The sequence below is a fragment of the Lysinibacillus sp. K60 genome, from assembly GCF_019731275.1.
Lineage (GTDB): Bacteria > Bacillota > Bacilli > Bacillales_A > Planococcaceae > Lysinibacillus > Lysinibacillus capsici.
Genome location: NZ_JAASJR010000021.1, coordinates 1 through 42,966, shown reverse-complemented (window position 1 = coordinate 42,966; position 42,966 = coordinate 1). Strand labels below are relative to the sequence as shown.

The 42,966-nt window shown below is 38.1% G+C and carries 39 protein-coding genes; all 39 read right to left on the bottom strand.

Annotated features, from left to right (window positions below; translation table 11 throughout):
- Positions 1-126 precede the first annotated feature (126 nt).
- A complete protein-coding gene (gene codY / locus HCH28_RS24510; RefSeq protein WP_004229266.1) occupies positions 127-906 on the bottom strand; it encodes a GTP-sensing pleiotropic transcriptional regulator CodY in 780 nt (259 codons plus the stop codon).
- An 87-nt stretch (positions 907-993) separates the two neighbouring features.
- Positions 994-2,394 (bottom strand): ATP-dependent protease ATPase subunit HslU, encoded by a 1,401-nt coding sequence (hslU, locus tag HCH28_RS24505; protein ID WP_221683447.1) that lies wholly within the window; start codon positions 2,392-2,394, stop codon positions 994-996.
- Positions 2,394-2,939: an ATP-dependent protease subunit HslV gene (hslV, locus tag HCH28_RS24500; RefSeq protein ID WP_004229270.1), complete on the bottom strand. Its 546-nt coding sequence runs from the start codon at positions 2,937-2,939 to the stop codon at positions 2,394-2,396. Before hslV ends, hslU begins: the two co-directional genes overlap by 1 nt.
- A 21-nt stretch (positions 2,940-2,960) precedes the next feature.
- Positions 2,961-3,860 (bottom strand): tyrosine recombinase XerC, encoded by a 900-nt coding sequence (gene xerC / locus HCH28_RS24495; RefSeq protein WP_004229272.1) that lies wholly within the window; start codon positions 3,858-3,860, stop codon positions 2,961-2,963.
- A 287-nt stretch (positions 3,861-4,147) separates the two neighbouring features.
- Complete coding sequence (gene trmFO / locus HCH28_RS24490; RefSeq protein ID WP_221683444.1) at positions 4,148-5,461, bottom strand: FADH(2)-oxidizing methylenetetrahydrofolate--tRNA-(uracil(54)-C(5))-methyltransferase TrmFO; 1,314 nt, start codon at positions 5,459-5,461, stop codon at positions 4,148-4,150.
- A 19-nt stretch (positions 5,462-5,480) separates the two neighbouring features.
- Positions 5,481-7,559, bottom strand: coding sequence for a type I DNA topoisomerase (gene topA / locus HCH28_RS24485; protein ID WP_221683442.1), 2,079 nt, complete (start codon positions 7,557-7,559; stop codon positions 5,481-5,483).
- 91 nt (positions 7,560-7,650) lie between these two features.
- On the bottom strand, positions 7,651-8,547 hold the full coding sequence (gene dprA / locus HCH28_RS24480; protein ID WP_221683441.1) for a DNA-processing protein DprA: 897 nt from the start codon (positions 8,545-8,547) through the stop codon (positions 7,651-7,653).
- Positions 8,548-8,745: 198 nt separating this feature from the next.
- Positions 8,746-9,648: a succinate--CoA ligase subunit alpha gene (gene sucD / locus HCH28_RS24475; RefSeq protein WP_004229280.1), complete on the bottom strand. Its 903-nt coding sequence runs from the start codon at positions 9,646-9,648 to the stop codon at positions 8,746-8,748.
- Positions 9,649-9,665: 17 nt separating this feature from the next.
- Entirely contained in the window at positions 9,666-10,826 is a 1,161-nt protein-coding gene (sucC, locus tag HCH28_RS24470; protein ID WP_221683440.1) for an ADP-forming succinate--CoA ligase subunit beta, read from the bottom strand.
- 162 nt (positions 10,827-10,988) lie between these two features.
- Positions 10,989-11,291: an EscU/YscU/HrcU family type III secretion system export apparatus switch protein gene (locus HCH28_RS24465; RefSeq protein ID WP_048391628.1), complete on the bottom strand. Its 303-nt coding sequence runs from the start codon at positions 11,289-11,291 to the stop codon at positions 10,989-10,991.
- Complete coding sequence (locus HCH28_RS24460; protein WP_221683439.1) at positions 11,288-13,174, bottom strand: hypothetical protein; 1,887 nt, start codon at positions 13,172-13,174, stop codon at positions 11,288-11,290. Before HCH28_RS24460 ends, HCH28_RS24465 begins: the two co-directional genes overlap by 4 nt.
- A 56-nt stretch (positions 13,175-13,230) precedes the next feature.
- Positions 13,231-13,992, bottom strand: coding sequence for a ribonuclease HII (locus HCH28_RS24455; protein ID WP_221683438.1), 762 nt, complete (start codon positions 13,990-13,992; stop codon positions 13,231-13,233).
- Between the two features lie 164 nt (positions 13,993-14,156).
- Positions 14,157-15,032, bottom strand: coding sequence for a ribosome biogenesis GTPase YlqF (gene ylqF / locus HCH28_RS24450; RefSeq protein WP_004269405.1), 876 nt, complete (start codon positions 15,030-15,032; stop codon positions 14,157-14,159).
- A 55-nt stretch (positions 15,033-15,087) separates the two neighbouring features.
- Positions 15,088-15,657 (bottom strand): signal peptidase I, encoded by a 570-nt coding sequence (lepB, locus tag HCH28_RS24445; RefSeq protein ID WP_221683437.1) that lies wholly within the window; start codon positions 15,655-15,657, stop codon positions 15,088-15,090.
- Between the two features lie 105 nt (positions 15,658-15,762).
- Positions 15,763-16,107 (bottom strand): 50S ribosomal protein L19, encoded by a 345-nt coding sequence (gene rplS / locus HCH28_RS24440; protein WP_004269407.1) that lies wholly within the window; start codon positions 16,105-16,107, stop codon positions 15,763-15,765.
- A gap of 116 nt (positions 16,108-16,223) precedes the next feature.
- On the bottom strand, positions 16,224-16,961 hold the full coding sequence (gene trmD, locus HCH28_RS24435) for a tRNA (guanosine(37)-N1)-methyltransferase TrmD (RefSeq protein WP_221683449.1): 738 nt from the start codon (positions 16,959-16,961) through the stop codon (positions 16,224-16,226).
- Positions 16,961-17,476: a ribosome maturation factor RimM gene (gene rimM, locus HCH28_RS24430; RefSeq protein WP_221683436.1), complete on the bottom strand. Its 516-nt coding sequence runs from the start codon at positions 17,474-17,476 to the stop codon at positions 16,961-16,963. The genes trmD and rimM overlap by 1 nt, the downstream gene beginning before the upstream one ends.
- A 371-nt stretch (positions 17,477-17,847) precedes the next feature.
- Positions 17,848-18,081, bottom strand: a complete 234-nt coding sequence (locus tag HCH28_RS24425) for a KH domain-containing protein (protein WP_134018983.1) — start codon at positions 18,079-18,081, stop codon at positions 17,848-17,850.
- Between the two features lie 15 nt (positions 18,082-18,096).
- Entirely contained in the window at positions 18,097-18,369 is a 273-nt protein-coding gene (rpsP, locus tag HCH28_RS24420) for a 30S ribosomal protein S16 (protein ID WP_004269411.1), read from the bottom strand.
- Positions 18,370-18,463: 94 nt separating this feature from the next.
- A complete protein-coding gene (gene ffh / locus HCH28_RS24415) occupies positions 18,464-19,822 on the bottom strand; it encodes a signal recognition particle protein (protein WP_221683435.1) in 1,359 nt (452 codons plus the stop codon).
- Positions 19,823-19,834: 12 nt separating this feature from the next.
- Positions 19,835-20,170: a putative DNA-binding protein gene (locus tag HCH28_RS24410; protein WP_054550507.1), complete on the bottom strand. Its 336-nt coding sequence runs from the start codon at positions 20,168-20,170 to the stop codon at positions 19,835-19,837.
- A gap of 295 nt (positions 20,171-20,465) precedes the next feature.
- On the bottom strand, positions 20,466-21,734 hold the full coding sequence (gene ftsY / locus HCH28_RS24405; protein WP_221683434.1) for a signal recognition particle-docking protein FtsY: 1,269 nt from the start codon (positions 21,732-21,734) through the stop codon (positions 20,466-20,468).
- Positions 21,731-25,312 carry a chromosome segregation protein SMC gene (smc, locus tag HCH28_RS24400; protein WP_221683433.1) on the bottom strand — a complete coding sequence of 1,194 codons (3,582 nt, stop codon included), beginning with the start codon at positions 25,310-25,312 and terminating at the stop codon, positions 21,731-21,733. Before smc ends, ftsY begins: the two co-directional genes overlap by 4 nt.
- A 3-nt stretch (positions 25,313-25,315) precedes the next feature.
- Positions 25,316-26,080 carry a ribonuclease III gene (gene rnc, locus HCH28_RS24395; protein ID WP_012293239.1) on the bottom strand — a complete coding sequence of 255 codons (765 nt, stop codon included), beginning with the start codon at positions 26,078-26,080 and terminating at the stop codon, positions 25,316-25,318.
- Between the two features lie 387 nt (positions 26,081-26,467).
- On the bottom strand, positions 26,468-26,704 hold the full coding sequence (acpP, locus tag HCH28_RS24390) for an acyl carrier protein (RefSeq protein WP_009371143.1): 237 nt from the start codon (positions 26,702-26,704) through the stop codon (positions 26,468-26,470).
- 58 nt (positions 26,705-26,762) lie between these two features.
- A complete protein-coding gene (gene fabG / locus HCH28_RS24385; RefSeq protein WP_221683432.1) occupies positions 26,763-27,509 on the bottom strand; it encodes a 3-oxoacyl-[acyl-carrier-protein] reductase in 747 nt (248 codons plus the stop codon).
- Positions 27,502-28,455, bottom strand: a complete 954-nt coding sequence (fabD, locus tag HCH28_RS24380) for an ACP S-malonyltransferase (RefSeq protein ID WP_221683431.1) — start codon at positions 28,453-28,455, stop codon at positions 27,502-27,504. The genes fabG and fabD overlap by 8 nt, the downstream gene beginning before the upstream one ends.
- Positions 28,456-28,473: 18 nt before the next feature.
- Positions 28,474-29,466 (bottom strand): phosphate acyltransferase PlsX, encoded by a 993-nt coding sequence (gene plsX, locus HCH28_RS24375; RefSeq protein WP_221683430.1) that lies wholly within the window; start codon positions 29,464-29,466, stop codon positions 28,474-28,476.
- Positions 29,467-29,468: 2 nt separating this feature from the next.
- A complete protein-coding gene (gene fapR / locus HCH28_RS24370; RefSeq protein WP_202341667.1) occupies positions 29,469-30,041 on the bottom strand; it encodes a transcription factor FapR in 573 nt (190 codons plus the stop codon).
- A gap of 132 nt (positions 30,042-30,173) precedes the next feature.
- Positions 30,174-32,219, bottom strand: a complete 2,046-nt coding sequence (gene recG, locus HCH28_RS24365; protein ID WP_221683429.1) for an ATP-dependent DNA helicase RecG — start codon at positions 32,217-32,219, stop codon at positions 30,174-30,176.
- 133 nt (positions 32,220-32,352) lie between these two features.
- Positions 32,353-33,456 carry a mandelate racemase/muconate lactonizing enzyme family protein gene (locus HCH28_RS25535; protein ID WP_221683428.1) on the bottom strand — a complete coding sequence of 368 codons (1,104 nt, stop codon included), beginning with the start codon at positions 33,454-33,456 and terminating at the stop codon, positions 32,353-32,355.
- A gap of 33 nt (positions 33,457-33,489) precedes the next feature.
- On the bottom strand, positions 33,490-34,641 hold the full coding sequence (locus tag HCH28_RS24355) for a M20 metallopeptidase family protein (protein WP_221683427.1): 1,152 nt from the start codon (positions 34,639-34,641) through the stop codon (positions 33,490-33,492).
- 12 nt (positions 34,642-34,653) lie between these two features.
- Positions 34,654-36,057: a YfcC family protein gene (locus tag HCH28_RS24350; protein ID WP_221683426.1), complete on the bottom strand. Its 1,404-nt coding sequence runs from the start codon at positions 36,055-36,057 to the stop codon at positions 34,654-34,656.
- Positions 36,058-36,344: 287 nt separating this feature from the next.
- Positions 36,345-37,205 (bottom strand): LysR family transcriptional regulator, encoded by an 861-nt coding sequence (locus HCH28_RS24345; protein ID WP_221683425.1) that lies wholly within the window; start codon positions 37,203-37,205, stop codon positions 36,345-36,347.
- 162 nt (positions 37,206-37,367) lie between these two features.
- A complete protein-coding gene (gene sdaAA, locus HCH28_RS24340; protein WP_202341671.1) occupies positions 37,368-38,276 on the bottom strand; it encodes an L-serine ammonia-lyase, iron-sulfur-dependent, subunit alpha in 909 nt (302 codons plus the stop codon).
- 14 nt (positions 38,277-38,290) lie between these two features.
- A complete protein-coding gene (gene sdaAB / locus HCH28_RS24335) occupies positions 38,291-38,953 on the bottom strand; it encodes an L-serine ammonia-lyase, iron-sulfur-dependent subunit beta (RefSeq protein WP_004269429.1) in 663 nt (220 codons plus the stop codon).
- Between the two features lie 351 nt (positions 38,954-39,304).
- Complete coding sequence (locus tag HCH28_RS24330) at positions 39,305-40,954, bottom strand: DAK2 domain-containing protein (protein ID WP_221683424.1); 1,650 nt, start codon at positions 40,952-40,954, stop codon at positions 39,305-39,307.
- An 18-nt stretch (positions 40,955-40,972) separates the two neighbouring features.
- Complete coding sequence (locus tag HCH28_RS24325; RefSeq protein WP_004269431.1) at positions 40,973-41,332, bottom strand: Asp23/Gls24 family envelope stress response protein; 360 nt, start codon at positions 41,330-41,332, stop codon at positions 40,973-40,975.
- 108 nt (positions 41,333-41,440) lie between these two features.
- Positions 41,441-42,646, bottom strand: coding sequence for a GGDEF domain-containing protein (locus HCH28_RS24320; protein ID WP_221683423.1), 1,206 nt, complete (start codon positions 42,644-42,646; stop codon positions 41,441-41,443).
- Between the last annotated feature and the right edge of the window lie 320 nt (positions 42,647-42,966).

The window sequence follows — 42,966 nt, the reverse complement described above, 5'->3', positions numbered from 1 at the left end:
ATCAAGACGACATAGGAAGAAAAATGATAAAAGCCCTCGAGAGTGAACTTCTCGAGGGCTTTTGTCTACAGTCTGAAGCGTCTATGTTTACCATAGACGCTTTCATTAGCTTCTTAAAAAAAGTATTTATTTCATTTTAATTTCTGCTAAAGCATTTAAGAATTTATCGTTTAGCACTTTAATATAAGTACCTTTCATGCCTAAAGAGCGAGATTCAATGACACCAGCTGATTCAAGTTTACGTAATGCGTTTACGATCACTGAGCGTGTAATACCCACTCGATCAGCAATTTTAGAAGCAACTAGTAAACCTTCATTACCATCAAGTTCTTCGAAAATGTGTTCAATTGCCTCTAACTCACTGTACGAAAGTGAATTAATAGCCATTTGCACGACAGCTTTGCTACGAGCTTCTTCTTCAATTTCTTCAGACTTTTCACGTAAAATTTCCATCCCAACTACTGTTGCACCATACTCAGCTAAAATTAGATCATCATCTTCAAATTGTGAAGATAAACGAGCAAGAATTAGAGTGCCTAAACGCTCACCACCGCCAACGATTGGTACAATTGTTGTTAAAGCATTTTGGAATAAATCTTTATTTTCTACTGGGAAAGCAGTATGTTCATTATTAATATCTAAATTTGAAGATGTTTCAGAGATCGTAAATAAGCTATGTGTGTATTCCTCTGGGAATTGTCTCTCTTCAAACATTTTTTTCATACGTTCATTTTCAATTTGTTGGTGAATTGAAATACCTAATAATTTACCTTTACGGCTTAAAATATAGACATTACTATCAATAATATCTCCTAGTGTATCTGCCATTTCCTTAAAGTTTACAGGCTTACCAGCAGAAGCTTGAAGCATCGAGTTAATTTTACGTGTTTTTTCTAATAAATTCATTATATGTTCCTCCTATAAATAATCCGAAGAGTATTTACTAAATATTCTAAAGGTTTTTACTATTGAATGATACTAATCAGCTTTATCTTACAGTATAAACTGTGACAAATCTTTGTTTTTTACAATTCCCGCAAGTTTTTGATCCACATACGCCGCATTGATTGGAATACTCGCTGGCGCAATCTCAGATGCCTCAAACGATAGTTCTTCCAGTAAACGTTCTAATATTGTGTGTAAACGACGAGCTCCAATATTGTCTGTTTCCTGATTCACTTCAGTTGCTATCTCAGCAATTCGTTCAATAGCATCTGTCGTGAAATGAATTTCTACGCCTTCTGTCTCTAAAAGCGCTTTATATTGCAGAATTAATGATTGATCTGGTTCTTGTAAAATACGGACAAAATCCTGTTTTGTTAATTTTTCAAGCTCTACCCGAATTGGAAAACGGCCTTGTAACTCGGGAATTAGGTCTGATGGTTTTGACATATGAAATGCCCCAGCAGCAACAAACAGCATATAATCTGTTTTCACTGCACCATACTTCGTAGTGACAGTAGAACCTTCTACAATTGGTAAAATGTCACGTTGAACTCCTTCGCGGGAGACATTCGCCGAAGTATTTCCTTCTTTACTAGCAATTTTATCGATTTCGTCAATAAAAATGATGCCCGTTTGCTCAGCTCTATTAATGGCTTCCTGTGCTACTTCATCAGCATCTATCAGCTTATTTGCTTCTTCTATTGTTAAAATACGACGCGCGTCTTTTACTTGCACACGGCGTTTTTTCTGTTTTTTAGGCATTAAACTAGATAGCATATCCTGCATACCACTATTCGCAGACATATCCATTCCTGTTCCTTGTAACGCATCAAAAATGGATGGATTTTGTTCTGTTACCTCTACAGTAACCCACTCATTTTCTAACTTACCATTGCGTAGATCAATTGCAATTTGAGCACGCTTCGAGCGAACTTCTCCATCATCTGCTGATGAATCATCATTTGTTGGTTGTTCTTTCCCACCAAATAGCATTTCAAACGGATTTTGCATCGCCTGTTTTTTACGTAAAGAAGGCACCAAAAGTTTCACGATTGCTTCATTTGCTAATTGTTCTGCTTGTTCCTTGACAGACTCCATCATTTCTTCTTTAACTAGACGGTGAGAAGCTTCTACCAAGTCACGGACCATTGATTCAACATCTCTACCCACATAGCCTACTTCGGTAAACTTTGTCGCTTCAACTTTTACAAAAGGGGCATTGGTAAGCTTTGCAATCCTTCTGGCTATTTCTGTTTTACCGACACCAGTTGGCCCAATCATCAAAATATTTTTCGGAATAACTTCAGCCTTCATATCTTCATTTAACAACGAACGACGATAGCGGTTTCGTAACGCAATAGCTACTGCTCGCTTAGCTTCATTCTGCCCAACAATGTAACGATCTAAATGCTCAGTAATTTGTCTTGGCGTTAAATTTTTTTGTGTCATTAGTTCAGCGCCTCCACGATAATATTATGATTTGTAAATACACAGATTTCAGCAGCTGTTTCTAATGCCGCTTCAGCAATTTCACGAGCAGTCATTGTTTCACCTGCATATTTTTTTAATGCTCTACCTGCAGACAATGCATAATTGCCCCCAGAGCCAATGGCCAAAATGCCATCATCAGGTTCAATCACTTCTCCTGTACCCGAAACGAGTAATAAAGTCGTTTTATCCATTACTAGTAGCATCGCTTCTAGCTGACGCAGCATTTTATCACCACGCCATTGCTTCGCTACCTCAACGGCTGCGCGTTGTAAATTACCGTTATACTCATTTAATTTGCCTTCAAACATTTCAAAAAGTGTAAAGGCATCAGCAACTGAACCTGCAAAACCAGCGAGGACCTGCCCATTAAACAGACGTCTGACCTTCCTTGCTGTACCCTTCATCACAACTGCATTTCCCAATGTTACTTGACCATCACCAGCCATGGCACAGCCTCCGTTATGATGAACCGCAAATATCGTTGTTGCATGAATTTGTCCCATCTGCCTTCCTCCTTAGCTCTATTATGCCCTTGGATGAGCATTCATATATGTTTGACGAAGATGCTCTTTTGTTACATGTGTGTAAACTTGTGTAGAAGATAAATGTGAGTGACCTAATAACTCCTGCACCGTCCGCAAATCTGCGCCATTATTCAATAAATGAGTAGCAAAAGTATGGCGAAGCATGTGTGGGTAAATTTTTGTATGGAGTGAGGCCTTGTCAATCATTTCGTTTAAAATATGACGTACCCCTCTAGGAGTAAGTTCCCCACCACGCATATTAACAAACAACTGCAGATGATTCGTTTTTTTCATCAATCGTGGACGAGCTTGCTCTATGTAGTCCTGCATTGCTAAACTCGCAAATTGACCAAATGGAATGATTCGTTCTTTTCGACCTTTGCCCATTACTCGTATAATCGAATAATGAAAATCTACATCCTCTACTTGAATTGAAGTCAGTTCACTCACACGAATACCTGTTGCATATAACAGCTCTAATATAGCTATATTTCTTAATGATTTCAAATCATCACCAGTATTCGCATCAAATAACTGTTTCAATTCCTCTTCGTAGAAAAAATTAGGTAAACGTGATTCTTTTTTCGGATGATAAAGCGAACGAAATGCTCCGTCATCTAATCCGTACTGTCTATTTAGAAAGCGAAAAAAGGAGCGTATCGAAGAAATTTTCCTTGAAATAGAAGCCCTTGCCCTTTTCTCATCGTACAACTTTGTTACATAAAGACGTGCATGTATATATTCAACACTTGCTAAATCATCGATTCCCTCCGTTTGTAAAAAGGTTAAAAAATCTAGCAGGTCTGATTCATATTCTCGCACTGTATGAACAGAGAAGTTCTTTTCAACTTGGATGTAAAGCATGAACTGTTCGAGTGCATCTTGGGACGAAACTAACACAGAAAGATTCACCACCAATAATTTATTAATAATTTTCTTAAATGACTGACACTTGTAATATAACGGATATACAATTCTTTGTCATCTCTTACAAGTTTGTATCGTTTTTCTTATCATTAATAAACATACATATTGACACTAAACCTATCTTCATAATATAGCAAGTGTAAATAGTTATATTTTGAGAAAAACTCCATACAAAATAATAAAATACGTCTAATTAAGCATTTTGTCTACAAAAAGAAAAAGCCTCTAAGAGTATAACAACTTTTAGAGGCTTTTGGCAATTAAATTGTTTGTGAATTCACAAAATTTCGAATTGTGCTTATTGCGCGTGTTGCATGCATTTCCGCACGCTCTGGTTTAGAACGACGACCAGGCGGTAAGTCAGGGAAGATGCCGAAGTTTACATTCATAGGCTGGAAGTTTTTAGACTGTGCTTCTGTTATATAACGCGCCATGCTTCCTAATGCCGTTTCGAATGGGAAAATAATGGGCTCTTGTCCTAATGCTAAACGAGCTGCATTTATTCCTGCAATTAATCCACTACCTGCTGATTCAACATAGCCTTCTACACCAGTCATCTGACCTGCAAAGAAAATATTCTTTTGCTCACGAAGTTGATATGTTTTTTCTAAAACTTTCGGTGAATTAATGAAGGTGTTTCTGTGCATGACGCCATAGCGAACAATTTCTACATTCTCTAACCCAGGAATGAGCTGTAGCACTTCCTTTTGTGGCCCCCATTTTAAATGCGTTTGGAAGCCTACAATGTTGTAAAGCGTGCCTGCTGCATCGTCTTGACGAAGTTGAACAACTGCATATGGACGTTTTCCTGTTTTTGGATCCTCAAGACCTACTGGCTTCATCGGACCAAATAACATAGTTTTCTCTCCACGAGCTGCCATGACTTCAATTGGCATACAACCTTCAAAGTAAATTTCTTTTTCAAATTCCTTCAATGGTACAACTTCAGCTTCGATTAATGCTTGGCGGAAACGATCGAATTCTTCCTTTGTCATAGGACAGTTTAAATAAGCCGCTTCCCCTTTATCATAACGAGATTTTAAATAAACTTTATTCATATCAATACTATCTTTTTCGATAATAGGTGCTGCTGCATCGTAAAAGTATAAATAATCTAAACCAGTTAAACCTTGAATTTTTTCAGCTAAAGCTTTTGAAGTTAAAGGTCCTGTTGCAATAACTGTAATACCTTCTGGAATTTCTGTGACTTCTTCATGAATAACCTCCACAAGTGGATGGTTTTTCACAGTATCAGTTACATACCCTGCAAATTCGTGACGATCTACTGCTAAGGCCCCTCCAGCTGGTACTGAACATTGGTCTGCTGCCTTTAAGATAACAGAATCTAACATACGCATTTCTTCTTTGATAACGCCTACAGCATTTGTTAAACCGTTTGCCCGCAATGAGTTAGAACAAACAAGTTCTGCAAATTTATCAGTATGGTGCGCGGGAGTCTGCTTTACTGGACGCATTTCATAAAGTTTAACTTTTATACCCCGCTTAGCAATTTGCCAAGCTGCCTCACTACCTGCCAGTCCAGCTCCAATTACATTTACTACTTGTTCAGTCATGTTTCTTACCATCTTCCTATCATTGAGTAGGTGCTTCTTCATAGTCACACTTCGTACATTGAATTTGCACACCTTTTTTTATCTTTTTCTCTACTAATAATGCACTACATTTTGGACATGGTCTATTAATTGGCTTGTCCCATGAGACAAATTCACATTCAGGATACTGATTGCAACCATAGAATAGACGCTTTGTTTTACTTTTTCGCTCCACAATCTCGCCCGTTTCACAGGAAGGGCATTTCACACCAATAGGCTTCATAATCGCTTTTGTATTTCGACAATCCGGGAAATTAGAACAAGCCATAAATTTGCCATATCGTCCAAGCTTAAAGACCATTGGAGATCCACAAAGCTCACAGTCTTCCCCTGCAGGCTCATCTTTAATGACAACCTTTTCCATAGCTTCATCCGCATGTTTTACATGGACTTCAAAGTCCTTGTAAAATTCTTCCACAACTTTTTTCCATTGTCGATTGCCTTCTTCAATATCATCTAAATCTTGTTCCATTTGTGCGGTGAATTCGATGTTTATGATATCTGGGAAAAATTCTAGTACGAGTTGGTGTACGATCTCTCCTAGCTCTGTTGGCATAAATCGTTTAGCATCTAATACAACATAGCCACGGCGCTGAATTGTATCGAGGGTCGGTGCATATGTGGACGGGCGCCCAATTCCTAGTTCTTCCATTGTTTTAACAAGTCGCGCCTCAGAATAACGTGGTGGTGGCTGTGTAAAATGTTGTTTAGGCTCGATTTCAAGCGATTTTACTTGATCACCAATTTCCATCTCAGGTAAAAGTTTTGTCGTCTCTTCAGTTTGATCATCAGTACCTTCAATATATAGTTTCATAAAGCCTGCGAATTTAACTTGTGAGCCATTTGCACGGAATAAAACATCACCATTTTGAAGATCTACAGCTACAGTATCAAGTACTGCTGGTGCCATTTGACTCGCAATAAAGCGCTCCCAAATTAAGCGATATAAGCGTAGCTGATCACGGCTAAGTACCGTCTTTAATTCATCCGGTGTCCGCATTGTACTTGTTGGACGTATTGCTTCGTGCGCATCCTGTGCATTTGAAGCTTTCTTTGTTTGTTTTATATCTGTTGCAATGTATTCTTTTCCATATTTGCCCTCAATGTACGTAACCGCTTCTGCTTTTGCCGTATCAGAAATACGTGTGGAATCAGTACGCATATAAGTAATTAGCCCGACTGTCCCCTCTTTTTTTCCAATATCTATACCTTCGTATAATTGCTGAGCTAGCATCATGGTCTTTTTAGCACGGAAATTTAATTTTCGTGCTGCTTCTTGCTGTAAAGATGATGTTGTAAAGGCTGGTGCAGCATTACGCTTACGTTCCTTTTTCGTTACATTGACAACATCAAAGTTTGTTCCTTTAACATCTTTTAAGATTGCCTTTACTTGTGCTTCATTTGTTAATTTTATTTTGTCTTTACCATTCCCATAGTAAAGGGCATCAAATGATTTTTTTCCTTTTTCAAACGTTCCTTCAATTGTCCAATATTCTTCAGGTTGGAAGTTTTTAATTTCATTTTCACGATCAATGATCATACGTAGTGCTACAGATTGTACCCGACCTGCTGATAAACCTTTTTTCACCTTTTTCCATAGAATTGGGCTAATGTTATAGCCAACAAGTCGATCCAATATACGTCTTGTTTGCTGCGCATCTACTAAGTCCATGTTAATTGGACGTGGATTTTTAAAAGACTCTATAATTGCATCTTTAGTAATTTCATTAAATACAACACGACAATCTGAGTGAATATCAATATTTAATGCAGTCGCAAGGTGCCAAGCAATTGCTTCTCCCTCGCGGTCTGGATCGGCCGCTAGATAAACTTTCTTTACTTTTTTAGCTGCAGACTTTAATTCCTGTAACACAGGTCCTTTACCACGTATCGTAATATATTTAGGCTCGAAATTATTTTCCGCGCTAACGCCCATCTGACTACGTGGAAGATCCCGTACGTGTCCAACCGACGCTTTCACCTTATATTTCTTTCCTAAATAACGTTCAATTGTTTTTGCTTTTGCTGGTGATTCTACAATCACTAAATAATCCGCCATCTATGTCTCCCCCTTAGCGAGGTCTATTACTAATTTTTTAAGTTACCTGTTGCAAAATGTATAACAGATTTTAAGATAATGCAACTTTTTTTCAATTTTTGTTAGAAAAGAGGTCTAATGTTTCAATGATTTGATGACCATTCACTATGGGAATTGCTCCTTCAAAAAGCAATTGATTTGTCCCTTTTGATTGAGTTGCGTCTATAGGTCCTGGTACCACAAATACATCTTTTCCTTGCTCTAATGCAAGCTCTGTTGTAATAAGCGTGCCACTTTTTAATGCCGCTTCTGTCACAACTAATGCTCGAGATAAACCACTAATGATCCGGTTACGCATTGGGAAATGCCATTTTTCAGGCTTCATATAAGGGGGATATTCTGTCATTAATAACTGGTGCTCTGCCATTTGTGTAGCAAGAATGCGGTTTTCTGATGGATAGAGATAATTAAAACCATGTCCAAGCACCGCTATTGTATGACCGCCCATATCGATAGTCGCCCTATGTGCCATTGTATCTGCACCTCTTGCAAGCCCACTAACAACCGTATAATCACGTTGAATAAGTGGCGGGACAATTAAGTCTATCGCTCTTTTTGAATACGCTGTCGCCTTCCTAGAGCCTATAATAGCTATCTGTTTTTTATTTGTTAACAGGGAATATTGACCTTTCACATACAATACAGTAGGTGGACTTGATATTTCAAATAATTGCGCCGGGAAATAGGGATGATAAAACGGGATGGGGAAAATATTAGCCCGTGCATAGGCCTCTTCAAGTGGCGTTGTCATAATTTGTCGAAAGCGCTGAGAAAGTTGATGTGCTTTATGTGCTGATATTTGTAAAACTTTTGCGATGTCGTCATAATGAATGTCTTCAAAAGAGCTTAAAATATTCACAGGGGACAACAATTGCTGAAGTTTCTGAAGTGGTAATGGGTATACATAATGTAAGGCTAGTAATCTCTGCGTATCTACTGCGAGAATCATTCAATAAACCTCCTTTTATAATAGAAGAAATTAAATGACCGCATGATAATTTTCAACACAACATTGCATTATTATTTATAAAATCTGCCACAAAATTGTTGATTTCTTCATAAGTAAGTAGGTAATTGTTGAATGAAGTATGATAAACAGTGTATAAATAATGAAAAAGATGTAGCCGTAATGGCTACATCTTCCATTTTAATGGGTTTTACACTTTTCGTATAGCCCTTTTTCTTTAATTACTTTAATCAATGTTTCACCAATTACAGAAGGTGTTTCTGCAACTTCAATACCAGCTTCGTTCATTGCTTTAATTTTCTCTGCTGCTGTTCCTTTACCACCAGAAATGATAGCTCCAGCGTGACCCATACGTTTGCCAGGAGGTGCAGTTTGTCCACCAATAAAGCCTACAACAGGTTTTGTCATATTTGCTTTAATCCATGCAGCTGCTTCTTCCTCAGCTGTACCACCGATTTCACCAATCATAACAACTGCGTAAGTTTCTGGATCGTTATTAAAGGCTTCAAGTACATCAATGAAGTTTGTACCATTGACAGGGTCTCCACCAATACCTACTGCAGTTGTTTGACCAATTCCAGCTTGTGTTAATTGATGTACTGCTTCATATGTTAATGTACCAGAACGAGAAACAACTCCTACATGGCCTTTTGTATGAATATAACCAGGCATGATACCAATTTTACATTCATCAGCTGTAATAACACCTGGACAGTTTGGACCTACTAGGCGAGTGTTTTTGCCTTCCATATAACGTTTAACCTTAACCATATCAAGGACAGGAATATGCTCTGTGATACAGATTGTTAATTCTAATTCAGCATCAACAGCTTCTAAAATTGCATCTGCCGCAAATGGTGCAGGTACATAGATAACTGAAGTTGTAGCACCTGTTGCAGCTACAGCTTCTGCTACTGTATTGAAAACAGGAACTCCCTCGATTTCAAGTCCACCTTTACCTGGTGTTACACCTGCTACGATTTTAGTACCATACTCAAGCATTTGCTTCGTATGGAATAGAGCTGTTTCGCCCGTAATCCCTTGTACAATTACCTTCGTATCTTTGTTAATAAATACAGCCATTGTTCTCCCTGCCTTCCTTAGCCTACTAGTCCCACAATTTTTTGTGCACCGTCAGCCATTGAATCCGCTGCAACGATGTTTAAACCAGATGCATTTAAAATTTCTTTTCCAAGTTCAACATTTGTACCTTCTAAACGTACAACTAATGGCACAGCTAAACCAATCTCTTTAGCAGCCGTTACAACACCCTCAGCAATAATGTTACACTTCATAATTCCACCAAAGATGTTGACGAAAATGCCTTTTACGTTTGAATCAGAAAGGATAATTTTGAAAGCCTCTGTTACTTTTTCAGCTGTTGCACCGCCCCCTACATCTAGGAAGTTAGCAGGGCTTCCGCCATAATAACTAATTGTATCCATCGTTGCCATGGCAAGACCAGCACCGTTAACCATACAGCCAATATTTCCATCTAATGAAATATAGCTTAGGTCATATTTTGAAGCTTCGATCTCTTTTGCATCTTCTTCGTCAAAATCGCGTAATTCGACAATATCCTTATGTCGATATAATGCATTGGCATCAAAATTGAATTTAGCATCTAATGCTACTACTTCACCTTGTCCAGTTACAACAAGTGGATTAATTTCTACAATCGATGCATCTTTGTCGATAAATGCTTGATATAAGCCTAACATTAATTTAACAGCTTTCCCTACAAGGTTTGCTGGAATGTTCATATTAAACGCCATACGACGTGCTTGGAAGCTTGTTAATCCAACTACAGGATCTACTACTTCTTTGAAGATTTTTTCCGGATTTGTTTCTGCTACTTCTTCAATATCCATACCGCCTTCTTCAGATCCCATCATTGTTACACGAGATGTAGCACGGTCTAATACTAGACTTAAATAGTATTCTTTTTGGATATCAGAACCCTCTTCAATATACAAACGTTTTACTTCTTTTCCTTCTGGACCTGTTTGATGAGTCACTAAAATTTTTCCTAATAACTCTTTTGCGTATGTGCGCACTTCGTCAAGGTTTTTAGCGATTTTGACACCGCCTGCTTTACCGCGTCCACCTGCATGGATTTGCGCCTTGACTACTGTTACGTTTGAGCCAAGTTCCTTCGCTACTTTTACTGCTTCATCAGGGGAAAAAGCAACTTTTCCGTTTGGTACAGCTACACCATATTTTCTCAGAATCTCTTTCCCTTGATATTCATGGATATTCATAATACATCCTCCCATCAAACATTTGCATAGAATTGTTTTACTAACATAGACTATTCTAACGAAAGATTCTGATAAAGTCTACACTTTGTCTTTAGTTCGAATTTTCTCTCTTATTATGACACTTTTTTCTATTTTGTGTACTAAAACAGCTTGTAAAAATAGTCAGAATAATTCATTTTTTCTATATTTTTGCGCATGTTGCTGATCCAAACGATAAATAAATGCGAAAACTTCTGCTACTGCCTGATATAATTCTTCAGGAATAGACTCGTTTAAATCTAATTGACCAAGCAACTGCACAAGGTTAGGATCCTCATAAATCGGCACATTATGCTCATTTGCTCTTGCCAAAATGTTCTCGGCAATTTTCCCTTTTCCCTTTGCTACAACAGTGGGACTATCAAATTGACCAAGCTTATACGTAAGCGCAATTGCCTCTTTCCGAGTAAGTTTTTCTTCGCTCATACGCGGATATCCACCCCACTCTGCTCCTCTCGCTGTTCTACTACAGGACCTACTTTTTCCGTTTGCCCTTTGTCAAATTGTTTAATAAACACACCTGAAAGTTGATAATTTTTTTCAGCCAACCCAATTTTTAAAGCAGCCTTCAACGGCTCAGCAAGTGATTGAATTTCCGAATTTTCATTAAAGACCGTTACTGTGACAACTCTATTTTGAACCTGCATATCAATCACTGTTTCTTGCATAGATGCCATTTGTAAATAAAATAATACGCGTGCATAGTTAGCATCAATTTTGCCATTATCTTTCATGCGACCATTCCATTGTAAGGTTGCATCCATCTTCTTTCCAAAAAATTCAAGTGGAACTTGCATGATAAGCTGATGTTGATGACCGTTTTCTCCTGAAGATAGCTGCATTCCATTCATACGCGTCATAAGCATCTCTGCCGCTTCCTTCATTTGAGGTGGTATATTAGTTTCCTGCAATAATGTATGGAGTTGTGGCTTTAGCTGATGCGCAATCATTTGTAAATCAGCCGACTTGTTTCCTAATGTTGCCTCATAGCTAATTCCTAAATTTTTCAACACCGTTTTAAGTGCATGCTCCATCGCCTTACTATCCATTGAATTTTGTACTTGTGCATCTGCTTGTGTCACAACTTGCTGTATAAATGGTTGCGAAGAATTAATACTATTTTTCACTAGATTGCGCATGAGTGCCTCATTCTGTGAAGTCGAATTGGCCTCTTGCTTAAATAGGGATAACAAATGATCTTTCACTGAAAGTGCATGGGCATCCTGTGTAAATAAACGATCAGCTGTATTTTGAGTAAATGCTTTTAATAACTGATCCTGCATTTGTTTAGCAAAAACCTCTAGCGTTTGTTTTGATACTGGTAACTGATTAAAACGATCCACCAGCTGATTGATATGCTGTTTTTGCTCATTCGTTAATAAATTTTGACTTTCGGTCCATGATTTAAGCTGTGCCACCAGTTGACTAGCATTTTCTGACTTTGTAGCAAGAATGGTTTGAATAACTTGACCAGCTTGCTGTATTGGCTGAAAGGCTTTTGCTTCAATTTTTGACCAGTTTTGCAATGTAGCCTGCTGAGGAAGAATCCCCGACTCTTTTAGCATTGATAAAGCTTGCATTTTTTCATTCACTGTCGCAGCACTATTCGTTAAACTTTGTAAAAGCCTTGCAAGCACTGCACTACCCGTTTCTACTTCAAAGGGCTTGGCAATCGCTTGTACTTGTTGCAATAAATTTTGCCTCAATGACTCAGATAGGGTTGTATCCTTCGCTAAAAGTTGAGCAAAGTTATCCATGATAGCAGTCATACCAGATGTCTTTTGACCACTCATCAATGCTTGAAACACATCGTTTATCATAGGCATTTTTAGCTCTATCATTTTTTGAATGGTTTGTAGAGCATCTACTTTTGATATACCCTCTGGTAATGCCTTTAACCACATTTCAGCTTGCAGCATTTGTTCTTTAGAAATGGGTAGCTGTGCTTTCATAAAATGCCCTAATAATTGCTGCATTTCTGGTGATTTAGGCAAATTCATGGATTCTAATAACTGATTAATTTGCTGATTTGGTGTGGATGCCTGCGCCATCGGTCCAGTCACTATTTTCAATTCCGTTTGTGGATTTGTCCCTGTTACCTGAAAGAAATGGGCATCCCCAGCTTTTAACGGCACTTCGAGTTTAGCTATAAATTTTTGATTACCTACTTGGATTTCTGCCATTTGATCTGGATATAATTGCTTAATTGTTCCGTGAAATACTTGTCCTTGTTTTAAAGCAAGTGGTTGATTTGTCGAAGTCATTGCATTTTGCTGCAGTTGAATTGGATTAAATGATGTGGCTGTCATATACATACTCCTTTCATCAATTACTCCTTCGTGTAATTGTCTACCGTTTTTTAGCTTTATGAAAACATAGATTTTATTGGTTCAAATGATTTACGATGGTGAATAGTCGGTCCAAATTCCTCTAACGCTTTTAAATGTTGCTTTGTCCCATACCCCGCATGTTGCCCAAATCCATACATTGGAAATTCCTCGTCTAATTGCTCCATATACTCATCCCGTGCTGTTTTAGCTAAAATGGATGCAGCTGCTATCGCTAAGCTCTTAGCATCTCCTTTTATAATCGAATCTTGAGGAATTGTAATAGGTAATGTCATAGCATCTACTAAAACAACATCAGGCTTTGTCGACAATGATTCAACACTTACCTTCATAGATTGTTTTGTTGCTTCATATATATTCAGTTCATCAATTTGTTGGGCAGATTGAAAATGAATAAAATAGCTTACGGCATGCTCTTTAACTAATGTTGCAAAGCCATTTCGTTTGTCCTTCGATAATTGCTTTGAGTCGTTCAGACCAACAAGTGCCTCACAATTTGTCGGTAAAATTACTGCTGCCGTTACGACTGGCCCTGCTAGCGGTCCCCGTCCTGCTTCATCTACACCTGCAATAAATGTATCTGTTTTCCCATAGCTTAAATCGAATGCAACTTTTTTTTGATGCTCTTGCAGTAATTGATGTTTTTTATCTTGTCTCTTTTGCCAAGTTAGCCATGCCTTTTGTACACCTGCTCTTTCATCCGCTGTAATTTCTTTCATCCAATCTTGCCATTCCTCAGCAGCTTTCAATGCAGTTGTAATTTCCTTAATGGTTTTCATTGTGTACTCCTTCTTGCTTCTATTCATTCAAACTATAGCATGTTCAGTTCTTATGTAGTCTCTTTAACTCGAAAACTATTTTCCTCTCTATAGTCATTATCGGTTAAAAAATGTATTCCTAAAAGAAAAACTGTCACAAAAGAACGTGTGACAGTTTTAAATACTTATAATTGTTCAGTTTCTTTTTCTAACTGCTCATCCACAAAATCAAAGGTAAGTTTACCTAATTGTAATCCTCGGATATCTCGAACAATTAGTTGAGCTACTTGGTCATAATCTATTTCTCCACCAGGACCAAATACACGACGTAGCTTACCAATATGGTCAAAAGTATCCACTAACTCCTCATGGATAAACTCGAGACCGTAACGCTCATCCATACGCTTTGGATAATGATTAGATAAGAATCGCAACCCATAGACAGCTAGGTCTTCCATATTTGTAATAGTATCCTTAATAGCTCCAGTTAAAGCTAATTTAAAGCCTACTTCTTGATCCTCAAACTTTGGCCATAAAATACCTGGTGTATCCAATAGTTCAAGCTCTTTACCAACTTTGATCCATTGCTGTGCCTTTGTCACACCTGGTGTATTGCCCGTTTTAGCGATATTTTTTTTCGCTAATCGATTAATCAATGTGGATTTTCCCACGTTTGGAATACCCACAATCATGGCACGAATAGCTCTAGGCTTCATTCCTCTTGCTTTCATGCGATCAAATTTTTCTTTTAAAATCTCTTGTGCCGCTTTTGTGACTTGCTGTAAGCCCTTGCCCTCAAGTGAGTTAATGGCTACTGCTTTATGGCCACGCTTTGCAAAATACTCTACCCATTTCCGTGTTTCTTGTTCATCTGCCATATCCGCTTTATTTAAGATCAAAAGACGAGGTTTTTGGTTAATGACTTCGTCAATCATCGGATTACGTGAGGATAGCGGTAAACGTGCATCTATTAATTCAAAGATAATATCGACAAGCTTTAATTTTTCAGTTACTTCACGTCGGGCTTTAGCCATATGCCCTGGAAACCATTGTATCGTCACAGCTATACCTCCTAAACTAAAAGAAAAGGGAGTAATTTGCTCTCCCTTTCATACATTACTTTACAATTTTTATGTCACTAAATGGCCAGAAAATCAGACTGGTATTACCAATAATTTCTTTTTGGTTCACAAGGCCAATATGTCGACTGTCTTTACTATATCGACGATTATCTCCCATAACAAAGATATACCCCTCAGGAATAGTATTGCTATCCAAGGAAAGATCAATATCATTTAAGGTGAAATCTTCTGTTAAAGTTCCCTCTGTGATTTGTGCTTTATAGGCATCTAAATAGGGTTCATCAATTGGCTCACCATTTATATACAATTGATCATCCTTATACTCTAGTGTATCTCCTGGCAATCCAATTACACGCTTTATGTAATTTTTTTGTTCAGGTGCATGAAATACAACGATATCAAAACGTTTAGGCTCACCTATTTTATAACCAATTTTATTCACAATCATTCGGTCGCCATCTTCAAGGGTTGGCATCATGGACTCTCCATCAACTGCAATGGGTGTAAATAAAAAATATCGAATAACTGCAGCAATCGCAAATGCAATTAATAGTGCTTTTGTCCATTCCCATAATTCATTTTTTTCTTTCACTTGTTTTTCCATTGAGAATTGCCCCCTTGTCTAACACCATTTTAGATGATAGTGAATAAAGATGACAAGCAAAAAGAAAAGAGGCTTGAACACAAGCCCCTCACTTTTAAGTCATAATTATCGAATTTCTTTAATACGAGCAGCTTTACCACGTAGGTTACGTAGGTAGTAAAGTTTAGCACGACGTACTTTACCACGACGTACAACTTCTAAGTTAGCGATTTTTGGTGTGTGTACAGGGAATGTACGCTCAACACCTACACCGTAAGAAATTTTACGAACTGTGAAAGTTTCGCTAATTCCGCCACCACGACGTTTAATTACTACACCTTCGAAAATTTGGATACGTTCACGAGTACCCTCTACTACTTTCACGTGTACCTTAACAGTATCACCAGGACGGAAAGTTGGTAGATCAGAGCGAAGCTGAGATTTTGTAATTTCTGCAATAATGTTTGACATTGTTTTCTCTCCTTAGACAGATGCTCTTGCACGCAATCTATGCCACAGCGGAACACCGTAATTCAGTACTCCACATAGAAGTACAGATTAGATGTTATCATAAATAGATTTAGCAATCAAGCATCTTGACGATTGTTTTTTAGTTTTTCTAGATACAATTTTTGCTTGTCTGTTAATGGGTATTGCTCAAGTAAGTCAGGACGGCGCTCAAAAGTTCTTTTCAGCGACTGTTCCTCTCGCCATTGCTCGATTTTAGCATGATTCCCCGATAATAAAACATCAGGTACCTTCATGCCACGGAACTCCGCAGGACGTGTATAATGTGGATGCTCAAGGAGACCCGTTGAAAAAGAATCCTGGATATGAGAATCCTCTTGTCCTAAGACTCCAGGTAACAATCTAACTACGCTATCAATAACAGTCATAGCGCCTAATTCCCCACCTGTTAAGACAAAATCGCCAATGGAAATCTCGTCTGTCACGAGATGCTGACGTATACGCTCATCATAGCCTTCATAATGACCACATAAGAACACTAACTCTGTTTCCTGCGCTAGCTCCTCTGCTTTTTTCTGCGTAAATCGTTCACCCTGGGGACACATTAATATGATACGTGGCTGTTTACCTGCAGTAATAGCCTCTACTGCACTAAACATTGGTTCAGGCTTTAATACCATACCTGCACCACCACCATATGGATAGTCGTCAACTTGATTATGCTTGTTCCCTGAAAATGTACGAATATCCGTTACCTCTAAATTTACAGCTCCCTTTTCTTGGGCCTTCTTTAAAATAGATGCACCAAAAACGCCTGAAAACATATCAGGGAACAGGCTCAATACATGAATATTCATCATAATAAGCCTTCCATAACATGAATGACTATTTTTTTGTCCATAACATCAATATCTTTCACGATATCTTCTATATAAGGGATATAGTGTTCTTTCTTAGTCCCTTTCACTACCCATACATCGTTTGCCCCTGTTTGCAGGATATCTGCTACAACACCGATTGTTTCGCCCTCTTCAGAAATAACTGTACAGCCTATTATTTCATGGAAAAAGAACTCATTTTCTTCAAGAAGATCATTAGTCATTTGATCTTTTGTCACTTTCAGCATGCCTTCTTTAAATGGCTCAACCAAGTTGATATTGTTCATGCCTTCAAAAGTTAATAAAATAAAGTTTTTATGACGACGCATAGAGTCAATCGTTACCCAGGTTGGCTTCTTATCGTCTTTTTTAAAGGCAGCAAGCTTATTTCCTACCGCAAAACGTTCTTCTTCAAAGTCTGTTGTCGATAATACACGTACCTCACCACGAATACCGTGCGTATTGACAATTCGACCTACATTAAACCATTCCATTCTATTTCACCTCGTAAAAACATGCTTATCTTCACAATGCATCTGGCTCATCCAAAAAAGGTTCCGTTCTTGCAGATGTGATTTGGAAGAATGTAGTTTTAGCTAAGACTCATTTGTCTTGTCAACAATAATATAAGCAATATCCTTTAGCTATACTCCTTATTTAAGCTTTAATTTCCACTTAAACAGAAATCATAGCGATATGCTGATGTTAAAAAAAGATAAAAAAAGGAAGGAACCTACAAGCTCCCTCCTTTTTCGTCCAGATTTTACGCTTTATACTAAAGGCCACTTTGAACTCCTAAGCGACATGTAAACACACCTATCAGGACTCACTAGTACTTGTTGCAAGAGCGTGAAAATCTTTTCTATTAATCCAATATATCGACGTAGGTCTTCTTTTGATGGTGACTACCTGCCGCTGAATAAACAATTGTACGAATCGCTTTTGCTACTCGCCCTTGCTTGCCTATGACTTTCCCTCTATCCTCTGGATGAACAAAAAGTTTATAAACAATTCGATTTGCATTTTCATCCGTCTCAATACGAACTTCTTTTGGATAATCGACTAACGGTAAAACGATTGCTTCAATCAGCTGCTTCAAAGACGTCGCCCCCGATTATTTACTGAATTTTTGGTTATGGAATTTTTCCATGATACCTTGTTCTGAGAACAGGTTACGTACTGTATCTGATGGTTTTGCACCGTCAGCTAACCATTTAAGAGCTTTCTCTTCATCAATGTTTACAGTAGCTGGTTGAGTTAGTGGGTTGTAAGTACCAACTGTTTCGATTTGACGACCGTCACGTGGTGAACGTGCGTCTGCAACTACGATACGATAGAAAGGAGATTTTTTAGCTCCCATACGTTTTAAGCGAATTTTAACTGCCATTTTAATAGCACCTCCGAATAAGTTTCACACAAGATAGTATATTATCAATGTTTAGGTTGTTTGTAAAGTGTTTTTTCTTAACACCTAAAAATTATTATTTAAACAATGAATCAAAGCCTGGTAATTTCATTTTTTTCTTCCCTTTACCACTTGCCATTCCAGTCATTTGCTTCATCATTTTTTTCATTTCATCGAATTGTTTAATGAGACGATTCACCTCTTGAATAGATGTCCCAGAGCCTTTCGCAATACGCTTTTTACGGCTACCATTAATGATTTCTGGGTTGGTCTTTTCAGCAGGCGTCATCGAGTAAATAATGGCCTCTACACGCCCCATTTGCTTATCATCAACTTTTACATTATCTAAGCCTTTGATTTTGTTAGCACCTGGTAGCATTTTTAAAATTTCATCAAGAGGGCCCATTTTCTTGACTTGCTGTAATTGCTCGACAAAATCATCAAAAGTGAATGTTTGAGATTTAAACTTTTCTTCTAATTCTTTTGCCTTGGCTTCATCTACATTTGCCTGAGCCTTCTCGATAAGTGACAGAACATCGCCCATACCTAATATACGAGATGCCATACGCTCTGGATGGAATGGTTCAAGCGCATCCATTTTTTCGCCCATCCCGACAAATTTAATTGGTTTTTGCGTCACAGAACGGATAGATAATGCAGCACCACCACGCGTATCACCGTCAAGTTTTGTTAAAACAACCCCAGTAATACCGATTGCTTCATTAAAGCTTTCTGCTACATTGACTGCATCTTGACCCGTCATGGCGTCAACAACTAGGAAAACCTCATCTGGCTCTTTTAATGCACGAATATCCTTTAACTCTTGCATTAGGTCTTCATCGATATGAAGTCGACCAGCTGTATCGATAATCACTACATCATGATGCTCTTCCTTTGCCAATTCAATTGCCTGACGTGCAATTTCTACAGGAGATTCCTCAGTACCTAACGCAAAAACAGGTAGTGATAACTGTTTTCCTAATGTCTGTAATTGTTGGACAGCTGCTGGACGATAAACGTCAGCGGCAACTAATAATGGTTTACGATTATATTTTTTTCGTAGAACATTTGCCAATTTACCTGTAGTGGTCGTTTTACCTGCACCTTGTAGACCAACCATCATAATGACAGTGGGTGGCTTCGTATTAAACTTAATGGGACTTTGTTCGCCCCCCATTAATTCTGTTAGTTCATCCTGTACAATTTTAATAACTTGCTGACCTGGTGTTAAACTTTGCATAACATCAACACCAACAGCACGTTCACTTACCTTTTTCACGAATTCTTTGACTACTTTTAAGTTAACATCCGCCTCGATTAAAGCAAATCGGACTTCTCGCATCATTTCTTTAACGTCTTGCTCAGATACTTTTCCTTTGCCTTTAATCTTTTGGATCGTTCCTTGGAGTCGTTCCGCTAATCCTTCAAAAGCCATTGCTTTCGCCTCCTAATCCCATTCTTTCAGCTGTTCAATAAGTGCTAGCTGCTCTTCAGCTGTCATACTTTTTTCTGTAATCCCCTGTGTTAGCTGTAACAGCATTTGGGTACGTTGTTGAAATTTTTCAAGTAAACATAATTTTTCTTCATATTCCTCAAGCATCGCTTCAGTTCGACGAATGTTATCATAAACAGCTTGGCGTGAAACACCATACGATTCAGCGATTTCTCCTAGAGAGTTATCATCCAAATAGTATAGCTCCATATAACTTCTTTGCTTATCTGTTAATAATGCTTGATAAAAGTCGAAGAGAAAGTTCATGCGTGTTGTTTTTTCAAGTAGCATCGAATGTTTCTCCTCCCGCTATTAGTCATTTGTATCATAACGAAAAGCGCCCGTCTGTGTCAAGGTAATCTCCTTGTCTAAAAGCCTAAATTGCAGCTTTCAGGCGTTTTTTGCCTTTGGCTAGTATTACTCTTTTAAACAAGTCAATTCACCTCTACACAATCGAGCGTCTTTATCTATTACGTGTCAGTGTCACTTTATCCAATTTTGTTCAAAAACTGAAGCAAACTAAGCATCCAGCTTTCTCAATAGAGAAGAGATAAATGGCAATCAATATAAAACTATTCAGCCACTGTTAGCTGTTCTCATCATTATTTTGTAGTTCCTTATCCAAACCATCAGCAAATAGTCCATAGACATATCGTTCGGCATCAAATGGCTGTAAATCATCCATTTTCTCACCAAGACCCACAAATTTCACAGGAATGTGCAGCTTGTTACGAATAGCAAGAACAATACCCCCTTTAGCAGTACCGTCTAGCTTTGTTAAAACAATTCCTGTCACATTCGTTGCCTCTTTAAATGTTTGTGCTTGAACAAGCGCATTTTGGCCAGTTGTAGCATCTAATGCTAATAATACTTCATGTGGAGCATTTGGAATTTCACGTGAAATAACACGATGAACTTTTTCTAGCTCATTCATTAGGTTCACTTTGTTCTGCAAGCGTCCAGCTGTATCACAAATCAACACATCCGCTTTTCTGTTTTTTGCTGCACGAATCGCATCATACATGACTGCCGCTGGGTCAGAGCCCTCTGATTGTTTAATAACCTCACAACCAACACGATCTCCCCATACTTGCAATTGATCTATAGCACCTGCACGGAACGTATCACCCGCAGCTAATACAACCGTTTTCCCTTGAGATTTTAAACGGTGCGCTAGCTTACCTATCGTTGTTGTTTTCCCAACACCATTTACGCCAACAAATAGAATAACAGTTAGTTCACCATCTGGCTGCATAGTTAGTTCAATTAAATCTTCTTCACCTTGCTCATAAATTTCTACAAGCTTCTCAGAAATCACTGCTTGGATGCCATTTGTATCTTTAATATTTTTACGTTGCACCTCATAACGCAGTTTATCCATGAGTTCCATGACAGTTTCAAATCCAACATCAGCCTGTAATAGTAAGTCCTCTAATTCTTCAAAGAAATCCTCATCCACTTTACGATAGCGTGCAACAAGGTCATTCACTTTTGATGTAAAGGAATTACGTGTTTTTTCAAGACCAGCCTTGAATTTTTGTGTTATTGACCAAGCAGAAGGCTTTTTCTCTTCCAGTGGTTCATCCTCTACTACTGCTAGCTCTTGAACATCTAGCTGTGCTTCTTCTATTTCAGGTGAGGGCTCAGCTTCCACTTCGGCTTCTTTCACAATCGCCATTTCAGGTGATGCTTCATCTTGTTCAGACACTTTTAGATCAACGGTCTCAATGGCGTTTGATTCTTCAAGCTCCGGCTCCAAATGGTCGGATTCCTGTTCTTTGTCTGTTGGGTCTAGCCTCTCTTCCTCTGCTGGATTACCCATTAATTTATCTTTTAAACGTTTAAAAAAACTCATGCTTGTTCGCTCCTTTGCTCCGCAAGTACGGGTTCATCTTCTAGTTTTACTGATACAAGTTTCGACACACCTGATTCTTGCATTGTTATACCATACAAGACATCAGCTCCCTCCATTGTTCCTTTACGATGAGTAATTACAATGAATTGTGTGTCGAGACTAAACTTTTTCAAATATTGGCTATAACGCACAACGTTCGCCTCATCTAAAGCCGCCTCTACCTCATCCAGAATACAAAATGGTACAGGTCGAATATTTAAGATGGAGAATAGTAAAGCAATGGCCGTAAGTGCACGCTCCCCACCAGAAAGTAAACTTAAATTCTGTAATTTTTTCCCTGGAGGCTGTGCTACAATTTCAATGCCTGTTTCCAATAAATTTTGTGGGTCAATTAAAACCAAATCAGCTTGCCCCCCGCCAAACAATTCACGGAAAACACGTTTAAATTGCTCTCTAATAGCGTAAAACGTTTCACTAAAGCGCAACGTCATTTCTTCATCCATTTCTTTGATTGCTTCATGTAATGTTTCCTGTGCAGCAAGCAAGTCCTCTCGTTGTTCAGTTAAGAAAGTATGACGTTCTAGTACTCTATCATATTCCTCAATCGCACTTAAATTAACAGGTCCTAGCTCTTCAATGGATCTTTTTAACAATTTAACACGTCTTCGCACAAACTCTTCATCTTCTATTGCCAGAGCTTCTTTCTCAGCCTCTTCGAATGTTAACTGATAATTTTCTTCGAGTTGTTCGATAAAATTATCCATTTCAAATTCTACACGATTACGTTTTAACTCATTGGCACGAATTGCTTCAAGGTATCCTTTATGAATACGCTGTAGTTCCTTGAGTTGTTCTTCTAATGTAGAGAGTTCTTGTTGTTGTCCTATTTTCTGTTCTTTCTTTTCAGAAATAGTCTCTTGTAAGGCATCTCTTCTTGCTTTCCATGTCACAACCTGTTCCTCGACCTCTTCATCACTTAAATGATTTGTCGATTCATCAGATTGAAGCCACATTATTTCCTGAGAAATATTTTTAACTTTTTGTTGTGCTTTGTTTAATTGCAGTGCCAGTTCAGCAGTCGTAATTTGAACTTGTGACATTTGTTCTTGCATAACCGCTAGCTGTGAACGTTTTTCGGCAAGCTGTTCTCGTAAGACATCTTTCTCTGTCTCCCCCTGTAACTTTACCTTAATTAATTGTTCGACAGTTTCATTGATTTCGACAAGTTCTACAGCAAGGGTATTTAAGCGCTCCTCTGCTGCTTGCTTTTGTGTTAACAATGCTTCCTCACGTGTTTTTACATCTTTTGTTTCAGTTGAAGCAAAGGTTACTCTAGCCGATAAGCTTTTTTCTACGACTTCTAGCTCACGAATACGACTTGACTGTTGCATCTCATCTTTTCGTAATTGCTCTCCTTCAAGCTTTAATTGCTCTACTTGATCTCGCAGTACTGCAAGCTTCTCTTTTTCGGCTGCAACAGCCTGTTCAGCACTATAAATGGAAGCCTGTAACGATTCTAGCTTAATGATTAAATCATCTAACTCTGCTTTTCTTGTAAAGAGTGAGGATTGCTGTTTCAGTGCACCACCTGTTAAGGAACCCCCTGCATTAACAATATCTCCTTCAAGTGTGACAACTCGGTATCGGAAACCACATAATCGGGCAATTTGACTTGCACCTTCTAAATTTGATGCCACGATCACATTCCCTAATAGATTTTCAACAATTGTTCGATTGTCTTCATTAAAAGTGACAAGTGCATCTGCCATTTGAACAAAGGCAGGATGTTCAGTTGCTAGCTGAATAGTTCCTGGATTAATTTTGCGTGATTTCATGACTGTTTTCGGTAAAAAAGTAGCACGTCCAGCCCGTTTTTGTTTTAACCAGTGAATAGCCTGTTGCGCATGGCGCTCATTGGTTGTGACAATATGTTGAGAGGCAGCACCTAAAGCTGTTTCAATCGCTTGTGAATACTTTCCTTCAACTTGGATTAACTCTGCTACAGCACCCTCAATACCTTGTAAATCACCTTTATCTCGAGCAAGCAAGACCTCTTTAACACCTTGGAAGAACCCAGAAAAATCAGCTTCGAGTTCAGCTAATGTATCTTTTCTAGCCTTTAGTTGTTGTTGGTGTTGATACGCTTTGTACAACATATCCTGTTTTTCGCTAAAAGAAATATTGACATTTTTCAACTGTATTTGTAAGGTTTCATATTGCTCTAATTTTTTCTGTAAATCATTGGTTGTCGAGGCATGTTCCACCACTAACTTTTCTTTTTCAGCAATGATTTGCATAAGCTCTTGTCCAATTTCATCTGTTTGATCGGACATTTTTGCCGCCATTGCCTTTTGTTGAGCTAATTGCTGATCGATATTTTTCAATTCATTCTTCACTGTTGCTTCTTCATTTAATGAATCAATATATCGATTTTTATAGTTTTCTATTTCTTCCTCGATTTCTGTCACAGACCGATTTAATGATTGTTCTAACTGCTTGATGCTCTGCTTTAACACTGATACGGCTTGTTGCTTCTCGGAAAACACTTCTTTTTTCTCCTGTTCTTGAACCAGGAGTAATTCTACTTCCGCCTTAGCCTCTTGTAATGTTGTATTCAGTTGTAATAGTTGATTCGATGCATTTTGGCGTTTTTCAGCCATCAATGCCTTACGACCATCCCAACGCTCTACCTCCATAGTGGCATTGACAAGCTCAGCCTGCGACACATCCAAATAATCATCTAGATCTTTTAATAGCTTACGTATGTTGGCGGTCTTTTGATCAATCATTGAAATACTTTGAGCTTGTTCTAACTCTGTTGCAGAAAGCTTCGAAAATTCCTCTTTAAGCGCATGCAAAGATTGTGCACAATTTTTAAAATCATGCACAAGAATGGCAATATCAAAATCCTTTAGCTCAGAAGACATTTGTACATAATCTCTTGCACTAGATGCCTGCATTTCAAGCGGCTCTAATCGGTTGTCTAATTCATGGAGAATGTCTAATACACGATACAAATTTTCATCTGTCTCAACAAGCTTATGCTCCGCTTTTTTCTTTCTTATTTTATACTTTAAAACGCCAGCAGCCTCTTCAAAAATAGAACGTCGGTCATCAGGTCGACTATTTAAAATCTCATCAACACGACCTTGAGATATAATTGAAAATGCCTCTTTCCCAAGTCCTGAATCCATAAACAAGTCCGTAATATCCTTCAGGCGACACTGTTGGTTATTTAATAAATATTCACTATCACCTGAACGGTATACGCGTCTTGTTACACTGACTTCTGTATAAGAAAAAGCAAGTTGCTCGTCAGTATTATCTAAAATAAGTGTTACCTCTGCAAAGTTGAGTGGCTTACGAGAGTCACTCCCAGCGAAAATAACATCTTCCATCTTTGCTCCACGTAACGACTTTGCCGATTGCTCCCCAAGTACCCAACGAATCGCATCTGTGACATTACTTTTTCCACTGCCATTTGGTCCAACAACGGCTGTAACACCAGGTACAAAATCAATTCCAATGCGTTCCGCAAAAGATTTAAAGCCAATCACTTCTAGTCGTTTTAGGAACATCTATTAAGCCTCCTCTTTTGCAGCTTCTTCACGCATCATCCGCATTGCACATTGTGCAGCTTGCTGCTCGGCTTCTTTTTTTGATTTTCCACGACCAATACCAAGCTCTTGTCCATTTAATAATACGCTTGATACAAAGGTACGATTATGTGCTGGGCCTTTTTCATCGATAATCTCATAATGAAGAAGTCCATTATTCGTTTGCTGTACCATTTCTTGCAATTGACTTTTAAAATCCATCACATGCGAAAAAGCACCGACTTCTACTTTTGGGAACACGATTCGTTCTAAAAATGACACGACCGTTTGTAAATCTTGATCTAAATAGAGTGCACCTACAAATGACTCAAAGACATCTGCAAGCAGCGCTGGACGTTCCCGACCACCTGTTAATTCCTCACCTTTTCCAAGTAATACAAAGCGTCCAAAGCCTAGCTCGTTAGCAAAAATCACTAGTGATGGCTCACATACAATGGAAGCTCTTAGCTTTGTTAACTCACCCTCGCTCATATTTGGGTATTTCTCAAAAAGATATTTAGAAACAGACAGTTCAAGTACTGCGTCTCCTAAAAATTCCAGACGCTCATTATCCGTAAATAATTTACGGCGATGCTCATTCACATAAGATGAATGCGTGAATGCTTGGTACAATAAATTTTTATTAATAAATGTGATATTTAATTCATGCTGTAACAGCTCAAATTGGTTGCGTACTTTTTCAGGAAGTACGCCAGATTTCTGCATAGTTCCTTTTCTTTTCATAGCCATTGAACAAATCTGCCTTCCTAATAGTTTCTACCGTTTTAGTGTACCTTTTTCAGGGCGTTTATGCAAAAGTATTTCGGCTTAAACACAATGTTTTGGAAATTTTTCCGAAAATCCCTCTTAATTCAGCATGCATCTCCCATTAGAGAGCATTTTGAAGCTGACTGTCATTAGATTTTTAACATAAAAAAGGGACGTTAATAGATCGAAAACCGATCCATTTCGTCCCCTTTAAATACATCTTCATTCATTGAATCTGTTCCTTCAAACAAGGAATGCAGAAAAAGTAATTTCTACTTTATTCAAGCTACCATAAAACCATTGTATGATTACGATGACCATTACACCATTAGAGGTGATCTATTTTCACTAAATAAAGTTTAAACGAAATTAGTTTAATTTACTTTCGATGTATGAGATTGCAGTACCTACTGTTGAGATTTTTTCAGCATCTTCATCAGAAATTTCCATATCGAATTCGTCTTCAAGCTCCATTACAAGCTCAACTACGTCTAATGAGTCAGCACCTAAATCATCACGGAAAGAAGCTTCAAGCGTTACTTCGCTTTCTTCCACACCTAAACGGTCCACGATTACTTTTGTTACGCGTTCTAATACTGTAGACAAATGATTCACCTCCCCTCAAATGATTATACAAAAAATCAGCGTATATGCCTAATTGAAATTACATGACCATACCGCCATCAATATGAAGCGTTTGTCCAGTCATATAATTTGCGTCATCCGATGCTAAGAAAGCTACTGCTTTTGCAATATCCTCTGGCTGACCAAGTTTCGCAAGAGGAATCTGTGTTAGCATACCTTGTTTGATATCCTCTGGCAATTGTTCTGTCATTTCTGTTTCGATAAAACCTGGTGCAATAGCATTAACTAAAATATTACGAGAAGCTAATTCCTTTGCCGTCGTTTTCGTTAGTCCAATTACACCTGCTTTAGCCGCAACATAGTTCGCTTGACCAGCATTACCTGCTACACCAACGATGGAAGAAATATTAATAATGCGACCTGCACGTTGCTTCATCATTTGACGTGTGACCGCTTTCGTACAAAGGAAAACACCTTTAAGGTTTGTATTTAATACATCATCCCATTCGTCTTCTTTCATACGCATGATCAAGTTATCTCTTGTAATACCAGCATTATTCACTAAAATATCAAGGGAGCCGTATGTTTTCACAGCAGCATCCATTAATGCTGTCACTTCTTCTGTTTGAGAGATGCTAGCTTGTACAGCAATTGCTTCGCCACCATTTTCTTGAATCATCGCTACTACTTCTTCTGCTTTTGCCTGAGAGCCACTATAGTTCACAACAACCTTAGCACCTTCATCTGCAAGCTTTAAAGCAATAGCACGTCCAATCCCTCTTGAAGCTCCTGTTACAACGGCTACTTTTCCTTCTAATTTACGCATTGATTGACCACTCCTTCGACGCTTCTAAAACTGCTTCTAACGAAGCTTCATCATACACACAATAAGCTGCAACAGAGCGATCAATTTTTTTCAAGAGACCGCTTAATACTTTACCAGGTCCACATTCGATAAAAACGTCAACACCTTGCGCAAGCATTTCACGCATAGAAGCTTCCCATTGAACAGCACTGTATACCTGTTCAACTAGCTCTTGTTGTATTGCTGCTACATCTTTTAATTCCTTCGCCATCACATTGCCAATTACAGGAATTTCAGGTGCAGATAAAGAGATCTCTGCCAATGCTGCTTGCAGTTTCTCTGAAGATGGACGCATTAAATCAGAGTGGAAGGGACCACTTACAACTAAAGGTATTGCTCGTTTTGCTCCAGCTTCTTTAGCAGCAACGCTTGCTTTATCCACACCTTCTTTAGTGCCCGAAATAACAATTTGTCCTGGACAATTCACATTAGCCACCTGAACAGAGTCACCTGATGCTGATACCTGCTCTGTTACCTCGTTCAATGCCTCTAGTTCCATTCCTAAAATTGCCGCCATTGCGCCTTGTCCTGCTGGCACAGCTTCATTCATATAAAGACCTCGTTTATGCACGATTGACACGGCATCATCAAATGACATAACACCTGCTAACACCAATGCACCATATTCTCCAAGTGAATGGCCCGCTGCGTAGTGTGGTTTTATACCTGCTGCGCGTAACTTTTCAGCCACCATTACACCAGTAGTAAGTAGTGCTGGCTGTGCATGATATGTCAGTGTTAACTCTTCTGCTGGACCTTCTAACATTAATTTAGATAATTCAAATTGAAGAGCTTGATCTGCGCGATCATAAAATGCTTTACTTTCTGCAGCATTCTCAACAAATTCTTGACCCATTCCAACTACTTGTGAACCCTGTCCTGGAAAAATAAATGCTATTTTTGTCATTTGAATAATCCCCTTTGCTTAATCAATTTCTATGTGGCGTACTGTCTCGGTAATCGTCGAAATAACCGTATGCTCTACCATCGTATTGGCTTGTCGAATGGCACTGAAAATCGCTTTTGCATTTGATGATCCATGTGCCTTAATAACAGGTGCTTGTAAGCCAAACAATCCTGCGCCACCATATTCTGTATAGTCCATTTTATTTTTTAAGTCACGTAAATTATTTTTCATGAGCGCTGCTGAAATTTTCGTTTTCGTTGAAGACATAAAGGCCTCTTTTAACATAGAAAATAAAGCACCTGCTGTCCCTTCAATAGACTTCAACACCATATTTCCTGTAAAGCCATCTGTTACAACAACATCAGCTACTCCTTCAAGTAAATCACGTGCTTCTACATTTCCAATAAAATTAAAATTTGCTTCCTTCAATAATTCGAAGGTAGCTTTTGTTAATTCATTCCCTTTTTTATCCTCGGTACCGATATTTAATAAGCCAATTCGAGGTTTTTGTAAACCTCCAACCTTTTTAGCATAAATATCTCCCATAATGGCATATTGCACTAAATGCTCTGGGCGAGCATCTGCATTCGCCCCTAAATCAAGCATTAAAAACCCTTTACCGTCTAATGTTGGTAGCGTTGTAGCTAATGCTGGTCTGGCTATTCCCTCAATGCGACCTACTTTAAATAGGCCACCCGCCATCAGGGCCCCTGTATTGCCTGCAGAAAGGCAAGCATCTGCTTTACCCTCTTCAACAGCATCCATCATACGCGCCATTGAAGAATCTTTTTTTCTACGAACAGCACGGGCAGGATCATCAGTTCCTTCTACTACTTCCTCACAATGTATAACCTTTAATCGATCATGTTGTTTTAAAAATGGTTCCAGCTTATCTTGATGACCATATAGTTGAATTTCTAAGTTTGGAATTTGCTCTAATGCTAAAAGTGCACCTTCAACAACTGATTTTGGTGCATTGTCTCCACCCATTCCATCAAGCGCTAATTTCATTGTTACTCACCTTTACCTTTCGTGCGGTACATATCAAACTCACCAACAAAAACGGTTTCACCATTAACGGTAGATGTTACCTCAACTTTTGTTCGATGTGTTTGTTCATCTCGTCCGATAACAATCGCTTTTGTAATAACACGATTTCCAGCTCGTACAGGTTTCACAAACGTAATATTGGAATGTACGGTTAATGCTAGTTCGTCATCAATTACTGCAACCGCTAATGAATTTGCTTGCGCAAACAAATGATGCCCACGTGCGATGCCATTACGCTGAAAAACATGCTCTTCTTGTACATCAAAAATCGAGAGTGCTCGATGATCTAATTCAATATCTACTATCTCCCCAATGACCTCATCAATCGGGAGAGATTTCACTTCATTTTCATAGCTTTTTGAAGCAACGTCTTTAATTCGCTCGCGTAATTCTGGTATTGATAATTCCATACGGTCTAAACGAATTGTTTGGACACTTACCTGAAACTGTGTTGCTAGCTGTTCATCTGTGACGAATGGATTTTCAGCTATCGTTTCAGATAGTAGTCGCTGTCGCTCTTTTTTCGTTCGTCTCAACTTCATTCGCCACCTTTTGAGTTGTTATTAGCACTTGGTACTAATATCAGTATATAGAGTATAAAAAAAGAATGCAAGACTTGTTTTGAAATCAAGTACTTACACTCTTTCTTTGCTAACAAGCTTCCCACATTAATCGAAGCGCTCTCCTTGTAAAACACCAGTATCTTCTAGCATTTTACGCAAGTATTGATAGTCGTCATCCTGCCAAAACGCTTTTGTTTCAAGCATTTCTGAGGCATCTTTTCTAGCGGTCTCCAATATACGATAATCATGTACTAAATCAGCTATTTTAAAATCAGGTAAACCACTTTGCTTTCTACCAAAAAAGTCTCCTGGCCCCCTTAATTCAAGATCTTTTTCAGCTAAACGGAAACCATCATTTGTTTCTGTCATCGATTGCATACGTTCTTTCCCCTCTTCAGACTTAGGATCTGCAAGTAAAATACAGTATGATTGGTGCTCACCACGACCAACGCGACCTCGAAGCTGATGCAACTGTGCTAAGCCAAAGCGTTCAGCATCATAGACAATCATAAAGGTAGCGTTTGGTACATTTACTCCTACCTCTACAACGGTTGTAGAAACTAAAACTTGAATAGTCCCTTCACTAAAAGCACGCATAACCTCATCTTTTTCATCAGCTGATAAACGCCCATGCATTAAACCGACATGATAACGTTCTTTAAAATAAGTCGCTAGCTGCTCATAAATTTCCACAGCATTCTGAACATCAAGCTTATCGGATTCCTCAATAAGCGGACAAATCGCATAGGCTTGTCTTCCAGCCGCTAACTCTAATTCTAGCTTAGATAAAACGGAGCCGAATTGTTCTTTCTTCATCCAATGCGTTTCAATCTGCTTACGCCCTGCTGGCATTTCATCAATCATCGATACGTCCATTTCCCCAAATGCAGTAATAGCTAATGTTCGTGGTATCGGGGTAGCTGTCATAAAAAGCACATCGGGATTCTCCCCTTTATCACGCAAAATACGTCGTTGCTCCACACCAAAGCGATGCTGTTCATCCGTGATGACAAAGCCAAGTTTATGAAAAATAACATCTGGCTGGATTAGTGCATGTGTACCAATAACAATATCAAGATCTCCATTTGCCAGATCAGCTAATATCGCACGTCGCTCTTTTGTTTTAGTGGATCCGGATAAGAGTGCAACACGAACGCCAAATGGTTGGAACCATTCTTTCAAATTCTCTAAGTGCTGTTCCGCTAATATTTCAGTTGGTGCCATTAAGGCGCCTTGAAAACCTGCTGTTACGGCCGCATATAGCCCTATTGCTGCTACGACGGTTTTACCTGAACCTACATCCCCTTGTAGCAAGCGATTCATTCGATGTGGTTCCTTCAAATCCTTACAAATTTCATTCACCACGCGCTTTTGAGCATTCGTTAATTCATAGGGTAAGGAAGCGATAAAATCTCGTAACTTATGCACATTAAATTGAATAACTGTACCGTGTTCACTATCCTTCCTTATTTTCCGTAAAGCTTGAATACGCAATTGGAAATTTAATAGCTCCTCATAGGCAAAGCGTCTCCTTGCTTGTTTAGCATGTTCAGCATCCAGTGGAAAATGAATACCCTCCAAGCCCTCTCTTATTGAAACAAGCTTATACGACTCTTGTAAATAATATGGAATGGTCTCTGGCAGTACTTCCCCACAATCGTCTAACACTTGTCGCATATATTTTCGAAATCTTTTTTGGGGGATCAAACCTTTCAGACTATAGACAGGCTCAAAGTCAACTTGATCTGTTTTAGGACCAAATGTAACTGAAGTGCCATTGATTACTTGTCTACCACGATCCCATTTACCAGTCACCGTAATAATGGAACCAGGTACAAGCTTTTGCTTTAAATAGCCCTGATTGAAAAATACGACTTTCACTAAATGTCTTCCTGCTAAAACATTTACTTGGAGTCTTGACTTATTGCGACCTAAAAATAAAATCGTAGGCTCCCGCTCCACCTTACACTCAACTGTAACCCGTTCGTTATGTGGTGTTTGTGCTAAATCTTTTAAACGAAAATCTTCATGTCGATGTGGGAACGTCCATAATAAATCAGCTATTGTATTGATTCCTAGTGATTCAAGATGGGCTGCTGTTTCTTTCCCGACGCCTTTTAATTCATTGACGGGTCCATATAATTCAGTCATCTTATCCCACAACTCCCTTCATTGATTGTTTATGTAGTGTTATACTCTCTCTATCTAATTTACCATAAATTATTTCACTAACCCTACACATAAGCAAAAACCCTACCAATGATTGATAGGGTTAAGCTTTTGATTATTTAATTTCACAGGAGAAACATGTAATTTCTTTCACACATTGCTCATCAACTTCTATTCCTAATCCAGCTTTATCGCTTAACTGCAGGATGTCTTTATAGTATGTAACATTTGCCACATCTTTTACAAACATTAATGGTCCGACCATCTCGTTTGTATGGATTATCGACTTACTGATGGCTAGGTGTGCCCCAGCCATTGTTCCGATTGCTGATTCAACCATAGAGCCTACTTGACAAGGCATCTCTGCAGCCTCCGCAAGACTTGCAAGAGCTAGAGCTGGATAGATTCCACCTGATTTCATCAATTTTATATTTAGCATATCCGCAGCACGCATTTCTATGACATCGACTAAATCATAAATAGTATGAACACCCTCGTCTACCATAATACTACAAGGTGAAAGGGCTCTAATTTCTTTTAGCGCTCTTAAATCATGTGCTTTTACTGGTTGCTCGTACCAATCTACATGACAAGTTGTAGTTTCTCTAATAACTTTTAGTGTCTCCATCCTATTCCAACCTTGATTGGCATCTACCCGCAGTTGCACCTCATCACCTATTGCTTCTCTTACCGCACGAATACGAGCAATATCTAAATCAGCATTTGTACCAACCTTAATTTTAATATTACGGAAACCCGATTTAACAAATTCACTTGCATCTTGAGCCATTTCCTCTGGACTCTTAATACTAATTACTCTTGGCACCTGTAATTCCTCATGTGCTTTTCCACCAATTAATTGATAAACTGGTTGACCAGTCATTTTCCCCATTAAATCATAGAGCGCAATGTCCAATGCGGCTTTTGCTGAAGGGACTCCATCAATTTTTTCATTAAACTTTTTATGAATACGATCTACTGCAAATGGATCTTCATTAATCAATAATGGTGCTAATTCATGTTTAATAACGTGATACGTGCTCTCCCAAGTTTCACCCGTCACATTTTGATCAGGCACAGCTTCGCCCCAGCCAACTACACCCTCATCCGTCTCTATTCTGGTAAGAATAGTTGGCATATCATCTAAATGAACATAAGAAATAACGAATGGTTCCTTTAATTGTAAACGTGCTGCAAACACTTCAATCTTTTTTATCACGATGTAAAACTCCTTTTCGTATAAATAGTCTGATTATTTATGTTGCAAGATAATATTTATAAATAGTTGAATCGCATCAGGGAAAACATCTTCATCTAGATCAAATCGTGGATGATGATGTGGATATTGGCTTTTGTCACCACCCATACCTACAAAAACAAATGCTCCAGGCTTATGTTGTAAATAATAAGAAAAATCTTCTCCACCCATGACTGGTTCGACTACCTTAAATGCGGTATCTCCAAATTGTTCCCGTACAATCGATTCAATAAATCGCGATTGTGTTGGATCATTGACGAGCGGAGGTGTTCCTAAAATAAAATCGATTTTTCCTTCTGCTCCAAATGCTCGGCAAATTCCTTCTGTTAAACTTACCATTTTCGTTTTAATGATTTTTACAGTGTTCGGTGTCAATGCTCTGATCGTTCCAGTTAATTTTGCTGTATCAGGAATAATATTATAAGTGGTTCCCGCTTGTATATTACCAACTGTAATGACACCCGCATCGATAGGATTGACATTTCTACTTATGATACTTTGAAAAGCTTGCATTAAATGGCTGGCTATATAAATAGGATCAATTGTTTCATGTGGCATTGATCCATGACCACCATACCCTTGAATTATAATTTCAAAATCATCAATAGAAGCCATCATCGGCCCATGTGTTAAACCTATCTTTCCTTTCTCTAAACCTTGCCATAAGTGAATGCCAAAAATAGCATCTACATCTTCCAACACACCTTTTTGAATTAATAAATCAGCACCACTTGGGGTGATTTCCTCTGCCGATTGAAATATAAGCTTGATATTCGGCTCGATTTTCTCTCTATTTAAGCTTACCCATGTTGCAACTGCTAATAAAATCGCAGTATGACCATCATGGCCACACATATGAGCAACACCTTGCCTGTCTGAAATGTACGGTTTGTCTCCCTCTTCTTTTATAGGTAAGGCATCTATATCGGCACGTAATGCAATAGTTTTTGTTCCCTTTGTCCCTTTTATAAATGCCACTACACCTGGAGGCTCATAATCTAGAATTTCTATATCTAACTCCTCTAGTCTTTTGCGAATAAACGCACTTGTTTCGTATTCTTCCCCAGAAAGCTCTGGGTATTGGTGCAGATGACGGCGATCCTCTATTGCCTTTTCTGTTAATTTTTTTATATTCATTATTTCCATTGTTAAACTCCTTTAGAAAGGTCCGTATTGTATGACTTGTGCAATGATGAGCGATATTACCGCAACTGTTACTTGAATAAGCATAAACGGAAAAATCCACTTTATCCATTTACCCCAAGGGATACCCGCAATTGATAATCCCGCCATTAAAAAACCTACTGTTGGGAAAATAATATTCGACATACCATCTCCAAATTGATAGGCAAGTACGGCTGTTTGTCTTGTAACACCAATCATATCTGATAAAGGCGCCATAATTGGCATCGTTAAGGCAGCCTGTCCACTTCCTGATGGTACTAAAAAATTTAAAAATAACTGAAAAATAAACATCCCTACTGCATTTAGTACAGGTGGAACTGAATCAAGTAATGCAGATGTGTAAAAGAGAATTGTATCAATCAATCCTGAGTTATTGAAAATCACTAAAATAGACTGAGCTAACCCAATGATAAGAGCGCCACCAACTAAATCCCCTGCACCCTTCATAAATGAATTAGCAATATGCGAAGGTGATAATTTGCCAATAAGCCCCATTAAAATACCAAACAATAAAAATAAACCAGCTATTTCAGTAATGTACCAACCTAGTTTTACAACCCCGTACATCAATACGATAAAATTCAAAAGAAATGTAGCCATAACAAGCTTATGTCTGATTTCCATTTTCGAATTCCCCTGTACGAAATCACCCTCATCATTTCGGAAATTTCCATAAAATCCAAGTTCAGGATTGTTTTTCACTTTTTTTGCATAGCGATAAACATATATTGTTGCTACTGTGTATAAGACAATAAAAATGACAATTCGAAAAGCAACTCCCGAAAATAAAGGCAAGCCCGCAATCTCTTGTGCTATTCCTACTGTAAACGGATTCATAACAGCTGCCGAAAATCCGACAGATGCACCAAGAATAACAATAGCAAAACCTGTAATTGCATCAAACCCTAGGGCAACAGCAAGCGGTGCAAGAATCCCTACATATACAATCGTTTCATCAGACATCCCCATTAATGACCCAGCACAGGCGAAAAACAACATTAATACTGGTATTATTAACATTTCGCGTTTAGCCATTTTTACAGATAGCATGGCGATAAAGGATTCTAATGCTCCTGTGGCTGATAGTATTCCAAAGGTACCTCCTACTATCAATACGAAGAAAATAATACTTGCTCCTTGCATCATGCCAGAATGTACACTGCTAAAAATATCTAAAAAGCCAATGGGGTTCATATCTGTAAAACTAAATGTCCCAGGTTGAATCACTTGACGTCCATTAACTTCTTCCCGTTGAAATGAACCAGCTGGAATAAAATACGTTAAAATGGAAGATACAACAATAAGGCAAAAGATTAACACATAAACATTAATTCCTTTTTGTTGCTCTATTTCTTTATTAGCTATAAATTTACTCATTCGCCATCCTCCTTAGTTGAATCATTGATTAAAAACAAATTTTCATGACCACTATCAATGCGTAACATATCTCTCCAACATAAAAAACCATCCCCTTTTTTTGAAATTTCCGTCTTATTCATTGTAATTGATAAAAAAATAAATAAAAAATTACTATTTTAAATAGTTACTATTGATAAATTTACATATAAATTCAACGGGATACATCCAAAAATGAAAAAGAACGTTACATCCCTGCGGTTTCACCAGGCTGCAACATTCTGTTCATTTTTCGATATACAAACTAATTAAATTGTTTTCCATGTATCTTTAACTAAATCAATAAATGTGCTTACATTACTAAATGTTTTAGCATTTTGTGGAAAAATTAAATAGGTAGGTAACTTTTTAGGGAATCGGTACAGAACTTGAAGACTCCCTTTGGTTACCTCTTTTTGTATAATAATATCACTCAACAAGGCTAGACCCACTTGTTCCAATACTGCTCTCTTAATTGCTTCCTCGCTTCCAAATTCCACTACTGTTTGTGGCTTACACTTAATTTCTTGCAGGCAGCTGACAATACAGTCATCCATTCCATAGGTTATAAAGGGATAATCATCGAATATTTCCTGCACATTACGATCCTTTATAATAAGCGGATTTCCAACCAATACTAAATCCTCTTCCTCCAATAAAATCCCCTCTACACCAGCGTAACTAGGGTGTCCAGCTACAAAACCTATATCTGCTTGATTTGAACTCACAAGTTTGGCTGTTTCTTTACTATTGGCACAAAGAAGTTTTAGGTTTACCTGAGGGTACTGTTTTAAAAACGAGCCGATAATATGCGATAAATAATAGCCACAATAAAACTCTGGTGCAGCGATTGTCAAATGACCAAATGGCTTTTCGAAATTCTTCAAATCCTGTTCCATTTCTTCAATAATCCCAAATAATTGATCTGTATGTTCCTTTACTATTTTTCCTACTTGAGAAAGAAACATTTTCTTGCCCATTCGATTAATTAAGATATGCCCTAACTCTTCCTCTAACGCTTTAATCTGTTGGCTAATTGTAGGCTGGCTATAATTTAAAATTTCAGCCGCTTTTGTAAAGTTGAGGTAAGTTGAAACAACATGAAATGTTTTCAAATTACGCAAATCCATCTCTATTCACGTCCCTGCTATATAATTAAGATAAATACATTCGCTTATTAAAATTTAATTATACTTAAATCGACTATGTACGTAAGAGGGTTTTTCTTTCCAGTAAGCTATCCATCAACACAAAAAACATGCTACCTATTTAGATAGCATGTTTCTTATTTTTTATTGAAGGGCTTTAATGCTTTGTAAGCCACCATTTTCAAGAATGGCTTTACTGATCGCCTTACCTGTTGGTGTTGCTGCTAGACCGCCTCGTGCCGTCTCTTTAAGATTAGGACTCATAGATTGTCCAATGCGATACATAGCACCAATTACTTCATCACATGGAATACGACTTGTTACACCAGCAAGTGCCATATCGGCCGCTACTAGGGAGTTAGATGCACCCATAGCATTACGTTTAACACAAGGGACTTCAACCAAGCCAGCCACTGGGTCACAGACAAGACCTAGCATGTTTTTTAGTGTAATGGCAAACGCTTCGGAACATTGCTGTGGTGTACCTCCAGCCATTTCGACAATAGCAGCGGCAGCCATACCTGCAGCTGAACCAACCTCTGCCTGACAACCGCCAGCAGCCCCAGAAATGGAAGCGTTATTGGCTACCACAAATCCAAATGCTCCTGACGTAAATAGATAACGAATCATTTGATCACGAGTTGGATTTAGTTTGTTTTTTACTGCAAACAGTGTTCCTGGTACTACACCTGCTGAACCTGCTGTTGGTGTTGCACAGATTGTTCCCATTGCAGCATTTACTTCATTAGTTGCAACCGCTTTACTTACTGCATCTAATAATAAATCACCTGAAAGTGACTTTCCTTGTGCAATATAATTTTGAAGTAATACGGCATCCCCACCAGTTAAACCTGTTACTGATTGCACACCTTGTAATCCACGTTCAATTGCTTCTTCCATCACTGTTAGATTTCGATCCATTTGCTGGATGATTTCTTCACGTGTTCTACCAGTTATCAATATTTCCTGTTCAATCATAATTTCTGATATTAATTTATCTTCTTTCTCTGCTCGTTCAACAAGTTCACGAACATTATGAAATAAAACGTCCATCACGGGACACCTCCTTAGTTATTAATTTTTGAGACCTTTGTAATATATGGAATTAAAGATATTTGCTGTAGCACCTTATCCTCAATGTTTTGATCAACTTCAATCACCATTAAAGCAGTTAAACCACGTTCGATACGTGATACCTCCATATGCCCAATGTTGACTTCATGCATCGCCAAACAATTGGCTACATTGGCAATACAGCCAGCACGATCATCATGAACAACAAGAATAGCTGGCATACCACCAGTTAAACGTAACTTAAAGCCATTGACTTCACTGACTTCAATTTTTCCGCCACCAATTGAAATACCGACTACTGACATTTCCCCTTCATCGTCTCCAATGACAAGTCGAGCCGTATTTGGATGCTCAGTATTAGCTGTTTCAGGAATGAATTCGTATTCTAATCCTGCTTTTTTGGCATCTTCAAATGCCGTTTTAATGCGATCATCAAATGTATCGTAATTTAATAAGCCTCCTACAATTGCAACATCTGTACCATGCCCTCTATACGTTTCTGCAAATGATCCATATAAATGAATTTTTGCCCATTTAGGTTGTCTACCAAATAAATCCCTTGCAACACGCCCGATGCGAGCTGCTCCTGCCGTATGAGAGGAGGAAGGCCCAATCATGACTGGTCCAATAATATCAAATACTGAAGTAAACTTCATACAAACACCCCTCTATTCTATCCGTATAATAATATTTATTTTTATTTATATCATGCTTGATAGGTACTATAAAAGTAAAGCATTTAATTTATCAAATTTCAGAAAATTACCACTACTATAATTTATAGTAAATATTTATGCTCATTTATTGTCCGCACCATATATACACAACTATGAAAGCGTTGCTATTCCAATATTTCCAAATTTTATATCCTGTGGATACGTACATTGAATGATTCATATTTAGTACGTTTTTAATAAATTTAATCCAACATTTTCTTTGTAGCATAAACAAAAGCAGTACACGTTTTGTGCACTGCTTTCTTTACGGAATAGCAAAGTAGCATGTAATTATTCTACTGAAATAATATATGGATATAACCCTTGTTTGCCATTAAATAATTCAACTTCTACATCTGGATAGTTCTCTTCTATGAAAGCTACCAACTCAGAGGCAGCTTGTTCAGTTGTATCTTCACCATAGATCACTGTAACAATCTCAGCATCTTCATCGACTAAATCCTTAATTACTTTTTCAGCTGCATCCTTTAGTGCTGGTGTAGAAAGGACAATTTTACCTTCTGCCAATGCCATAAAATCATCTTTGCGAATTTCAACACCATCAATAGATGTATCACGCACTGCATAGGTAACTTGACCTGTCTTCACATTTGCAAATGCTTCTGACATTGTTTTTTTATTTATATCAACAGCCGCCTCTGGGTTAAACGCTAAAATCGCTGCCATTCCTTGAGGAATCGTCTTAGTAGGAACAACTGCTGCATCAATTTCTAATAGTTCAACCGCTTGCTCTGCTGCCATCACTATATTTTTATTATTCGGTAAGATTAATACTTTTTCTGCCCCGATTTCTTGTACAGCTTTCACGATATCTTCAGTTGAAGGATTCATTGTTTGACCGCCTTCAATGACATAGGAAGCACCGATAGAGCGCAGTAAATCTGCTACACCCTCACCCATAGCAATCGTGACAATAGCATACGGATGCTTTTCTACTTTTTTGGTAGGCGTGGGCGCTTTATGTTCTTCACCCACGATTGCTGAATGCTGCTCACGCATATTATCAACTTTAATTTTTATAAGACTACCGTATTTTTGGCCAATCGATAGAACAGAACCTGGTTGCTCGGAATGGATATGAACCTTCGCAATTTCCTCATCTGAAATAACAAGTAAAGAATCACCTAAAGGATTTAATTCATTACGGAATTGTTCTTCATTAAAAGGTTCTTTTCCTTCTTCTAAGCGTACCATTATCTCTGTACAGTAACCAAATTCAATATCAGCAGTGTTCATGAAATCTTGGGCTCTATGATGTTCTGCATTGATTAAATCATCTAGCGTCGCATCATTTTTCTCCGGAAGAGCCTCCCCCTTCAAGGAAGCTAAAAATCCTTCATACACAAATAGTAAGCCTTGACCACCACTATCTACCACACCCACTTCTTTTAAAACAGGCAGTAGGTCAGGTGTACGATCCAACGATGCCTTTGCCTCTGCTGTAAAAGCTTCCATTACGGCAATGATATCGTTTTCAGTTTCTGCTACTTCTAGACCTTTTTTCGCAGCTTCACGTGCCACCGTTAATATCGTTCCTTCTACTGGCTTCATAACAGCTTTATATGCCGTATCAACACCCGCTTGGAATGCTCCAGCAAAGCCCTTTGCATCAATTGTTGACTCCTTCTCAATAAACTTCCCAAAACCACGGAATAACTGAGATAGAATAACGCCTGAATTCCCACGCGCTCCCATTAACAAGCCTTTTGATAATGCCTGTGCTGTTTTACCAATATGCTCTGAAGCAGCATGCTCTGTTTCCTTTGCACCAGATGTCATCGATAAGTTCATATTTGTACCTGTATCACCATCTGGAACAGGGAAAACATTTAATGAATCTACATAATTTGCATTTTGGTATAGGTGATGCGCCCCCATTTGTACCATTTCAGCAAACTTTATACCGTCTAAAGACTGCATTCGATTTAGTTCCTCCTCTTAATTCGCTACACGAACGCCCTGTACAAAGATATTGACAGATTTTACGCTCATACCTAATGTTTTATCTACTGTATATTTCACTTTCGATTGTACTTGATAAGCCACTTCCGAAATTTTTGTTCCGTAACTAACAATAATGTACATATCTATATGTAAATCGTCGTCCTGTTGTCGAATTACAACACCTTTTGCGAAGTTTTCTTTACGTAAAATATCAGTTAGACCATCACGAATTTGATGTTTAGATGCCATGCCAACAATACCGTAGCATTCTACAGCAGCTCCACCAGCAATTTGTGCAAGTACATCTGTTGAAATATCAATTTGGCCGAATTCATTGTTTAATTCAATTGACATAGAAATGCCTCCTTGGCTCTTTTTGACTAAACTATATTGTAACACTTTCGTTATAATTTAAGCAACCTAAGGGGGTATTGAAGGGCTTCGTAGCAACGTTTTATGACTTCAAATAGACGCATTTGCTTCTTCATCAAAAATTGCCATTTTGCAGAAATAGTTATTTCGTCCGTTTTGCTTTGCCAAATATAGCGCTTGGTCAGCTAATTCACAACATGTTTGTAAATGCTCATATTTTGCGATTTTAGCTTGACACATTCCAATACTAACAGTAACTTGTTGGGCAATAGTAGATTGTAAATGCGGGATATTAAGTTGTCGAATTTCTTCTAAAATTTCTTCACATACAGGTTCAGCAACCTTATGAGTATGCTGGCTTATCATAACAAATTCCTCGCCACCCCAACGGGCAACAAATGCATTATACTTCCCTGCAATTTCCTCCAATAGAGATGCGACTTTGACAATTGCAGCATCTCCCTGCAAATGTCCATAATAATCATTAAATTTTTTAAAGCAATCAATATCAATCATTATGACTGTTAAAGGTTGTGTTTGATAAAGTTGCTGTCCTATCTTATTCAATTTTTGATTAAATGCACGTCGATTAGGTAGATTCGTTAAAGAATCTTTTAATGCTTGCTCTGCCAATTCATTATTTTTAATAGCCAACAATTCTGATAGTCGCTTCGTTTTGGTCATTTCCTCATTCAATAAAATATGCTGGGTATGGATTTGTTTACGAACCTTATAGGTCTGATATTGAATCATTACACCAATAGGTATTAATAATGACATGGGTAATATAATTTTTATATTTTCACTCGATATTCCAGCACTCATATATGCACTCACAATAATGGCTGATGCAGAAAGCAAAATAATCCAGACAATTTTTCGTAAAGGTAATGCGAATACCGTACAAATAATGATTAAAATAACCTCATACAGTGCTGCATGACGGAAAAAGTAAACATCTAATACCGATATCGCAGTAATCAATAGCATTATTGTGTAAATATAAACAACAACCAACCGTTCATACTTCTGTATATTAACAGGAGTAATATGAATTCGCTTTTCTCGGATAAATAATAATACTGCAACATTTATATAAAACATGGCAATATGAATGGCAATATAGACGGGAACCATGGCTCTTTCCGCCTTCACAAAAAATACCTCTCCATAATGTATTAACGAAATAATGGCTGATACATACATGAGTGTCCAAGCAACTATTCTCATCCCTTTTAAATTCGACTGAACCATTTCTTCGCGAATAGAAAAAGCTAATTTTTCTTGATTTTCCATCATGCTCTCTCCTCATGCCCACTTTCAAATAATTATAATGTCCTATATGTATCGTCATGATAACGAAAAATACAAGTCATTCTAAATTTTTCTGATAAATAAAAAAGTTGATACCTTTATAGCATCAACTTTTTACATTGTATTCAATTAAATATCGAAAAATTTATATGGCTAAAATAAGCTTTTAATAAGCGTGTCAAGCATAACAGGCATCTCTTTAAACGCACTATCCACATGCAATCTCTCTGTTTTTTGATGGGCATCCTTACCAAATGGGCCGACATTTAAGACAGGACCTTGTAATGCCGCCATCTCTTTGA

Excerpts from the sequence above, each read along its gene's own strand:
- codY (WP_004229266.1), bottom strand. The coding sequence starts at position 906 with ATGAATTTATTAGAAAAAACACGTAAAATTAACTCGATGCTTCAAGCT.
- hslU (WP_221683447.1), bottom strand. The coding sequence starts at position 2,394 with ATGACACAAAAAAATTTAACGCCAAGACAAATTACTGAGCATTTAGAT.
- hslV (WP_004229270.1), bottom strand. The coding sequence starts at position 2,939 with ATGGGACAAATTCATGCAACAACGATATTTGCGGTTCATCATAACGGA.
- trmFO (WP_221683444.1), bottom strand. The coding sequence starts at position 5,461 with ATGACTGAACAAGTAGTAAATGTAATTGGAGCTGGACTGGCAGGTAGT.
- topA (WP_221683442.1), bottom strand. The coding sequence starts at position 7,559 with ATGGCGGATTATTTAGTGATTGTAGAATCACCAGCAAAAGCAAAAACA.
- dprA (WP_221683441.1), bottom strand. The coding sequence starts at position 8,547 with ATGATTCTCGCAGTAGATACGCAGAGATTACTAGCCTTACATTATGTA.
- sucD (WP_004229280.1), bottom strand. The coding sequence starts at position 9,648 with ATGGCTGTATTTATTAACAAAGATACGAAGGTAATTGTACAAGGGATT.
- sucC (WP_221683440.1), bottom strand. The coding sequence starts at position 10,826 with ATGAATATCCATGAATATCAAGGGAAAGAGATTCTGAGAAAATATGGT.
- HCH28_RS24465 (WP_048391628.1), bottom strand. The coding sequence starts at position 11,291 with ATGAGCGAAGAAAAACTTACTCGGAAAGAGGCAATTGCGCTTACGTAT.
- HCH28_RS24460 (WP_221683439.1), bottom strand. The coding sequence starts at position 13,174 with ATGACAGCCACATCATTTAATCCAATTCAACTGCAGCAAAATGCAATG.
- HCH28_RS24455 (WP_221683438.1), bottom strand. The coding sequence starts at position 13,992 with ATGAAAACCATTAAGGAAATTACAACTGCATTGAAAGCTGCTGAGGAA.
- lepB (WP_221683437.1), bottom strand. The coding sequence starts at position 15,657 with ATGGAAAAACAAGTGAAAGAAAAAAATGAATTATGGGAATGGACAAAA.
- rplS (WP_004269407.1), bottom strand. The coding sequence starts at position 16,107 with ATGTCAAACATTATTGCAGAAATTACAAAATCTCAGCTTCGCTCTGAT.
- trmD (WP_221683449.1), bottom strand. The coding sequence starts at position 16,961 with ATGAATATTCATGTATTGAGCCTGTTCCCTGATATGTTTTCAGGCGTT.
- rimM (WP_221683436.1), bottom strand. The coding sequence starts at position 17,476 with ATGGAATGGTTTAATGTAGGTCGAATTGTCAATACGCACGGTATTCGT.
- rpsP (WP_004269411.1), bottom strand. The coding sequence starts at position 18,369 with ATGGCAGTTAAAATTCGCTTAAAACGTATGGGAGCTAAAAAATCTCCT.
- ffh (WP_221683435.1), bottom strand. The coding sequence starts at position 19,822 with ATGGCTTTTGAAGGATTAGCGGAACGACTCCAAGGAACGATCCAAAAG.
- HCH28_RS24410 (WP_054550507.1), bottom strand. The coding sequence starts at position 20,170 with ATGCTACTTGAAAAAACAACACGCATGAACTTTCTCTTCGACTTTTAT.
- ftsY (WP_221683434.1), bottom strand. The coding sequence starts at position 21,734 with ATGAGTTTTTTTAAACGTTTAAAAGATAAATTAATGGGTAATCCAGCA.
- smc (WP_221683433.1), bottom strand. The coding sequence starts at position 25,312 with ATGTTCCTAAAACGACTAGAAGTGATTGGCTTTAAATCTTTTGCGGAA.
- rnc (WP_012293239.1), bottom strand. The coding sequence starts at position 26,080 with ATGGCTATGAAAAGAAAAGGAACTATGCAGAAATCTGGCGTACTTCCT.
- fabG (WP_221683432.1), bottom strand. The coding sequence starts at position 27,509 with ATGCGTAAATTAGAAGGAAAAGTAGCCGTTGTAACAGGAGCTTCAAGA.
- fabD (WP_221683431.1), bottom strand. The coding sequence starts at position 28,455 with ATGACAAAAATAGCATTTATTTTTCCAGGACAGGGTTCACAAGTAGTT.
- plsX (WP_221683430.1), bottom strand. The coding sequence starts at position 29,466 with ATGAAATTAGCGCTTGATGGAATGGGTGGAGACAATGCACCAAAATCA.
- recG (WP_221683429.1), bottom strand. The coding sequence starts at position 32,219 with ATGACTGAATTATATGGACCCGTCAATGAATTAAAAGGCGTCGGGAAA.
- HCH28_RS24355 (WP_221683427.1), bottom strand. The coding sequence starts at position 34,641 with ATGGAAATAATGAATATAAAAAAATTAACAGAAAAGGCAATAGAGGAT.
- HCH28_RS24350 (WP_221683426.1), bottom strand. The coding sequence starts at position 36,057 with ATGAGTAAATTTATAGCTAATAAAGAAATAGAGCAACAAAAAGGAATT.
- HCH28_RS24345 (WP_221683425.1), bottom strand. The coding sequence starts at position 37,205 with ATGGATTTGCGTAATTTGAAAACATTTCATGTTGTTTCAACTTACCTC.
- sdaAA (WP_202341671.1), bottom strand. The coding sequence starts at position 38,276 with ATGGACGTTTTATTTCATAATGTTCGTGAACTTGTTGAACGAGCAGAG.
- sdaAB (WP_004269429.1), bottom strand. The coding sequence starts at position 38,953 with ATGAAGTTTACTTCAGTATTTGATATTATTGGACCAGTCATGATTGGG.
- HCH28_RS24330 (WP_221683424.1), bottom strand. The coding sequence starts at position 40,954 with ATGCAGTCTTTAGACGGTATAAAGTTTGCTGAAATGGTACAAATGGGG.
- HCH28_RS24325 (WP_004269431.1), bottom strand. The coding sequence starts at position 41,332 with ATGTCAATTGAATTAAACAATGAATTCGGCCAAATTGATATTTCAACA.
- HCH28_RS24320 (WP_221683423.1), bottom strand. The coding sequence starts at position 42,646 with ATGGAAAATCAAGAAAAATTAGCTTTTTCTATTCGCGAAGAAATGGTT.